This window comes from Andreprevotia chitinilytica DSM 18519 (assembly GCF_000711875.1).
GTDB classification, from domain to species: domain Bacteria; phylum Pseudomonadota; class Gammaproteobacteria; order Burkholderiales; family Chitinibacteraceae; genus Andreprevotia; species Andreprevotia chitinilytica.
The window spans coordinates 230,687-288,357 of sequence record NZ_JONM01000003.1; the positions used below are offsets into that span (position 1 = coordinate 230,687).

Annotated in this window: 46 protein-coding genes (2 of these 46 running past the window's edge); 23 read left to right on the top strand and 23 right to left on the bottom strand. The window is 60.4% G+C overall.

The features are described 5' to 3' along the window. Positions 1-364, top strand: the final stretch of a protein-coding gene (locus BR41_RS06225) for a GAF domain-containing sensor histidine kinase (RefSeq protein ID WP_211251677.1). Its footprint begins 947 nt before the window's first position; only the last 364 of its 1,311 coding nucleotides appear in the window; its start codon lies beyond the left edge, outside the window; the stop codon is at positions 362-364. Between the two features lie 48 nt (positions 365-412). On the opposite strand, the gene BR41_RS06230 is transcribed toward BR41_RS06225, so the two are convergent. From BR41_RS06230 to BR41_RS06255, 6 genes are all read right to left on the bottom strand, one after another. Next, on the bottom strand, positions 413-610 hold the full coding sequence (locus BR41_RS06230) for a Lar family restriction alleviation protein (protein WP_035054158.1): 198 nt from the start codon (positions 608-610) through the stop codon (positions 413-415). 85 nt (positions 611-695) lie between these two features. After that, a complete protein-coding gene (locus BR41_RS06235) occupies positions 696-1,160 on the bottom strand; it encodes a DUF2269 family protein (RefSeq protein ID WP_035054160.1) in 465 nt (154 codons plus the stop codon). Positions 1,161-1,162: 2 nt separating this feature from the next. Then, positions 1,163-2,395, bottom strand: a complete 1,233-nt coding sequence (locus BR41_RS06240) for an NAD(P)H-binding protein (RefSeq protein ID WP_035054162.1) — start codon at positions 2,393-2,395, stop codon at positions 1,163-1,165. 3 nt (positions 2,396-2,398) lie between these two features. Further along, positions 2,399-2,815, bottom strand: a complete 417-nt coding sequence (locus BR41_RS06245) for a thiol-disulfide oxidoreductase DCC family protein (protein ID WP_051710334.1) — start codon at positions 2,813-2,815, stop codon at positions 2,399-2,401. Positions 2,816-2,941: 126 nt separating this feature from the next. Beyond that, entirely contained in the window at positions 2,942-3,319 is a 378-nt protein-coding gene (locus BR41_RS06250) for a thiol-disulfide oxidoreductase DCC family protein (RefSeq protein ID WP_051710336.1), read from the bottom strand. Between the two features lie 107 nt (positions 3,320-3,426). Continuing rightward, on the bottom strand, positions 3,427-3,954 hold the full coding sequence (locus BR41_RS06255; protein WP_035054165.1) for a GbsR/MarR family transcriptional regulator: 528 nt from the start codon (positions 3,952-3,954) through the stop codon (positions 3,427-3,429). 259 nt (positions 3,955-4,213) lie between these two features. Between BR41_RS06255 and BR41_RS06260 the strand changes: the two genes are divergently transcribed. Further along, on the top strand, positions 4,214-5,140 hold the full coding sequence (locus tag BR41_RS06260; protein ID WP_211251678.1) for a lipase family alpha/beta hydrolase: 927 nt from the start codon (positions 4,214-4,216) through the stop codon (positions 5,138-5,140). Further along, positions 5,140-6,102: a lipase secretion chaperone gene (locus BR41_RS06265; RefSeq protein ID WP_035054170.1), complete on the top strand. Its 963-nt coding sequence runs from the start codon at positions 5,140-5,142 to the stop codon at positions 6,100-6,102. The genes BR41_RS06260 and BR41_RS06265 overlap by 1 nt, the downstream gene beginning before the upstream one ends. Before the next feature lie 635 nt (positions 6,103-6,737). Here the strand turns inward: BR41_RS06265 and BR41_RS22740 are convergent. From BR41_RS22740 to BR41_RS06295, 6 genes are all read right to left on the bottom strand, one after another. After that, positions 6,738-7,493: a tetratricopeptide repeat protein gene (locus BR41_RS22740; RefSeq protein ID WP_051710338.1), complete on the bottom strand. Its 756-nt coding sequence runs from the start codon at positions 7,491-7,493 to the stop codon at positions 6,738-6,740. A gap of 73 nt (positions 7,494-7,566) precedes the next feature. Then, positions 7,567-10,368 (bottom strand): bifunctional 2',3'-cyclic-nucleotide 2'-phosphodiesterase/3'-nucleotidase, encoded by a 2,802-nt coding sequence (locus BR41_RS06275; protein ID WP_156970575.1) that lies wholly within the window; start codon positions 10,366-10,368, stop codon positions 7,567-7,569. Between the two features lie 294 nt (positions 10,369-10,662). Further along, entirely contained in the window at positions 10,663-11,523 is an 861-nt protein-coding gene (locus tag BR41_RS06280; RefSeq protein WP_035054173.1) for a substrate-binding periplasmic protein, read from the bottom strand. 58 nt (positions 11,524-11,581) lie between these two features. Next, complete coding sequence (locus BR41_RS06285) at positions 11,582-12,475, bottom strand: histone deacetylase family protein (protein ID WP_035054175.1); 894 nt, start codon at positions 12,473-12,475, stop codon at positions 11,582-11,584. A 181-nt stretch (positions 12,476-12,656) separates the two neighbouring features. Next, positions 12,657-13,364: a lipoprotein-releasing ABC transporter ATP-binding protein LolD gene (gene lolD / locus BR41_RS06290; protein ID WP_211251679.1), complete on the bottom strand. Its 708-nt coding sequence runs from the start codon at positions 13,362-13,364 to the stop codon at positions 12,657-12,659. A 7-nt stretch (positions 13,365-13,371) separates the two neighbouring features. Then, a complete protein-coding gene (locus BR41_RS06295; protein ID WP_035054177.1) occupies positions 13,372-14,607 on the bottom strand; it encodes a lipoprotein-releasing ABC transporter permease subunit in 1,236 nt (411 codons plus the stop codon). Between the two features lie 190 nt (positions 14,608-14,797). Here BR41_RS06295 and BR41_RS06300 point away from each other — a divergent pair, with 190 nt between their 5' ends. The 3 genes from BR41_RS06300 to BR41_RS06310 are packed head-to-tail and all read left to right on the top strand — an operon-like array spanning position 14,798 to position 17,363. Then, positions 14,798-16,003 (top strand): class I SAM-dependent methyltransferase, encoded by a 1,206-nt coding sequence (locus BR41_RS06300; RefSeq protein WP_035054179.1) that lies wholly within the window; start codon positions 14,798-14,800, stop codon positions 16,001-16,003. A 15-nt stretch (positions 16,004-16,018) separates the two neighbouring features. Further along, positions 16,019-16,375, top strand: coding sequence for a c-type cytochrome (locus tag BR41_RS06305; RefSeq protein ID WP_051710341.1), 357 nt, complete (start codon positions 16,019-16,021; stop codon positions 16,373-16,375). A 46-nt stretch (positions 16,376-16,421) separates the two neighbouring features. Then, entirely contained in the window at positions 16,422-17,363 is a 942-nt protein-coding gene (locus tag BR41_RS06310; RefSeq protein ID WP_051710343.1) for an ABC transporter substrate-binding protein, read from the top strand. A gap of 51 nt (positions 17,364-17,414) precedes the next feature. On the opposite strand, the gene BR41_RS06315 is transcribed toward BR41_RS06310, so the two are convergent. After that, positions 17,415-18,296 (bottom strand): metal-dependent hydrolase, encoded by an 882-nt coding sequence (locus BR41_RS06315; RefSeq protein WP_211251680.1) that lies wholly within the window; start codon positions 18,294-18,296, stop codon positions 17,415-17,417. Between the two features lie 52 nt (positions 18,297-18,348). On the opposite strand from BR41_RS06315, the gene BR41_RS06320 reads away from it, so the two are divergent. The 3 genes from BR41_RS06320 (at position 18,349) to BR41_RS24025 (ending at position 21,419) form a co-directional block, all read left to right on the top strand. Continuing rightward, on the top strand, positions 18,349-18,993 hold the full coding sequence (locus BR41_RS06320; protein ID WP_035054381.1) for a TetR/AcrR family transcriptional regulator: 645 nt from the start codon (positions 18,349-18,351) through the stop codon (positions 18,991-18,993). Positions 18,994-19,612: 619 nt separating this feature from the next. Beyond that, positions 19,613-20,509 carry a heme-binding protein gene (locus BR41_RS06325; protein ID WP_035054184.1) on the top strand — a complete coding sequence of 299 codons (897 nt, stop codon included), beginning with the start codon at positions 19,613-19,615 and terminating at the stop codon, positions 20,507-20,509. Between the two features lie 520 nt (positions 20,510-21,029). Continuing rightward, complete coding sequence (locus BR41_RS24025) at positions 21,030-21,419, top strand: glutaredoxin family protein (RefSeq protein ID WP_035054382.1); 390 nt, start codon at positions 21,030-21,032, stop codon at positions 21,417-21,419. A 417-nt stretch (positions 21,420-21,836) separates the two neighbouring features. On the opposite strand, the gene BR41_RS06340 is transcribed toward BR41_RS24025, so the two are convergent. Both BR41_RS06340 and BR41_RS22745 read right to left on the bottom strand, forming a co-directional pair. Continuing rightward, entirely contained in the window at positions 21,837-23,426 is a 1,590-nt protein-coding gene (locus tag BR41_RS06340) for a peptide chain release factor 3 (RefSeq protein WP_035054384.1), read from the bottom strand. A 229-nt stretch (positions 23,427-23,655) separates the two neighbouring features. Further along, complete coding sequence (locus BR41_RS22745; protein ID WP_084186876.1) at positions 23,656-26,124, bottom strand: ATP-binding protein; 2,469 nt, start codon at positions 26,122-26,124, stop codon at positions 23,656-23,658. A 299-nt stretch (positions 26,125-26,423) separates the two neighbouring features. Here BR41_RS22745 and BR41_RS06350 point away from each other — a divergent pair, with 299 nt between their 5' ends. The 6 genes from BR41_RS06350 to BR41_RS25085 all read left to right on the top strand — a co-directional run bounded on the left by BR41_RS06350 (position 26,424) and on the right by BR41_RS25085 (position 34,430). Next, positions 26,424-26,861 carry a nuclear transport factor 2 family protein gene (locus BR41_RS06350; RefSeq protein WP_035054188.1) on the top strand — a complete coding sequence of 146 codons (438 nt, stop codon included), beginning with the start codon at positions 26,424-26,426 and terminating at the stop codon, positions 26,859-26,861. Further along, positions 26,858-27,541 carry a methylamine utilization protein gene (locus tag BR41_RS06355; protein WP_156970577.1) on the top strand — a complete coding sequence of 228 codons (684 nt, stop codon included), beginning with the start codon at positions 26,858-26,860 and terminating at the stop codon, positions 27,539-27,541. Before BR41_RS06350 ends, BR41_RS06355 begins: the two co-directional genes overlap by 4 nt. Positions 27,542-27,573: 32 nt before the next feature. Continuing rightward, positions 27,574-29,877 carry a putative bifunctional diguanylate cyclase/phosphodiesterase gene (locus BR41_RS06360; RefSeq protein WP_051710350.1) on the top strand — a complete coding sequence of 768 codons (2,304 nt, stop codon included), beginning with the start codon at positions 27,574-27,576 and terminating at the stop codon, positions 29,875-29,877. A gap of 877 nt (positions 29,878-30,754) precedes the next feature. Further along, positions 30,755-32,938, top strand: a complete 2,184-nt coding sequence (locus BR41_RS24820) for a carbohydrate-binding protein (RefSeq protein ID WP_156970578.1) — start codon at positions 30,755-30,757, stop codon at positions 32,936-32,938. A gap of 328 nt (positions 32,939-33,266) precedes the next feature. Beyond that, positions 33,267-33,884, top strand: a complete 618-nt coding sequence (locus BR41_RS24825; RefSeq protein ID WP_245615814.1) for an alpha/beta fold hydrolase — start codon at positions 33,267-33,269, stop codon at positions 33,882-33,884. Between the two features lie 42 nt (positions 33,885-33,926). Further along, entirely contained in the window at positions 33,927-34,430 is a 504-nt protein-coding gene (locus BR41_RS25085; protein WP_245615815.1) for a nuclear transport factor 2 family protein, read from the top strand. Between the two features lie 49 nt (positions 34,431-34,479). Here BR41_RS25085 and BR41_RS06380 read toward each other — a convergent pair whose 3' ends face one another. Then, complete coding sequence (locus BR41_RS06380) at positions 34,480-35,394, bottom strand: LysR family transcriptional regulator (RefSeq protein WP_035054196.1); 915 nt, start codon at positions 35,392-35,394, stop codon at positions 34,480-34,482. Positions 35,395-35,747: 353 nt separating this feature from the next. Between BR41_RS06380 and BR41_RS06385 the strand changes: the two genes are divergently transcribed. Next, positions 35,748-37,898: a methyl-accepting chemotaxis protein gene (locus BR41_RS06385; protein WP_035054199.1), complete on the top strand. Its 2,151-nt coding sequence runs from the start codon at positions 35,748-35,750 to the stop codon at positions 37,896-37,898. Positions 37,899-38,219: 321 nt separating this feature from the next. After that, a complete protein-coding gene (locus tag BR41_RS06390) occupies positions 38,220-39,956 on the top strand; it encodes an ATP-binding response regulator (protein ID WP_156970579.1) in 1,737 nt (578 codons plus the stop codon). A gap of 72 nt (positions 39,957-40,028) precedes the next feature. On the opposite strand, the gene BR41_RS06395 is transcribed toward BR41_RS06390, so the two are convergent. The 3 genes from BR41_RS06395 to BR41_RS06405 form a co-directional block, all read right to left on the bottom strand. Beyond that, positions 40,029-40,685, bottom strand: coding sequence for a LuxR C-terminal-related transcriptional regulator (locus tag BR41_RS06395; protein WP_035054202.1), 657 nt, complete (start codon positions 40,683-40,685; stop codon positions 40,029-40,031). A 153-nt stretch (positions 40,686-40,838) separates the two neighbouring features. After that, on the bottom strand, positions 40,839-43,727 hold the full coding sequence (locus tag BR41_RS22750; RefSeq protein ID WP_051710355.1) for a PAS domain S-box protein: 2,889 nt from the start codon (positions 43,725-43,727) through the stop codon (positions 40,839-40,841). Positions 43,728-43,967: 240 nt separating this feature from the next. Further along, positions 43,968-45,884 carry an ATP-binding cassette domain-containing protein gene (locus BR41_RS06405; protein WP_035054204.1) on the bottom strand — a complete coding sequence of 639 codons (1,917 nt, stop codon included), beginning with the start codon at positions 45,882-45,884 and terminating at the stop codon, positions 43,968-43,970. 320 nt (positions 45,885-46,204) lie between these two features. On the opposite strand from BR41_RS06405, the gene BR41_RS06410 reads away from it, so the two are divergent. Then, the gene (locus BR41_RS06410) at positions 46,205-46,447 is read left to right on the top strand and encodes a hypothetical protein (protein WP_035054224.1); all 243 of its coding nucleotides are present in this window, start codon (positions 46,205-46,207) and stop codon (positions 46,445-46,447) included. A gap of 262 nt (positions 46,448-46,709) precedes the next feature. Here the strand turns inward: BR41_RS06410 and acnA are convergent, their stop codons facing one another. Both acnA and BR41_RS06420 read right to left on the bottom strand, forming a co-directional pair. Continuing rightward, on the bottom strand, positions 46,710-49,526 hold the full coding sequence (acnA, locus tag BR41_RS06415; protein WP_035054235.1) for an aconitate hydratase AcnA: 2,817 nt from the start codon (positions 49,524-49,526) through the stop codon (positions 46,710-46,712). 669 nt (positions 49,527-50,195) lie between these two features. After that, entirely contained in the window at positions 50,196-51,110 is a 915-nt protein-coding gene (locus BR41_RS06420; RefSeq protein WP_035054249.1) for a LysR family transcriptional regulator, read from the bottom strand. Between the two features lie 131 nt (positions 51,111-51,241). Between BR41_RS06420 and BR41_RS06425 the strand changes: the two genes are divergently transcribed. Then, positions 51,242-51,418, top strand: coding sequence for a 4-oxalocrotonate tautomerase (locus BR41_RS06425; RefSeq protein WP_281173997.1), 177 nt, complete (start codon positions 51,242-51,244; stop codon positions 51,416-51,418). Between the two features lie 151 nt (positions 51,419-51,569). On the opposite strand, the gene BR41_RS06430 is transcribed toward BR41_RS06425, so the two are convergent. Beyond that, on the bottom strand, positions 51,570-51,953 hold the full coding sequence (locus tag BR41_RS06430) for a YXWGXW repeat-containing protein (RefSeq protein WP_035054252.1): 384 nt from the start codon (positions 51,951-51,953) through the stop codon (positions 51,570-51,572). Positions 51,954-52,149: 196 nt separating this feature from the next. After that, positions 52,150-53,148 (bottom strand): LacI family DNA-binding transcriptional regulator, encoded by a 999-nt coding sequence (locus tag BR41_RS06435; RefSeq protein WP_035054255.1) that lies wholly within the window; start codon positions 53,146-53,148, stop codon positions 52,150-52,152. Positions 53,149-53,453: 305 nt separating this feature from the next. Between BR41_RS06435 and BR41_RS06440 the strand changes: the two genes are divergently transcribed. From BR41_RS06440 to BR41_RS06455, 4 genes are all read left to right on the top strand, one after another. Beyond that, on the top strand, positions 53,454-54,704 hold the full coding sequence (locus tag BR41_RS06440; protein ID WP_035054257.1) for an extracellular solute-binding protein: 1,251 nt from the start codon (positions 53,454-53,456) through the stop codon (positions 54,702-54,704). Positions 54,705-55,107: 403 nt separating this feature from the next. Next, a complete protein-coding gene (locus tag BR41_RS06445) occupies positions 55,108-56,079 on the top strand; it encodes a carbohydrate ABC transporter permease (protein ID WP_084186880.1) in 972 nt (323 codons plus the stop codon). 2 nt (positions 56,080-56,081) lie between these two features. After that, positions 56,082-56,945, top strand: coding sequence for a carbohydrate ABC transporter permease (locus BR41_RS06450; RefSeq protein ID WP_051710359.1), 864 nt, complete (start codon positions 56,082-56,084; stop codon positions 56,943-56,945). A gap of 317 nt (positions 56,946-57,262) precedes the next feature. After that, positions 57,263-57,671: the 5' end (the start) of a GH1 family beta-glucosidase gene (locus BR41_RS06455; RefSeq protein WP_035054259.1), read on the top strand. 920 nt of this gene lie beyond the right edge of the window; the window shows 409 of its 1,329 coding nt (coding positions 1-409); it begins with the start codon at positions 57,263-57,265; its stop codon lies off the right edge, out of view.

Below are 57,671 nucleotides of genomic sequence, written 5' to 3' on the forward strand. Positions count from 1 at the left end.
GGATAGCTACGCCAGCGCATTCGGTGATGTGCTCTCCGAACTGCTCGACAACGCGTTGCGCCACGCCTTTGCGGGACGCGAGCAAGGCGCGGTCACGATTTCTGCCCAAAGACTGGACGATGGTCGCGTGCAGCTGAGCGTGCGCGACGATGGCAATGGCATTGCCCCGGAAGATATCGGGCGTGTTTTCGACCCGTTCTTCACCACCAGGCTGGGGCAGGGCGGCAGCGGACTTGGCTTGCATACCGCCTACAACCTGGTCACCTGCGTGTTGCACGGGACGGTCGCGGTAGAGAGCACGCCAGGGGCGGGCACATGTTTCACCCTGACCATGCCGCAATTGGGGTCTGCGCGCTTGCAGTAAAACCCCGCCGCCATCACACGTTGTGTAATACCGGCACCGCCAATACCCTCAATTCATCGCATTCCACAACGCAACCGCTTCCTTCTTGCTCCCTGCCTGCTGGCTGATCGCATTGCAATTGCCGTTGCGGCCGAACTTGCTGCACTGCACCCAGAACCGGCTGGAGCCAGAGCGGCCGTGTTCGCCCGGTGCGCCGCATTTTTTGCAGGGCTTCAGCTTGACTGGGGTTTGGGGCGCATCGCTCATGGGTCTTCCTTTTTCATCCTTCCGATCAAGCGGGGGATTGTACCGAATGCGGCCCTTCGCACCAGAATCCCCATCAGATCGGCAGTCAGAAGGGCTTGGCGACCATCAGCCAGTACACCACCAGTAGGCCGCCAAAAGCAGGGAAGCCGAGCACGGTCCACCAGCGTTCGAATTGCCAATAGCGCGTCGGCAGGGCGTTGTTATCGGCCGCGGCGGCTTGGGCCATATCGCGCATGCGCAATTGCAACCACACCACCGGCAGCCAGCACAGGCCGGCCACGGTGTAGAGCAGCAAGGTCAGCCCGACCCAGTTCCAGCCAACCGTCCAACCGGCCTGATGCAACATCCACATGCCCGACAGCGGCTGGAAAATCACTGCCGGGGTAGTGAACCACCAATCCGCGCGAGCTACCCAGCGCGTGACCACGGCAATGGCCTGAACGTTTTTGCTGCGGTTGGTGAAGAACATGTAAAACGCCGTGCCAAAGCCGGTGCCGAACATGAAGGTGGCGGAGAGGATGTGCAGGGTTTTGATGATCAGGTAGTCCATGTTTATTTCTCCTCCAAAGTAATCAGGGCCAATAGCGCTGCCAGCAATCCGGCATTCTTGGTGAGCGGCCCGAAGGGGTGGATCACAAATTCCGGCAGGCAGATCGCAACGATCACGGTGTAGCAGGCAATCAATGCGAGCTGCGCTTGCCAGAGCCGCTTGCCGGGGCGGAGCAACGTCAAGATGCCGAATGTTGCATCCAGCAAGGCCGCGCCGATACGGGCCGGCTCGAACAGCAGCGGTGGCAGATGGCACGTGGCCAGCAATTGGTGGCTGGCGGCAACCGGATAAACCCACAACGAGACGATGGCGGTGGCGAACCAGACGAACGCCAAGCCGCCACGTAGCCATCCGCGAGCAAATGCTTGGCGGGTTTGCAGCCGCATCAGCAGCCCGACGAAATCGGCGGGTGTGCGTAGCGGTTTGCCGATGCGAGCCGCGAAATCAGCGCCACTGCCGACGTTGCCAACGGCAAGCATGGTCAGGCTGTCGCGGGTGAGCAGGGCCGCTGGCCAACGCTCGGCGAGCCAAGCGGCGCCGTGACACAACACATTGGGCATGCGCAGGCAGGGCAGTTGCTCGCGTCCTGCCAAGGCCGCGAGGTAGTGGGTGAAGGGCAGGGCTTGGGGGCCGGTGGCGTCGAAGCTGCGGTTCTCTGCCGAGGCGTCGGACAATAGCGCCACGACGCCAGCAGCGAAATCATCGACGTGGATCGGCTGCACATCGCCGCATTCGGCCGGCAACGCAAGCAAAGGCAGGCGGGCGAGGGTGGCGAACAAGCGGCTACTTGCTCCGTCATCGCCATACACCAAGGACGGGCGGACGATGGTCCAGGCCACGCCGGATTCTTGAAGTACCGCTTCGCCAGCCGCTTTGCTGCGCCAGTAGCGGGTTGGCGCATCGCTGGCCGCGCCGAGCGCCGAGATCAGCAGTACGCGACGAACGCCGGCTTGGCGGCAAGCTGCATACAAGGCGCGGGGTGCGTCGAGATGGATGGCATCAAACGAGGCGTGCGCTGTTTCGCGGAACAGGCCAACGCAGTTCATCACCACATTGATATTCGCCAAGCGCGGCAGCCAGACTGCGGCATTGTGATCGCGCATGAAGTCGATGCCGATTTGGTTGGCATGTACCGGGTGGCGTACGGCTTCGACGATGGTATGGCCTGCCGCCGCCAGCGCTGCACTGATATGTCGTCCCAAAAAGCCGTCTGCGCCAAGTATCAGGATACGCATGGCTTATTCCCGCTCCGTGCTGCTTTCTGTTGGGCGTTCCCACTTCCGCACGCTGCAGCTGCCAGGGCAGTCGATATGCAGCTTGCTGCTGATCCGATAACGGTTGTTGGCGACACAGGCATAGCCCGCCATCCACAGCGCCCGCAGCGGCTTGATGCGTAGCGGCCATGCCAGCCAGCCAAGGCCGGCACTGCAGAAGACTGCGTGCACGGCATCCACGCCGGTGAGCCATTGCGCATCGTCGGTGTACACGTGCAGCGTTTCCATCAGGTGTTCGCGGTGCTGGCCGATGCTGGCAGGTTCGAACGTAGCGTCAGCAGCGTCGATCAGGGTCAAACGGGTGGGGCCGGCGCGGCGGTACAGAGCTGCCATGCTGTGGCTGCAGAGCGGGCAACTGCCGTCGTAATAAGCGGTAAGCATGATGTTCTCCTTTGAACCACTCACAAAACCCTGCTGGCTGCGTTGTACTCACTTGCCGTACGTTTTGTACTGGCTGCGTTTCGTACGTCTTGCCAGCACCGCTTCGCTGGGTTTTGTGAGCGGTCCTTAATCTTGATGTTGCGGGGTGCAGGTGCCGCTATCGCAGTTCGTCGCACGGCTGGCGCGGCGGCGGGCGAAATGGGCATAGGCGCTATCCAGCAAACCACGCAGACCGGGCAATTCGGTGAGGGTGATCAGCGGGCCAAGGCCGAGGGTGCGGTAGATCGCCCGCATGGCATCCAGGCCGAGATGCAGCTGGCCGTCATCGCCATACACGTGCAATTTCGCGTTGAGTTCAGCCAACGTTTTGCCGGTGGGTGCCGGGTCGAAACCGGTCGCGCTGATATCGACGAACATAACGTGTTGCTTGCGATTGAGCCGTTTCATGACGGCGATTTCGCGGTTGCAGATGGGGCAGGAACCATCGTGATAGACCGTGAGCATATTGTGTTCCCCTTGTTCGATATTTCTGTAAATAGAGAAATTATTGAGTCTTGAAAAGCCCGCATTCAGCGGGCTTCGCCACGGCATCGTTGATCAATTAATTCTGGTCAATCCTCGCCGCGTCCCAGCATCTTCTGCACCTTGGCGCCCAGTTTGAGGATTTTCATCAGCGTTTCCGGCGGCAGCCGCTCCATCTCGTTGATCCAGGCGGTGAGCGTTTCCATGAATTCGAGCACGTCCTGCATGCGCTTGAGGGCAGCCTTATCGCCAGCTTCGCCTTCCTCGGCGATGCATTCGCGCAAGATGGTCAGTGTCGGGTCGAATTCGCGCCGTTTGCGTTCATCGACGATGGTGCGGAACAGCGCCCAGACATCCTTGCTGGTATCGAAGTGATCGCGCCGGTCGCCCAGCACATGCACCACTTTGACGAGGCCCCAGCTCTGTAGCTCTTTCAAGCTGTTGCTGACGTTGGAGCGAGCGACGACCAGCGTCTCGGCGATGTCTTCGGCATTGAGCGGGGCATCGGCAATGAAGAGCAGCGCGTGGATTTGCGCCACCGTGCGGTTCACGCCCCAGCGGGTGCCCATTTCGCCCCAGTGGAGGATGAATTTCTGCTTGACCGCGGTGAGTTCCATTTTCGATTTTGTCTTTTGTTTCTGTTAAGACAGAAATTAGAGAATGCAGCGAAAAAATGCAAGCAGAATTTCATTGCACGCTCATCGGGCACCGAGATCAGGTCTTTCATCGATGGCGAAATTTTAAATAGGAACAACGGTTTATCCCGGTCTAGAACTCACATGCATTTGACATGAAGCCGTTACAAACCCCGGTATTGCGATGCCATTCACCGGGTGGCGGTTTTATCTTTTCGACTTGTTTTGAGGAGAAATCTGCATGCGTATGTTCACCCGTTTCATGCTGTTGCTGGCGCTCATTGTCCCGATCTGGCCAGCTCAGGCCACAGACACTTACACCCAGACCCGTTATCCCATCGTGTTGGTCCACGGCATCTTTGGCTACAACCAATTGTTTGGCGTCGACTATTTCTACCGCGTACCGGAAGAACTGCGCCGCAGTGGTGCCCAGGTCTATGTGGCGCAGGTTTCCGCGACCAACAGCAACGAGGCGCGTGGCGAAGAGCTGCTGGTGCAGGTGCAGCAAATCCTGGCGCTGACGGGCGCGAAGAAGGTCAACCTGATCGGCCACAGCCAAGGCTCGCCGACCAGTCGCTACGTGGCGTCGGTACGACCTGATCTGGTGGCCTCGGTGACGAGTGTCGGCGGTGTGAACGCGGGCTCCAAATTGGCCGATGTCGTGCGCGGCGTAGCTCCTCCCGGCAGCGTTTCCGAGAGCGTTGCCAGCAAGGTGACCGATGCCTTGGTGGCATTGATCAATCTAGGCTCGGGCGGCAGCGGCTTGCCACAAGACAACCTCGCCGCGCTCGATGCGCTGACGACGGTCGGCACGGCGGCGTTCAACGCCAAATACCCGGAAGGCATGCCAACGGCCACATGCGGCCAAGGGCCAGCCCAGGTCAACGGTGTGCGCTATTTCTCCTGGAGCGGGGCGCAGTCGTTCACCAACTTTTTTGACCCGAGTGATGCCCTGTTCGGCATCACCGCGTTGGCCTTCAATGGCGAACCCAATGATGGCGCGATCAGCAGCTGCGCCAGCCACCTTGGGATCGTGATCCGCGATAACTACCGGATGAACCATCTGGATGAAGTGAACCAGTTCCTGGGCCTGACCGACCCGTTTGAAGTCAACCCGGTGACGATGTACCGGCAGCATGCCAACCGGTTGCAGCAGGCTGGCCTGTAATGAAAAGCCGCGTGCTTGCCCTGGCGCCGGCCGCGCTGCTGGCGGGCCTTGCGGTCTGGTGGTCCGCTGGCGGCGACAAGCCGCCAGCGACTGTCCGGGCGGTTATCCCTGAAACCGCGACCGCGCCGCGCTATGTGGAGCCGGCGATGGATGGTCAACTGGCGCTGGATGGCTACCAGCAATTGATCGTCAACGCCGGGCTCAAGGCGCGTTTCGATGCGCTGCTCGCCCTCAAGACGCCACCTGATCTGGCATGGCTGACCGAGCAACTAGAGCATGAGCTCACCGCCGCTCATTTGCCGGCAGGGGCGCGGCAACGGGCGCTGGCGCTGTTTGCCAGTTATCTCGCGTATACGAAGGAGCTGGCTGCCTTGCCGGCCAGCGGCAGCAGTGCCAAACCTGACCTGACCCAGTTGCGCGACCGCTTCAATGCCCGCGAGGCATTGCGCCAGCGCTTCTTCAACGCCAGCGACCGCGATGGTTTGTTTGGTGACGAGGTGCGGGATGATCAGCAGGCTTTGGCGCGGCTGGAAATCATCGGTGATCAAAGCCTAAGTCTTGCTGAGCGCCAGCAGCGATTGGCCAAGATGGAAGCCGCCTTGCCACCCGAAGTCCGCGCTGAACGTGCCGCATCGTTGGCCCATATCACCATGGCCGAAAAAAGCGCCGCGCTTCGCGCCCAAGGCGGCAGTGAGGATGATGTCTACCGGCAACGCGCCAGCGATTACGGCACGGCAGCAGCCGACCGCTTAGCCGCGCTGGATCGGCAGACGGATGATTGGCAGCGTCGTTTATCGGCATATAGCGGTGAAGTCAGTCGCATCAATGGGGATGGCAGCTTGTCTGCGGATGATCGTCAGGCTGCGATCAAGGCGCTGCAGGATAAGCAGTTCAATGCACAGGAGCAGCGGCGATTGGCGGGGGCGTTGGAGTTGATGCGGATCAAGGCTGCGGCGAAGTGAGGCTATGCTGTTGGCAAATCAAATGATCCGTTCCCTCTCCCGCTTGCGGGAGAGGGCTAGGGTGAGGGTGCATGAAAAGGAAGCTGCACGTGGCACAGCCCTCACCCCCGGCCCCTCTCCCATAAATGGGAGAGGGGAGAAAAGCCCACCGCCGCAGATAGCACCCGGCTACATTGTCGGCGCATCAATGATCCATTCCCTCTCCCGCTTGCGGGAGAGGGTTAGGGAGAGGGTGCATGAAAAGGAAGTTGCACGTGGCGCAGCCCTCACCCCCGGCCCCTCTCCCATAAATGGGAGAGGGGAGAAAAGCCCACCGCTGCAGATAGCACCCGGCTACATTGTTGGCGCATCAATGATCCATTCCCTCTCTCGCTTGCGGGAGAGGGTTAGGGAGAGGGGGCATGAAAAGGAAGTTGCACGTGGCGCAGCCCCCGGCCCCTCTCCCACTTTCCCAGAACAAGGCTACAAGCCTTGCACGGGATGTGAGAGGGGAGAAAAGCCCACACCCGTAGCCCGGACGGCTTTGCCGGCCGGGAAGCGATGCTTGAAAGAACTACTTCGATTGGGATTTCTCGCTCATTTCACCAACCCCGGCCGGCGAAGCCGTCCGGGCTACATCTGTGCGAACCATCCACTCAAAACAACTTGATAAACCCCGTGTGATTTTCTTTGCAGGTGGCGATATGGCCGGCCATATTGCGCAGTCCTTGCGCCCGTACCGTATCTACTTCCAAACCCATCTCGCCATTGTCCAATGCCATCGCCAGCTCTTGCAGCGCGGGCGCGTATTGCCAGTTAGCGGCGGCCTGGTAGTAGTGCAGGGCGCGTTGTTCGTCCTTGGGCTTGCCGTTGTCGCCGTAGCGATACCAGTTGCCGAGAGTGAACAGCGCCACACGCTCGTGCTTGTCGGCGGCGGTTTCGACCAGCTGCCGGCCGCGTGCCACATCCTTGGGGCCGCCTTCACCGTTGATCAGCATCTGGCCGAGCCGGAATTGCGCCTGCGGCATGGCGGGCAGCGCCGCGAACCAGTGCCGGGCCTGGGCCAGATCCTGTGTGCGGCCTTCGCCTTTGAGGTAGGTCATGCCCAGCTCAAAGCGGGCTTGTTCGTCGCCGGCTTGGGCGGCTTGTTCGTACCAGTCTGCGGCTTGTTGCATGCCGGTTGAATCGCCGCCGGCCTTGGCATGCTCGGCCATTATGCGGGCGGCCAACGGGTGGCCGTAGCGGGCGAGGTGTTCCAGTTCGCTGCTATTGGCGGGGTTGGCGCGCAGGCTGAGCTGCATCACCTGAAAATCGGGGACGGCCAGTGCTTGCTTGCGTTGTTGCTGCTGCCAGGCTGCCGTGCCGGAAAACAGCAGGGCCAGGAGCAGGCCGCTGCCGATGATCCATTTCATTTGCATAATCGATCCCTACAAAATGCCAAAAGGAGCAACCGTGTGCACGGTTGCTCCCCTCAGCGGCTGCTGATTACATGCCCAGATCGATGCGGAAGATCTCGGCGGTGCCGTCAGCCTTGGGGGCAAACTGGAACACGTTGTTGATCTTGTCCTGACGGGCCACTGCAACGGCTGCAGCATCCAGCGAGGATTCGAACAGCACGTTGCCGGCCGTCTTCACCTTGCTGAAGCGCCAGTTCTGCACCGCGCCCTGGTTGGCCAGGGTCAGCGTTTTCTGCGCCTTGATGTAGTTCACGATGATGTCGCGGTTGGCATCGCCGCCGCTGATGATGGTCTTGCTGCCGTCCAGCCCGGCAAAGCCGCCGCCACCGCTGGCGCGGTAGTTGTTGGTCGCGACGATCACTTGCTGCGTCGGCGAAACCGGCTGGCCGTTGATGGCGAGATTGACGATGCGGCTACCCTGCGGCTTGGTCACGTCGATCTCATACGTCACGCCATCGATCTGGTCGAAGTTGTACGACGGGAAGGTGCTGTTGATCAGGTACTGATCCGTCGTCTTGGTCGGGTCGATCTGATTGAACTGCGCAGCCGCCTGTTCCAGCCACAGCTTGAGCGCCGCGCCGTCGATCTTCACCGCCTCCAGCGTGTTGGGGTAGAGGTAGAGATCGGCCACGTTCTTGATCGCCACATCACCCGGCAGGATGTCGGTAAAGCCGGTGCCACGGAAATTCACCTTGAACGGCGCAGCAGCCGACAAGACCGGCAGATTGGCGTATTGCGGCAGGTTGGCCTTGATATAGGTGGTCACGTAATCGGTCTGCGCCAGATTGATCAGGTGCATCGCCGAGGTCGGGCCGACCTGGCTGAAGAACGAGCTGATGCGGTATTCGGTCTTGCCCACGCCGCCGGTCACGTACTTGATCGTGCCTTGGTGTTCCTTATCCACCAGCTTGCCGATTTCCGGCTTGGCAGCGACCGCGACGGTTTGCGTGCCGACCTTGTTGTTGATGTATTGCAGCACGCCTTGTGAATCGGCCACTTTCCAGGCCTTGCCGTCGTAGGCGAGGTTGAGCTTGAGCACGCCCAGCGCCTTGCCCCAGAAACCGGCCATCACGGTCGGCACGCCGTTGACGAGGCCCTTCTTGTTATCGACGTTCTTGATGCCGGCGTAATTCACGCCATCCGGGAAGTAGCTGTGCGAGTGGCCGGAGACGATGGCATCCACGCCCGGCACTTGCGAGATGTAATACACCGCGTTTTCCATATCCGGCGTGTAGGGCGCATCCGAAATGCCGCCGTGCGACAGCGCGACCACGATGTCGGCACCGGCCTTGCGGATTTCCGGCACGTATTTTTCAGCCGCTTCCTTCACGCCGATGGCGAAGACCTTGCCATCCAGATTGCGTTTGTCCCAGTTCATGATCGGCGGCGGGGTAAAGCCGATCACGCCGACTTTCAGCGGCACGCGCTTGCCGTCGGTGGTGGTGAAGGTGCGGTTGAGGATGACATACGGCGCGAACAGCGGGCGTTTGTCGGCAGCGTTGAACACGTTGGCGAGCACCAGCGGGAATTTCGGGCCTTCGCAGCCTTTGCCAGCTTCGGTGCCCGGCACGCGCATGCTGGCCCCGGTGACTTGGGCCAGGAAGGGCAGACCGTAGTTGAATTCATGGTTGCCGACGTTGCCCACGTCGTAGTGCATGAAGTTCATCGCCTTGTGGATCGCCAGCGGCGTGTTGCAGCTCACCGGGTTGACCAGTGCCTGGTAATCCGAGAGCGAGGTGCCTTGAATGGTGTCGCCATCGTCGACCAGCAAGCTGTTCGGGTTGTCCTGACGGGCCTTGTCGATCAAGGTGGCGGTGCGCTCGAACCCCAGCGTGGTGTCGTCGACCGTCTTGTAATAGTCGTAGCTCTTCACGTTGGTGTGTAGATCGGTGGTTTGCAGGATGGCCAGATTGATCTGGCTGCCGGCCACGGCCGATGCCACGTTGGCGGGCGGTTTCGGGGCGGCGGTGTGCTGGTTCACCGTGCTGGCAAGCTTGTCGGTGCCGAGTTGCTGTACGGCCTGGCTCAGCTTGTCTTGCAGTTTTTCGTTGAAATTGGCGGCTTGGTACAAGGCCCCGTTGAGGTTGCTGTTGGCCAGCGTGCCGGTGGCAAAGTCGCTGGACAGCTGCTTGGCCAGCAGCAGCGCCGGGCGTTGGCCCTTGAGCGCAGCTTTCACGTCGTCGGCGGATGAAGCATCCGGCGTGTTGGCTTCCACGCCATCTGCGGCCAGCTTGGCGAGCGCGGTGAGCTTCAGGGCATAGCGGCCACCTTCGTCGTCATCCAGCGTGCCGGCAGCGGTTTGGCTGCCGACGATCTGCGGCGCGGAAACAATGCTTTTCAGTTCCGGCGCGAACTGGGCGCGGACTTCTTCGTTGGCCTGGTTGACGTCGGCTGCACCTGCGGTTGCCAGCTTGCCGCCCTTGAGTGTGAGCAAGCGGTTGTAGGCAACTTCAGTCAGCGTGGTGACGCCAATCGAGGCGGACAACGTGTTGACCACGGCATGCAGTGACTCGCCGGCCGGCAGGTCGACGTCGGTATTGAGGCCCTCATCGAAATACTTCGCGCCCGCCTTGCCATCGACTTCAACCAGGAACGGGCCTTGCAGCGTCTGCAGGCCGTTCTTCAACTCAAAGCTGACCACGCCCTGCGCGTTGGTGGCACCAGTGGCAAGCACCTTGCCGTCCAGGCTCTTGAGCACCACATCGGCACCGGTGATCAGGCCCAGCGAAGGTTGAACCGTTGAAGAACTGGTGCTGTCCGTCGAATTGCAGGCCACCAGCGTGAGTGCCAGGGCGCCGCACGCAGCACCCGCCAGAGAAATCAAACGCATGTTCATCTCCCAACCCGAAGCGGGCTTGTTTTGACTGTGAAAGTCGGGAGACTACGGGTGTTTATTTACGATTAAATTACATTTATAACTAATAAATCTTCGTTGTATGAAATAAATATGTAATTAAATATTGAATGCAAGCATATAAAAAGCGGAGGGCATCCTCCGCTTTACATGTGTGCACTGGAGCACTCATAGGGTGGGTTGAGCCGTATAGGCCGGGTCGTTTGACCCGTGCGGGGCAATGCGCGATTGCACACTGAATTTGCGGGTTACGCCTTGGGCTAACCCGTGCTACGGGGTCTTGCCTTCCGCCTCCGGCTGATACCAAAGCTCGGGCCGGTTCAGCGGTGCGCTCAACGGCAACCAGGCGTTTTCCAGCTTGATGTGGCGGCGTTCGCTCAGCCGCATGCGGCGCAGCAAGGCGTCGAAGTGCTGGTGAAACAGCCGTTGCAAGCTGCCGTCCGCCACGGCGGCTTCCAGGCCGCGGGTCAGGTCCGCCGCCAGTTGCGGGTGCTTGCGGCTGACGAAGAAGTAGAAGGCGGTCGGGTACTCGATGACGATGTGGCGATCCATGGTCAGGCCCATTTCGCTGTGGCTGGCCAGCTCGTCGGAAATCTCGATCACCGAACGCGGGAAGTAATCAAACCGCCCGGCGGACAACTGCTGGAAAAGCGCTTCGTAGCTGCTGGTGGTATCCACCTTGAGCCCGCTATCGCGCAGAATGCGGGTGTCTGGCCAGTCGTGCATCTGGCCGGCGGTAAATGGCTTGAGATCGAAGCGGGTCGCCACATTGGCGAACAGATCTGCGCGGGAGGCTTGCAACAGCGCGATGCGCCAGCCGATCAGCCCGCGATCGATCGGGATCAGGACCGGCAGCAATGTTTTTTCGCGTTCCACATCGGTCATGGTCCACACGATGTCGACCGAGCCGCTGTTATCCGCGATCTCCTGAATCACCCGGCTTTGCACCATCACCAGTTTGGATTGCTGCAGCGTGTACGGCTTGCCGGATTTTTCCACCGCCAGCTTCAGCACGGCGAGCATGTAATCGAGCTGCGGGTCGTGTTGCGCTTGATGGCGCGGATAGATGATCGTTTCGCCACAGGCCACGGTCATCATTGCCCAGCAACACCATGCCACCCACCATTTCATCGCGTGCTCCTCTGCCCCCAATGTTTTGGTCTAGCTGGGTGGAGGGGTCTTGGCAAGTTCAGCGAGAGAAGCGGTTCACCGCCAGCTGAATGGTCATGGCCTGGATCGCCACGGTGTCGCTGATCGGCGTGGCATAGCCGCCGCCCATCGTGAGCGCGACCGGCACACCGAAACGGGCGCAGGCATCGAGCACCAGCGCATCGCGGCGGGCGAGGCCATCCTTGCTGAGCGCGAGTTTGCCCAGGCGGTCGCCGGCATAGCAATCCGCGCCGGCGAGGTAGATCACGAGGTCAGGGTGGGCGAGGGTGAACAATTGCGGCAGCGTGCCGGCGAGCGTAGCCAGATAGTCGGCATCGCCGGTGCCGTCATCCAGTTCGATATCCCAGTCGCTGGTCTCTTTCTGGAACGGGAAATTGTTCAGGCCATGCATGGAAAAGGTGAATAGCGCCAGCCTATCTGCGAGCGTGGCGGCGGTGCCGTTGCCTTGGTGTACGTCCAGATCGATCACCAATGCGCGTTGGATTGCGCCTTCGGCCAGCAAGACCTTGAGCGCGACGGCGCTGTCGTTGAACACGCAAAAGCCGCTGCCACGATCGGCATAGGCGTGATGCGTGCCACCAGCGAGGGTCGCGCCGCAGCCCTCAAGCAGCGCAGTCCGGCAGGCAGCGAGCGTTGCACCGACGGAGTAGCGCGAGCGGGTGACGAGTTCGGCGCTCCACGGTAGCCCAATGGCGCGTTCTTCGGCTTTGCTGAGTGTGCCGGTGGCGAGTTTGTGCAGGTAGTCCGGCGTGTGGGCGGCGCTCAGTTCGGCATCGCTGGCGGCCGGGGCTTCGAGGATCAATGGGGCGGCGAAGGCGTGTACGGCCTCGTAGAGCAGGCGGTACTTGATCATCGGGAAGCGATGACCGTCCGGCAGGGGTAGGGGGTGCTGGTCGGTACGGTAGATTTTCATGCCGATGCCCGGTACTCCTTGTCGATGCACAGTTCCCCCCTTCTCGAAGGGGGCTAGGGGGGATTTCGACGGCATCTCAAGTTGCAATGGCGCAGAAATCCCCCTCGGTCCCCCTTCAAAAAGGGGGAGGCCAAAAGCTGCAGCGCCTTGAACAGGCGGTTAAGAAACTTTAAACAGCTTATCAAGTCGCCTGCACCACCGGCGCTTCCACAAACTGCCCATCCGACAAATGCAGCGTGCGCTGGCATTTGGCCGCTAACTCGATATCGTGCGTGACGATGACAAAGCTCACGCCGAATTCGCGATTCAATTCCAGCATCAGCGCGAACACCGATTCGGCTGTGTGCCGATCCAGATTGCCGGTCGGCTCGTCGGCCAGCACGCAGGCCGGTTTGGTGACCAAGGCGCGGGCGATGGCGGCGCGTTGGCGCTCGCCGCCCGACAACTCGCCCGGCTTGTGTTCCAGCCGGTGCCCCAGGCCAACGCGCTCCAGCATGGCGGCGGCGATCTGGTACGCCTCAGCCTTGGGCATGCGGCGGATCAACAGCGGCATGGCGACGTTTTCCACCGCCGTGAATTCGGGCAGCAGGTGGTGAAACTGATAAACGAAGCCGAGCTTTTCATTGCGCAGCTGCCCGCGTGCGGTTTCCGACAAGGCGAATGGATTCACATCGCCGATGCGTACGCTGCCAGCGCTGGGGGCATCGAGCGCGCCCAGCAAATGCAGTAGCGTTGATTTGCCGGAGCCGGATGAGCCGACGACAGCGACGGTTTCGCCTTCATGCAGCGAGAAGTTGATGCCCGTGAGCACGGGCGTTTCCAGCTTGCCGGCCTTGTAGGTCTTGGCAAGGCCGGTGGCGTGCAGGATGGCGGGTTTGGAGGTATTCATCGCGTCATTACTCATAGCGCAGTGCCTCGGCCGGGTTGACGCGGCTGGCGCGCCAGCTCGGGTAAAGCGTGGCGGCGAGCGATAGCAGCAGCGAAATCACCGCAATCGACGTCACGTCGCTGGTCTGCACGCGCGAGGGCAGTTCGGTGATCAGATAGACATCCGGCGAGAGGATTTGCGTGCCGAGCACGCGCTCGATGAAGGGCACGATGCTGCCGATATTGAGCGCCACCAACACGCCGCCCACCACGCCAGTACCCGCGCCGATAAAGCCGGACAGCGCGCCTTGCACCACGAAAATCTTCATGATCGAGCCGGGCGATGCGCCCAGCGTGCGCAGGATGGCGATGTCGGCCTGTTTGTCCGTCACCAGCATCACCAAGGTGGAGACGAGGTTGAAGGCGGCTACTGCCACGATCAGGGTCAGGATGATGAACATCATCCGCTTCTCGATTTCCACGGCGCGGAAGTAGGTCGGGTTCTCTGCTGACCAATCGGAAACCAGCATGTCCGGCATGGTGCGGTTGATTTCGCGCGCGGTCTGGCGGGCGTTGAACAGGTCATCCAGCCGCAAGCGCAGGCCGGAAACCGCCTCGCCGGTGCGGAACAGCTTTTGTGCATCGTTGATCTGGATGAGCGCGAGGCCCGCGTCGTAGGGGTAGTAGTCGGCGCGGAAGATGCCCACGATGGTGAACTGGCGGAAGCGCGGAATCAGTCCGGCCGGCGTGACCTGGCCTTGCGGCGTGATCAACGTGATCTTGTCGCCCTGGCGCACGCCGAGTTCTGCTGCCAGTTGCCAACCAATCACGGTGCCGAATTCGCCCGGCCGCAGATCGGAAAGCTGGCCCGCCGCCATGTGTTGCGCGACATCGCTCACGGTGGGTTCAAGCGCCGGGTCGATGCCCCGCATCAGCACGCCCTTGACCTGGCTGCCGTTGGCCAGCAAGCCCTGCCCATAGACATACGGTGCAGCGGCTTTTACATGTGGGTTCTGGGCGGCGGTTTTCGCGGTCGCGCGCCAATCGGTCAGCGTATTGTCCGCGCCGGTGATCTGCACATGCGCGGCCATGCCGAGGATGCGGTTGCGCACTTCCTCCTGAAACCCGTTCATCACCGACAGCACGATGATAAGTGCCGCCACCCCCAGCGCGATGCCGGCGATGGAAACCAGCGAGATAAACGAGATGAAGCCGTTGCGGCGTTTGGCGCGCGTATAGCGCAAGCCGATGAGCAGTTCGTACATGGTCGGCCGAGCAGGAAAACAGGCCGCGAGTTTAGCACGCGGCGATTACTGCACCGCAGCGAATGGCGCGGCCGGCTGCAAAAGTGTTTGTAGGAATACGCTGACGCATCTGACGGAAACTATCTGACTTTAGTCAGTCTAAAAGAGAGCTATTGTCATCAATTCGTACGCTTCGTGAGTGGAGGACACCATGTTCTGGAGCCAACGATTCGAGCAGTTCGTGGCAACACTAAGCCAGGGCAGCAGCCTGCCGCTGGCCTTGCATCTCTGGAACGGCGAGCGCTACGCTTTTTCGCCAGAGCCGACCGTCACGCTGACCCTGCCATCCCAATCTTCCCTGATGTATTTCTGGCAGCCCAGCTTGCACAAGTTGGGGGAAGCCTATGTGGAAGGGCATCTCCATATCGACGGCCCACCGCATGACATCTTCAAGGTGGGGGTGGAGCTGGCCAGCCGCTTTCTCAAGCCGACCAAGCGCTTGCGCCAGCTGCGCCCGGCTTTGCGCCACCGCCGTGAGCAGGATGCCGAGGCGATCCGCTATCACTACGATGTTTCCAACGCGTTTTACCGGCTCTGGCTCGACCGCAATATGGTGTATTCATGCGCCTATTTCGAAGACGGCGAAGAAACACTGGATGAGGCACAGGAAAAGAAGCTGGATCACATCCTGCGCAAGATCCAGCTCAAGCCGGGCGAAACGCTGCTGGATATCGGCTGCGGCTGGGGCGCGTTGATCCTGCGGGCCGCGCGGGATTACGGCGCCAAGGCAACCGGCATTACGCTGTCCGAACAGCAGTTCGAGCTGACACAACAGCGCATTCACGCTGCCGGCCTGCAGCATCGCTGCAAGGTGCTGCTGTGCGATTACCGCGATATGGAAGGCCGTTTCGACAAGATCACCAGCGTGGGCATGTTCGAACACGTGGGCCTGAAAAACCTGCCGGCGTATTTCGGCAAGATCCATTCGCTGCTGAAAGAGGGTGGATTGGTACTCAATCACGGCATCACCTCCAGCGATCTCGACGGCGGCGATACGCCCTACGGCAGTGCGGATTTCATTGATCGTTACGTTTTCCCGCACGGTGAATTGCCGCATGTGAGCCTGGCAATGCGCGAGATGGCCGGGGCCGGGCTGGAAGTGGTCGATGCCGAATCGCTGCGCCGTCATTACGCCAAAACATTGACGATCTGGGCTGAGCGTTTCGAGGCGAACGCCGATCAGGTGCGCGCGATTGCCGGAGAAAAACGCTACCGGATCTGGCGTCTATATTTAGCGGGGTGCGCATGGGCGTTTCGCAATGATTGGGTTTCGATCTACCAGCTGCTGGGCTGCAAGGCCGGCGGCCCGGAGCAGAACCCGTTGCCGATGTCGCGAGGTTATCAATACGAGAGCTGACACAAGAGGATTGCCATGACGCGCCGGACTGCCCAATTCAAGGCCCTATCCAAGATCGTGTTGTCCTGTGCGTTGGTGGTGCCATTGTCACTGGCCCATGCCGAAACCCCCGAGCAAAGCGGGGCGCGTGTTTTCCTGGCGAATTGCGCCGCTTGCCACAAAGCGCCGGGTGTTGATGGCTCGCCGTTATTGGGCGATGCCACGGCATGGAAAGACCGCATGGCCGGCGGGCGCGACGCGCTCTACACCAGTGCCATCAAGGGTTTTACCGGCTATTACGTGATGCCGGCCAAGGGTGGGAATGCGGCGCTGAGCGATGCCGAGGTGAAGGCGGCGGTGGATTACCTCCTCAACAATTCCGGCGTGCACTGAGCATTCGGCGGTGCCGGTGTTTTCAAAGACCGCGAGGCGGCACGTGATGCGCCATCTGCTGCAGGCGTTCGCTGGCTTGTTGCTGCTTGCCGGCGCTTCATCCGGGCTGGCCAGGGAATGCGTGTCGGTCGTGGCGGCGGGGGGCGGCTATGGTTTTTGGGGGCAGGTCAAGGCCGGCGCCGAGCAGGCAGGGCGCGATCTCAATATCGATGTGTATTTCCGTGGCCCGAACGATGAAGCCGATAGCACAGTGCAGATCAAGTTCATCGATGCCTTTCTGGAAAAACATTGCCGGGTATTTGTCATTGCGCCGGCCAGCCCGCAGGTGGCCCAGCGGGTCAATGAATTGAAACGGCGGGGCATCGCCACCGTCTACATCGATCGCGATATGCCAGGGTCGGATGTCGCGGGCATCGTCTCCACCGACAACTTCAAGGCCGGGCAGCTGGCCGGCCAGATGATGGCGCTCGAACTGAACGGGAAAGGAAAAGTCGCCGTCCTGCGGCTCAAGAAGGGCATCCCTTCGACCGACCAGCGAGAAGCCGGCTTTATCGAAAGCGCCAAAAGCGCCGGACTGGATGTCGTGGTGGATCAATACATCGGCTCCGGGGTCGGCGAGGCCCGGGCCAATGCGGCAAGAATCCTTGGCCAGCTGCGCGTGCCGGTGGATGGCGTATTCACGCCGAATGAATCGACCACCTATGGCGTCATCTCCGCGCTGCAGGATCTGGGCCGAAAAGCGCGCATCGTGCATATCGGCTTCGATCTCAACGACTTCTTCCGTCAGTCGCTACAAACGGGGGGACTCTACGGCGTGGTCGTGCAACGCCCGTTCGAGATCGGCTACACCGGGGTGACGATGGCGTATCGGGTGATGAACGGTGAAAAGCCCGACAACAAGAATATCGATACCGGCGTTTCCTTCGTGACCCGCAAGACGTTCGAGCAGACCGGCGCTTCGGGGCCATTGCCGTTGATACGGCCATAGCTGGACTGCTCAACCTTGCAGGAACACGCCGCGCCGGCAAGGTCGATGGGCTCAATGCGCTTGTGCACTCTGCCAGCTCGTGGCGTTGTCCGTCAGCCATTGCGCTGCGAGCTGCCGGTTGTCCTGATCGTTCGGATGAAACCCCGGTTTCAAATAGGCCAGCAGCGGCCCACTGCAACGCCACAGCGCGCCATTTCGGCCCAGCAACAGCTTCGTCGCCGACCACCAGCTACCCGGTTTGAACAAACTGCCATCGCGCCACAGGTTGAGCCCGGTTTGTGCTGTCGCTTCCAGCGAAAACAGCACGACGACGTACAGATACCAGGCGATGCGACGCATGTAGTTGCCACCCAGGGTTTGATAGAGATCGAAGGCGACCGCCTTATGCTCGGTCTCTTCCGCCGCATGCCAGCGCCACAGCGTTTGCATGGTCGGATCGGCGTTGGCGAACCAGTTTTGATACCGCAAGGTGCCATCGGCAAAGACCGCAGTGCAGTGCTCAAAGGCCGCGGTAATCGCCAATTGGTGCAGCGGGTGCAGGTTGTATTTGCGGCAAAGCGCGATGCGCCAAGCAGTCCAATGTTGCACGTGGTTGACCAGACCTTGATGAGCCAGATGTGTGTTGTACAGGTGGTGCAGGTGGCGGTGTGTTGCTTCCTGCCCGACAAACTGGCGGACGATCTCGCGCAGCTCGGCGTGCTGCGGATCATCTGGCAATAACGCGATGCCGGCACGCACGGAATCGATGAAAAACTGCTCGCCGACCGGAAAGCTCATCGACAAGGCGTTGTAGTACATGCTCAGAAACGCATCGCCGCCATGCCAGTGCCGGGCAAAGCCGCGTGACAGATCGATGGCCAGTTTGCGGACGAGGAGTGGGGAGGGCGTCTGGTTCATGATGCGCGGCTTGATTGTCGTGGTGAATGTGAGCATTGTTCAGTTTCCGGCCGGTGGCCTCAACTCGCTTAATGCTCAGTTTTCAATCATGCCCGCACCGAAGAACAGCCATCGCGGCGATGCCGCGCAAAACATGCGTAAACAGCCAAGCCAGGATCGTGCGCAACGCACGATCGAGACGATTTTCGAGGCGACTGCTCAGATTGTCGAAGAGCAGGGTGAGTCATCGTTGACGACCAACAAGATCGCGCAAAAGGCCGGTTTTTCCATCGGCACGCTGTATCAGTACTTCCCGACCAAGGAGGCGATCCTGCTGGCGCTGATCAACCGGAGCCGCCGCAAGGCGATGGACGAGATACAGCAGATGCTGGAGCGGGCGGTGCGAGAGAAGGCCGATCCGCAAACCATCCTGCGCGAACGCATCCGCATGTTGATCGAAGCCTTTGGTGCTGGCGGCAGTGCCAAGCGGGCGATGATCCGGCTGGCCTGGCGCATGGATCATCACGAAAACGTGATCCAGGCCATGCGCGAAGGGGCGGAGCAGATCGCTTTGGCGATGAGTCAGCTCAACTCGCCAGCGCTGCGCCCACCTAGCCCGGCGATGATTTTTGTGCTGAGCCGGGCGGTGATGGGCGCGATACGCAGCGCCTCGCTGGAGAATTCGCCGCTATTGGGGACGCGGGAGTTTGAGGATGAGTTGGTGCGGATGGCGTGGGGGATGTTGCGGGCATAGAGGTCAAGCGCCGTTGGCGCAGGTAAAGGCGTTACATGCCGGTTCCGTCTGGCGGACGGGCTTTAGCGCCGATGGCGCGATTAAAAGCATTACAAGCGGGAGTTCGTCCCGCAGGCCGACTCACTTTCTTTGTCTCGCCAAAGAAAGTAAGCCAAGAAAGGCGACCCTGCAAAAGCGTCTGGCGCAAGCGCCAGATTCCCCCGCCAGCCAGCCCGTCACAGGCGGGAATCGAAAACTCGGGCTAAAGCCCTCAAACACTCGATCCCCGAAACCCCCGTGCCGGTCTGGCTGGCGGGGCGCTTTTGAAAGGGGGGGCAGACCATCTACTCCCCAGCCCTCTCCTTGAAGGAGAGGGTGACGTTATTTGATGCTGCAATGGTTCCAACTAGGCTGAGCCGCGCTTGTCTCCCCTCGCCCGTTTACGGGAGAGGGGCCGGGGGAGAGGGCGTTTTTGTAGGATGGGGCCGCATAGTGTGCTGCCACTATCCGCAGTGGTTTGAATTAATAGCGTAATTATGGTGTATGAATATATCGGATATTCCATATAAATATCCTGACGCATGTTTGTATGTATTCATATTAATTACCCGATTGATTCAAATCACCCGAGGAGCAGCAAGTGATCGAACGATTCCGCAGTGGTCTTTCCGTATCCGAAGAGGCAGAACAACTCGGCCTGCTATCCGGCTTGACGGGCCGGTGGGTGGGCAAGGGGTTCAACCTGATTTCCTTGCCGGATTTTGACCGCAACCCGCCCAGCACCGGGCCGGGCCTGTTCCGGTTGCTGATGAATGCCACGCTTGAAACCATCGAGTTCAAACCCATCGGCGGCCCGGTGCCCAACCGGGGCTCGGAGCTGACTCATGATTCATCAAAGGGTCAGGACGACATCAATTTGTTCGGCCTGCACTATCTTCAATCCATTTCGGACAGCAACACCGGCGAGGCGCTCCACCTGGAGCCGGGCTTTTGGCTGAACGTGCCGGAGACATCGGTGCCGCCGGCATCAGCATCGATCGTGCGCCAAGCGTCGATTCCGCATGGCACGTCGATCCTGCTGGTGGGCAAGAGCTTCCACTCGCCGGATGGCAAGCCGCATTTCGCCGAGGCCAATACCGCGCCGACGAAGGTGGGCGGCGGGCAATTGCCGCTCGATTACCTGATGCCATTTCAGAACATGCCGTTGCCGGAGCCATTCACTGATCGGGCCATCGTCAAAAACCCGAACCTGTTTCTGGAAGCTGCGATTGCGCCATTCAAGAAGCATATCGTCGAGACGGTGGTGCTGGAGGCGACATCCCGGCCGGATATCGGCGTGCTCAATATCCCGTTCCTGAAAAATGCCGAGAACAACAACGCGGCTGCAACGAACGTGACGACGACGTTCTGGATCGAAACGGTGAAGCCGCCTACGGGCCGGCCGTTCCACGTGCTGCAATACACGCAGAACGTGACGCTCAATTTCGTCGGCATCGATTGGCCGCACATTTCGGTGGGGACGCTGTTCCTACAGTGATGCGTGATGTGATTGGCCGTAAACAAAACAGCCCGCATGAAGCGGGCTGTTTTGTTGCCGGGTGTCGATCTCGCCTCGGTGCTGCTCCGGCGCGATGCATACCAATTTGAATCTTTCTATAAAATTTCGTAAGTAATAAAATATATTTACGCATGCAAAATTTTGTGTGATATATTTTTTCGCGAAATATGACATGAGCATGTTCGGCCTTGTGTTAAACAGATGGCCTTGAAGAAAGCTGTCGTTCGCACTCGGTTTGCTTATCCCGATCCGCGCTGCTGTCGCTATGCAGGCAGCTTCGAAAGCAGTGCTTTTATTTGAATCGCATTCGTAAAAAATGAAATAACTGTTTGTTATTGCAAGCGGGTGGGCTCGCGCGTGCCTGCCGATAGCTTCCAGCATTGCTAAATGCTGTAACGGGAAGGGTTTTGTCTATCCATTTCCGAATGTTCCGAATTACACGCTGTTGCTGCACCAAAAGCGGTTTGAACAGCAAATACAACAATATGAGGTCGATCCGGTGAGTCGTATTTTTAAATCCGTAATTGGTTATGCGCTGTTTCTCGTTATCGGCTTGGGCGGTGGTTATGCCGCAACGCATGCGGCCGATTGGTTCAAACCCGGCCACGAGGCGGGCGATTATCACGCCTTTTATCCCAATCCGGCGACGAAGGTTGTGCTCTATGGCACGGCGTGGTGCCCGTTCTGCGCCAAGGCCCGCGAGTATCTCAAATCGAAACATATTGCCTATCTGGATCTGGATGTTGAAAAGCAGCCGGCGGCAAAAAAACAATTCGACCAACTGGGGGGAAGCCGCTTCCCGGTGGTGTTGATCGGCAACCGGAAAATCACCGGGTTCAATCCGGGTGAATTCGACGCCGCACTCGGCTTGTTGAACGAATCCAAGTGAACGTTGTTCAATAACGAGAGCCATTTCATTGGCCTTTATTCGGGATTGGTATTTTTAATCCCACTTCGTACGGTATGCCGTACTGCAAAAAAATGCTTGTTAAATCCACCCATATTGAGGCTAACAAATGAACAAGAAGTTGATCGCTCTGATTCTTGGTTTTGGATTCGCTGCTGGTCTGGCCGGCGCATCGGACCCTTCTTGCAGCGCTAGCTGCACGAGCGCGCTGTATTCCTGCTTGAGCGTGAACAACGGCAATTACAGCATGTGTACGCCGAGCTATTCCAGCTGCCAACGCGCTTGCCAAGGTGGTTGATTGAGTGAGTCGCCATCAAGAATCATTGGATTCGTAGTGGCGAAATAAAACAGCCCGCATTTGCGGGCTGTTTTGCATTGCGGCGGCGAGGGCAGGGGCGCTTACAGCGTCACCGCATGCTCACGTGTCGAATGGAACACCACCCCCGGCCAGCGCTCTTGCGTCAGGTCGAGATTGACCCGGCTGGTGGCGAGGTAAGCCAGGCTGTTGGCGGCATCGCGCGCGAGGTTGTTGCCGAGGTTGTTCTCGAAATCGACCAGCTTTTTCGAGTCATCACACGTCACCCAACGTGCGGTGTAGATGCTGGTGGATTCAAAGATCGCTTCCACGCCGTATTCGTTCAGTAAACGGCTGGCGACGACTTCGAACTGCAGCACGCCGACCGCGCCGAGGATCAGATCCGAACCATTCAGTGGCTTGAACACCTGCACCGCGCCTTCTTCGCCCAGCTGCTGCAAGCCTTTCTGCAACTGTTTGAGTTTGAGCGGGTTCTTGATGCGCACGATGCGGAACAGCTCCGGCGCAAAGTAGGGGATGCCGGTGAAGGCCAGTGCTTCGCCTTCGCTGAACGAATCGCCGATCTGGATATTGCCGTGGTTGGGCACGCCGATGATGTCGCCGGCGTAGGCTTCTTCGACCTGCTCGCGGCCTTGCGCCATGAAGGTCACGACCGAGTTCGCCGCTACGTCGCGGCCCAAACGCAGATGCTTGAATTTCATGCCACGGGTGAATTCGCCGGAACACACGCGCATGAAGGCGATGCGGTCGCGGTGCCTCGGGTCCATGTTGGCCTGGATCTTGAACACGAAGGCGGAGAACTTTTCTTCGGCCGGATCGACGCTACGCACGGTGGCATCGCGTTCGGCTGGGGCAGGAGCCCAATCGACCAGCGCGTTCAGAATCTCGCGCACGCCGAAGTTGTTGATGGCGGAGCCGAAGAACACCGGCGTGAGCGTGCCGGCGAGGAATTCTTCCAGATCGAACGGGTGCGATGCGCCGCGCACCAGTTCCAGTTCCATGCGAGTGTTATCGATTTCCAGCGGGAAGAGTTCGTCCAGACGCGGGTTGTCGATGCCTTCGATGATTTCCACGTCGTCCAGCGGGCCTTGGCCGGCCTTGAAGATGATCACCTGGTCTTTGTGGATGTGATACACGCCGCGGAAAGTCTTGCCCATGCCGACCGGCCAGGTGACCGGCGCGCAACGGATGTTGAGCACGCTTTCCACTTCGTCCAGCAGTTCCAGCGAATCGCGCACCTCACGGTCGTACTTGTTCATGAAGGTGACGATGGGCGTATGGCGCATGCGGCAGACGTTCAACAGCTTGATGGTTTGCGCTTCCACGCCCTTGGCGGCGTCGATGACCATCAGCGCGCTATCCACGGCGGTGAGCACGCGGTAGGTGTCTTCCGAGAAATCCTGGTGGCCGGGGGTGTCGAGCAGGTTGACCACGTGATCGCGGTAGTCGAACTGCATCACCGACGAGGCCACCGAAATGCCGCGTTGCTTTTCGATTTCCATCCAGTCGGAGGTCGCGAATTTGCCGCCTTTCTTGCCCTTGACGGTGCCGGCCATCTGGATCGCGCCCGAGAAGTACAGCAGCTTTTCGGTCAGCGTGGTTTTACCGGCATCCGGGTGGGAGATGATGGCGAAGGTGCGGCGGCGCGCTACTTCGCGGGCGATATCGGGCATGGCGTTGAATTCGTTGCGAAAAACGCGCGATTGTACCTGATTCAAGCCTTCTCCGGCCGTGAAACGCGCGTCAGAACCTGTTCACGATCTTGCTGCGAAGCCCTGATCGGGGCTCATGCGCTGCTCAAAATCCTCATGTACAAAAAGTACACTCCGGTTTTTGCGCTGCTCTTCACCCCGCTGAGGGCCTCTCGCGACAGATCGTGAACAGGTTCTCAGGCGTGGCCGATCACCTGACGCCGCTGCCAAACGGTGACAGGCCCTGTTCGCCGTCCGGCACGGCCGGGTTCAGCGGCAGCGTCAGTTCAAAGCGAGTAAATCGATTGTGCTCGCTGGTCAGTTTTACCGCGCCGCCCATGACGTTGGTGACCAGGTTGTAGACCAGATACAAGCCCAGCCCGCTGCCACCCTCGCCCAGCCGGGTGGTAAAGAATGGATCGAACACCCGCTTGAGCAGCTCGGCAGGAATGCCGCGCCCATCGTCTTCGTAATGCAGCACCACGCTGGCGCTGCCGGGTGCGGTGGCCCAGATGTGCACATGCCCGTGCTTGCGCCCGTCAAAGCCATGCAGCAGGGAATTGGTGACCAGATTGGTGATCACTTGCTCCAGCGGGCCGGGATAGCTGTCCAGCATGATCTGCTCGGGGATGTCGGTCTTGATGGCGTAGGGCGTGTGCTTGAACAGCGGCGTGAGGGTGGCGAGGACTTCGTTGACGGTCACACGCAGATCAAACACGCGGCGGCGCATGCTGGTGGTATCGATCGCGACTTCCTTGAAGTTGCTGATCAGGTCGTTGGCGCGATGGATGTTTCGCTCCAGCAACACCGCGCCGTCGCCGCATTTCTGCATATAGGTTTCCAGATCGCTCTTGCGTAGCTGGCCGTCCTGCAGCAACTGGGTGAAGACCCGTGTTTCGTCATTCAAGGTGGTAGCGACGGTCATGGCGCAACCCAGCGGGGTATTCAATTCATGGGCGATCCCCGCCACCAGACTGCCCAGTGAGGCGAGCTTTTCCGATTGCACTAGCTTGTCCATGGCCTGATGCAGTTCGGCATTGGCGCTTTCCAGCGCGGCGGTGCGGGTCTTGACCTTGGCTTCCAGCGCTTCGTTGGCTTGGGTCAGCCGGAAGTTGAGGGTCTTGATCAGGCGCTGGAATTTTTTGCGCTCGTGATTTCCCAAGGCGCGGGTGGCGATGTCCGCCAACTGGCTGCCATGCAAAGCGTCGTCCGGCGTCCAGTTGCGTTGCAGGCCGATATGCTCGAAACACATCAAACCGGCGATGTGCCCGGCAGAGCGGATGGCAAAGGCCAGCAGCGACTTGATGCCATGCGGCGTGAAGTAGTCCGGGGCCAGTTCCCACGTATAGGGATGGTGGATGGCATCATGGGCGAGCAGTGCGTCCGGGGCGTCCAGCCAGCCGAAGAAGGCCGGGTATTTGTCGCGTAGCAAGGCGGGCTCGGTGCCATAGGCCTGCTCGCTGGCGATATAGAGGCAGGCGCATTTCAATTCGACCGTTTCCTGCTCGGCAGGGGTAAGCAGCCACACCGAAGCACGCTGGATGCCCATGATCTGGCAGGCTTGCGCGGTGAGCAGCTCGAAGACTTCATCGAGCACGCCGTCGTCGATCAGCCGGTTGTTGGCCAGCTCCACCAGCATGCGGCTGGCGCTGGGCCGCAAGCCGGCCTTGTTTTCCAGATCCTCTTGCCGTGTCGCGCTGCTGGCTGCATGCAGCTCCAGCTCGCGGTCATGGCCCGCCCGGAACTCCGCCAGCGACAAGGACAGATTGCCGGCGGCCTCGGCATAGTTGGCGGCGGCAAAGTGTTGGTGCACCAGCATGTGCAACAGGCCGTACTGCCGGGCGATGGCTTGGGCGATGAAGATATGTTCCAGCGCTGCCTCGGCATCGCCCCGCAGGGCGTAGACGTCTGCATAAGCTGCCAGCGCCTTGGATTCGCACCAGCGATAGCTCACGCTGCGAGCGCTGAGCAAGGCTTGATCCAGATGGTCCGCCGCCAGGTCAAGCTTGCCCGCCAGGGTTTCCAGCTCGCCAAGATGGAAGAAGCATTCAGCGGCATAGTCCGCATAGCCATGCTGCAAACAAAGCACCAGTGCCTGCTGGAATAGGGGGGCGGCTTCGTCTTGCTGCCCCAGCGGAATGCGATCGACTCCCAGGTTGATGATGATCTTGGCTTCCAGATAGGGGTCATCGACTTCCGGGATGCGGCTCGCGGCGGCTTCATGCATCTCCAGCGCGGCGGCGTAGTCCTCCAGCGCGTAGTAGACGGCCCCGAGCCCGACCTTGGCCAGCATCCAGGTGCGCGCCTCGTTGCCGGCCAGATTCGCGATCTCGATGCAGCGTGCCCAGTAGTAAATGGCCAGCCGATATTCACCCGCGGTGTAATAGCCGCGCGCGATGCCTTCCAGCAGATGTGCTTCGCCTGCGAACAAGTGGGCCGATTGGGCCGCCTGCAGGGCCTCGAACAGCATGTCGATCGACTCGCGCGAGCGGCCCTGGTGATCGAGGATGATTGCGTAGTATTCCGCCGCCTTCACGTGGGCCAGCGGCTGCCACTTCTTGCGCGATGCGGCAAAAATCTGCTCGCACAGGTCACGCGCCGCCTGTGGATCGGAATGTCTTGACGCTTCGATTTTCTCCAGCATCTCCCGGTGTTCTGGCGAGAGTTCGGGTGTATCCATGATGCGGCTCTTTGCAGGGCTATCCCTTCACAAGATGGCACATCGCTGCAGCGATGGCGGGGAAGACAACACGGTTTGAGCCGGCTGACGGTAGCTCGGCGGTGTTGTGGCTGCTTTTGCGCCGGTCACTGACACCTGTCATCGGCCGGGGATGATCGCTGGCTTCCGGCGAACGGTTTCTTCCTTGACGATGGCATACGCCCGGCCAACACTGGAATGTCGCAAATCTGCTGGGGCAGGTCGGGTCATTGCGGGATGCTTTCGCCAGATTGTTCTCGAAATCGTGGAAGGGTGATCACATGAAAACTGCATTCAAAACCATGTTGTGCGCGCTGTTGCTGATTGCCGGGCAGGCCACGGCGGGCCCGATGGACGAAGCCAAGGGCAAGGCGCATCTCAAGGCGATTGCGGCCGGCGATCTGGATGCATTGATGCGTGATTATGCCGACGATGCGTATATGGATTGGGTGGGCGGCGGGCTGGAAGGGCGCTATCGCGGCAAGGCCGAAATCCGTGCTGTCTGGCAGAAATTCATCGCCGCCAACGATGGCAAGCCGCGCCCGGCCAAGACCGGTGAAATTGAAGTCTACGGCAACCCGAAAGGGGTCTCGCTCGAAGCCAAGGCCGAATACGGCGGCAAAACGCCGACCAAGGTCTGGCATCTGTTCGTTTATCGCGAAGGGGTCTTGACCACGGAAATCTGGCAGATCGCGCCATCGCTCAAGGTGGACGAATGACAGATCGCTGGTGCGGGGACGGGCGGGCGAGCTGGTTGGCAGCGTGGTTGCTGGTGGTCGCGAGCGCCGGTGTGGTCATGGCGCGGCCGGCGCAGGGCGGCGGGCTGATCGCACGGGTGACGAGCCCCGCCGGCTTCGCGGTCGAAGATGCGGCGGTCGTGCTGGAGCCTTTGTCCGGCACCGTGCCGCCCAAACACAAGCAGGCGGTGATCGAGCAGAAAGACCGCGAGTTCAAGCCCTACCTCACCATCGTGCAGACCGGCTCCGACATCGATTTCCCCAATCGCGATCCGTTCAAGCACCACATCTATTCGTTCTCACCGCCCAAGGTCTTCGAAGTCAAACTCTATGGCGCGGATAAACCGGCCAAACCGATCCTGTTCGATAAGCCGGGCGAAGTCGTGCTGGGCTGCAATATCCACGACTGGATGGAAGCCTATGTGCTGGTGGTCGATAGCCCCTACTTCGCCAAGACCGATGCCACCGGCCGCGCCCGGATCGATGCCGTGCCGCCCGGCAAGTACCGGCTGCGTGTCTGGCACCCGCGACAGAAGAAAGAACAAGCAACGGGCGAATTCGAGATCAGCAGCAAGAGCAGCGAGGCCAACCTGACGCTCGATATCGCGCCGCGCATCGTCAAACCCAAGCCGCCGCTTGGTGCAGATCGCGATAGTTACTGAGTTTTCGTCGAGACCAGCCCCCGAGGTCATCCATGGTGTTTCGGTCCCTGCAGCGCCGCATCGTGGTCGTCTTCATCGGCCTGCTCACCTTGGTGATGGCATTGGTATTGGCTTTGGTCGCCAATCGCAGCCAGAGCATCGTCGCCGCGCAGATGCAACGCGAGCTGGATGCCGGCGCGCGGATTTTCCAGCAACTGGTCGAGCAGAAACGCACGCAGCTGGAAACCACGGCAGCGGTGTTGTCCGCCGATTTCGGCTTCCGCGAAGCCATCGCCACGCAAGACAAGGCCACCATCGCCTCGGTACTGCAAAACCACGGCTCGCGCATCGGCGCCAAGGTGATGCTGGCAATCGGGCTCGATGGCCGGGCGATTGCCGGCACCCGCGAGGGTGAGCAGCCATTCCCCGAGCTGCTGCAACAAGCGATCGAGCACGGTAAACGGGCCGGATTCCGCAAACTGGCCGACGGCAAGCTCTACCAGATCGTCATCGTCCCCATTCTTGCGCCCCGGCAGATTGCCTGGGTGGCGATGGGTTTCCCGGTCGACGATATCTGGGCGCACGATCTGGCCGTGACGACGGGTTTGGCCGTGAGCGTGATGGCGGTGAGCAACGAAGCGACACAGGTCTTGGCATCGTCGCTGGCGTCGGATCAGCGCACGGCGCTGGAGTCCGACCGAGGCGCAGGTGGGCGCGTGCTGGATGGCGAAGCCTTGACCCTGCAGCTTGGTGATGCGCACTACCGCACCTTGTCTTTGCCGATCGAACGCAATCTCGTCGTGGTCTTGCAGCGGGCGCAAGAGCAAGTCCAGGCCCCATTCAACGCGCTGCTGATCGCTCTGGTGACCATCGTATTGGGCGGCATGGTGTTGTTCTGCATCGGCAGCTATCTGCTCGCCCGGCATATTGCCGGCCCGGTCAACACGCTGGCGATGGAAGCCCGCCGGATCGCGGCCGGTGACTACGCGCAGCCCGTACGCGATCTGCCGCCGGACGAGATCGGCCAGCTGGCCCGCAGTTTTGACCAGATGCGCGAAGGCATTGCCGCGCGTGAACAGAAAATCCTCAAGCTGGCCTATGAAGACGCGCTGACCGGGCTGCCGAACCGCACCCGCCTGCTGCAGGAGTTCGATGCCAGGTCCAGCCAGCATGGCGCGATGGCGGTGCTCGATCTCGACCGCTTTGCGCTCATCAACGATGCCCTTGGTCACCCGGTCGGCGATCGGCTACTGACCGAAGTCGCCGCCCGCCTGGCCCGCATCGTGCCGCCTGGCGTACTGCTGGCCCGCCTGTGGGGCGACGAATTTGCGCTGTTGATTCCAGAGGCGGACGAGCGCGTGGGGTCTGCGCTGGCCGAACGCCTGCTCGCCGGATTGCGCGTGCCGATCCTGATCGATGGGCAGCGGCTGGATGTGGGTGGCAGCTTCGGTTTGTCGTTCTATCCACGCGATGGCAACGACGTCAGCACCTTGTTGCGCCGGGCCGAGCTGGCAATGTATGCGGCGAAGAAAAAGCAGGTTGGCGTGATGTTGTCCGAAGCGGTCGAGCACGATCCGCCGCACGAGCAACTGTCGCTGATCGGCGAAATGCGCGATGCACTCGCCCGCGATGAATTCGTCATCTATTACCAGCCCAAGCTGGATCTGGCGAGCCACCAGATCATCGGCGCCGAGGCCCTGCTGCGCTGGCAGCACCCCACCCGTGGCATGGTGCCGCCGGGCATGTTCATCCCCTTTGCCGAGCAGACCGGCTTCATCCGCGAAATCACGCCGTGGCTGCTCAACCGGGTGGCCGGGCAAGCTGCCGCGTGGCGACACGCCGGGCTGATCCTGTCGCCGTCGGTGAATCTCTCCGCACTCGATCTGCTCAGCCCGGTGCTGGTCGGGCAAGTGCAGCATCTTGTTCGCGCCCACCGGCTGCCGCCCGAAAGCCTGTGCCTGGAAATCACCGAAAGCGCGCTGATGGAAGACCCGGCCCTGGCGCTGGCCCATCTCGACGATCTGGCCGATTCCGGCTTCAAACTCTCGATCGACGACTATGGCGCCGGGCAAGCCTCGCTGGCCTATTTGAAGAACCTGCCGGTGCATGAGCTGAAAATCGACCAGATCTTCGTCACGCACCTGACCACCTCGCCCAAGGATGCCGCCATCGTCCGCTCCACCATCGGCCTCGGTCATGCACTGGGCCTCAAGGTCGTGGCCGAAGGCGCAGAAACCAATGCCGAGCTGGATTGGCTGCGCGATGCCGGTTGCGATATCGCGCAGGGCTACGGTATTGCCAGGCCGATGCCGGCGACACAGGTGGCAGGGTGGGTGGCGGCGCGGGTGGCGGTTTGAGCCGGATAGCGCTGGATTGGCTGTGCGGTGCCTGATTTCGGTCTGGTTCAGCGCTGCAAAACCATCGCTGCGTTGATACCAGTTGCGACGCATATCTCGTCAGTTTCCGCGCTGGGGGCAAGCCCATTTATCGCGGCTGCCAGGGAAGTCGTATTTACAAACCGTCGTGACTTAAATGCGAAATTTTTGTAAGGCGGGCCTTTGGCAATGCACGGTGCGGCAATGCATATCTGCCTGAAAATCAGTAAACCCATGAAAATATTTGTGTAGTTTTTTCATAAAAACTACATAAACCCCGTGTGTAGACATACAACAGCATTCATTAATGCTGCTATGCAATATGGTGCATCGCCAATTAAATTGGCATTAAAGCGTGATTGACGCATGCCTTGTTGTGGTGCAACAGCACAAATCTGGTTCGCTACGTAGCTTTCTTGTTTGCTTACTATGAATTGAATTGAATGGCAGACAAACGGTAGGGTCATGTGTCTTGACGTCTTATCCGAGTGCGCGCAGTAATAGCCGCCATTGCAGTTGCAACTGCATTTGTGATCGATCAGATATCCGGGAAGGCATCCATAAGCTTTCTCCATGTTGACTACTGCATGGAGTCCGGTCAATACCAATTGGATGGTGGGAATAACGCCAGTTACGTCAAAGAAGATGGAGAGCCGTCGTTTTATGTCGTATCCGACCCGTTTCGGGTTGGCAGCCGTTCCGCCTACCGCGCACCTATAAGACGCGGCCATAAGTTGCAATTTAATAAGTCGCCTAAAACCTGAGTAGCCATTCGAACCGGTCGTACGATAGTGCGGCCGGTTTTTTGCAGTACGCAGTCAATACAAAAAAACCAAAGCAATCTGGAGGAGTAGAGCCCATGAATCGTTTTCATCTTCAGGCCACCGGCCTGATGGCTGTGATGTTGAGCGCGGCGGTCGCCTATGCCGCTTATCCGGCTTGGCAAGCCGATGTGTATTACACCGCTGGCACCATCGTGTCCTACCAGGGCCACAACTATCAGGCGCTGGTGAACCAGACCGACTACACCAGCACCGGCTGGAACCCGACGACCACCGCCCTGTGGAAAGACTTGGGCGTGGCCACTGGCGGCACTCCCACTCCGACACCGGCCCCAACTGCCACGCCGACACCGACGCCGGTTGCAACACCGAAACCGACGGCGACCCCGACGCCGGCACCCACTCCGGTTGCGACACCCAAGCCGACAGCTACACCAACCCCAACGCCCAAGCCGACGGCTACGCCAACCCCGACACCAAAGCCGACCGCAACGCCGACGCCAACAGCCACGCCAGCACCTACAGCCACGCCAACCCCGACCCCGACTCCGGTCGCATCGGGCGGTTCTGTATCCGGCTGGCCGTCGTATATCGCCATGGGCGCGGTGGGTGGCCCGAACATCACTGCGCCGACCGCGACTTCCACCGGCGGCAATGATGACTTTGGCAGCAAGCCGGTCGATGTCGTCTTCAAATACGCGGGCGTGAATGGCAATGGCGATCCGGGTGTCATCGACCCCCCGACCAACGCTTACCGCATGACCAATGACTTCAATACGCTCAGCGCGATCAATAGCCACGCAACACGGGTGGCGATCGTGGAATACACCGCGCAGATGAGCGGCGGTCAGAACTTCGATGACTTCACCAATACCACCGCTGGCGCAAGCACCTCGCAACCGACCGCCACCTACATGATGGGCCGCCACCTGGCCGGTCTGGCTGCGGATGCCCTCATGCTGGCCAGCTACCCGGTGACCTACGGCGGCAAGAGCTACTACGGCTCGCTGTTGATGAACCCGGATCTACTGGGCGCAATTCAGCAGAATGGCTATATCAGCTCGGTGAATGCGGCCTTGCCGGCCGGCGCGACCAACAAGGCAGTCGCGCAAGCACTGTGCCTGATGACGACGTCACGCAGCTACACCAATACCTCCGATCCGAACGGCTTGGGGCATGCGACCTACATCGGCAAGACCTATACCGGCAATCCGGTGCAGATTCTTAAGAACATGCTGGTGGATGGTTATCCGGAGTGGAGCTTCGATGGTCAGAACGACCCGTTCTGGAATTCGAATCTCAACAACACGATTGGCGGCACAACAACCAGCAGCCAAGTTGGGGCGTGGTTCAATGCCTGCGTGAGCAGCCCGACCTACGATCAGGCCACCTATGTGGTGCCGACCTTCCCGGCTGGGTTTGCGGGCTGGGTGCAGGCCAACAACTGGCTGATCCGCGCACTGGCACCGAAGGGCACCGTGACCTTTGGCTGGCAGGACAATATGTGGGCGATCGGCTCCGGTTTCTGGCTGCATCAGAACCTGACCAGCGCGCAGATTGCGTCGACGTTCTCGACCCCGGTTTCCAATTGGTTGAATACCAACGCGCCGGGAGCCATTGTCATGGGCGGTGCGACCGGGCCGGATTTCTTCCTGTTCGATCGCTATGAAATGGACGACAGCGCCTCGCCAGGATCGGCCACCCTGTACAACGCACGTTCGTGGGATAACTACCTGTCTGCAGTCGGCCAGTTCAGCCAGGCCAATAGCAATATCCCCATCATGCTGTGGCAGATTCCGGGCTCGCATATTTCCAATACCGCGGAAGCCACGCCCGAGTTGTATAACGGCACGGCAGGTTCATATGTGTTCAGTACCGCGCCGGTGTATTTCTTTGGCGATGGCAATCTGACCTCGACCCTGAGCAATATCATTCAGGGGACGGCCAGCTCGACCAACACCAATACCGCTGTCGGCAATTTCGCGGTGGCTTGCGGTGCGACGGCCTACAACTGCTTAACGTCGAATTCGAATTACCGGCAGTATCTGTTGGAGTACAACAACCAATCCAACAATTACAACTGGGCCATCGATAACGGCAAATTGACGCTCGCCGCCAATAACAACGTGTTTGCAATCCTGTGGGGCGGTGGCAACACCACCAACGTGATCAAGAACTTCAGCAACCCGGATGACCATGGCTGGTTGGCGAACAAGCTGATCAACTACTACACGCATCCGACATCGGTGGTGGTGCACTGAACGCAGGAATAAGGGGCGGGCGATTCACGGAATTGATCCCGTGAATTGCCCGATATCCTGGTCGCTGCTGCGCATTGCGGCCTAATAAAGCGCGAAGTGTTGTTCTTGCTCTCGATATGAAAAATCCCGGACATCCCGTCCGGGATTTTTTTTGCCTGCGCCTACAACCATTCGGAATGACCAACCGATATTCGATCTCTGCATGATCGACTGCTGATCATGAGGCGGCAATTATCAAACAGAGCGGCGTAATCCAAGATGCTTTCGACGGTTCGAGCCCAATCGACTCGACTCCCCATCATCGTCGGCATTCGCGAGGAGCATCGCCATGGAAATCAAATCGAACGGCATCAGGATTCACGTCAAGGCGCAGGGCAGCGGCAAACTGGCACTCGTGTTTCTTCATTACTGGGGTGGGTCGTCCCGCACATGGGACGGCGTAGTCAGCGAGTTATCCGGCCAGTACCAAACCATCGCTACCGACCACCGTGGCTGGGGCGATTCGGACGCGCCCGAGCAGGGCTACACGATGGCCGATCTGGCTGACGACGCGCAGGGCGTCATCGAAGCCCTGAAGCTGCAGCACTACGTTTTGGTTGGTCACTCGATGGGCGGGAAAGTGGCGCAATTGCTCGCATCACGCCGTCCTCGCGGCCTGCAGGGCGTCGTGCTGGTCGCGCCGTCACCGCCTTCGCCGATGGTCCTTCCCGACGAGCAGCGCGCAGCGATGAGCCAAGCCTACGATTCACGCGAATCCATCGAGTGGGTGCTGGACAACGTACTCACGGTACAAGCACTCGCACCTGCCAGCCGCGAGCAGGTGATCGCCGATAGCCTGCGCGGCGCACCGCAAGCCAAGGCGGCCTGGCCCAATGCCGCCATGCTTGAGGACATCAGCTGCGACGTTGCCGCCATCGAGGTGCCCGTCATCGTGATTGCGGGCTAGCGGGATCAGGTGGAGCGCGTCGAAACGTTGCAGGCAGAACTGTTGCCCCGCATTGCAGGTGCGCGTTTGCACGTGTTGCCGGGCACGGGGCACCTGTCGCCGCTTGAAGCGCCGTCCGCGCTCGCGGCGATCATCCGGCAGTTCGTGGCTGAACTGGAGCACGGTGTCGGCCTGCCATCTACGCCAGAGCAGGTTCCGGTGGCCTTCGATGCCAATTTCAACGCCGGTGATATCGATGGCGTGATCGGCTTGTTCAGCGATAACGCGACGATGCGCATGGCGGACGGCGAAAGCGTGGCAACCGGCATCCATGAATTGCGCCGCCAGTTCTCGGCGCTATTGGCGGGTGATGCTCACCTGCACAACAAGGTGCGGCTCTCGCTGGTCAGCGAAGACGTTGCGTTGGTGTTGCTCGACTGGACGTTGACCAGGCGGTTGCCGGACGGACGAGACATCGATGAGCGCGGTACAGCCACGCAGGTTATGGCACGAGGCGGCGACGGGTCATGGAAACTGCGCATCTCCAACCCGCTCGGAACCCGTTGATCCACCCGAGGTTCGCAAGGCTTGGCGAATTCGTCGCACGTACCGCAAGTTACGGCTGAATGCGATCCCACGGCGGTTCGTCGCCGAAGGCGGCCACCAGATAGTCGAGGAAGTGGCGCACTTTCAGCGGCATATGGCGCGCGCTCGGATAAACCGCCTGGATTGCCAGCTCCGACGTGTGGTACTCCGGCAGCAGGGCGACGAGCTTGCCGCGCGCGATCTGCTCGCCGAATACGAAGGTCGGGCCATAGGCGATGCCGGCGCCGGCGAGCGCGGCAGCGAGCAGCATCTGGGTATTGTTCGCGGCCATCCGGCACGGGCCACCGATGACGTGTGCTCGCTGCTGCGCATCGACCAGCGTCCAGTCGCCGGCGGACACGGCCTCGCTGAAGGCGAGACGTTGGGCTTGCTGCAGGTCTTCGGGGCTGCGCGGCGTGCCGTGACGCTCAAGGTATGCAGGGGACGCGCAGATGACCATGCGGCACGGGGCCAGCCGGCGTGCCACCAACCCGGAATCGCGTAGACGCCCGATCCGAACGGCAATGTCTACGCCCGCTTCGAGCAGATCGACGTAGCGGTCGCTCAGTGACACCTCGACGTTGACCTGCGGGTGTTCTTCCAGATAGCGCGCGACGACTTCGCCGAGATGCATTGCGCCGAACGTGACCGGCGCGGCAATCCGCAGTACGCCACGGGCGGTGCCTTGCGAGTCGCTCGCCTCGCGATTGGCTTCGTCGTAGGCGTCGAGAATCTGTTTGCAGCGCTCGTAATAGCCTTGGCCAATATCGGTCAGGCTAAGGCGGCGCGTTGTGCGCTGAAGCAGCCTCGCGTTCAGTTCTGCTTCGATCGCGCTGACGTACTTGCCGGCCATCGCAGCGGATAGGCCGAAACGTCGCGCTGCGGCGGCAAAGCTGCCTTCATCGACAGCGGCGACAAACACGCCTATGCCAGTCAATCGGTCCATGAATGCCTCGATTCGATCGTCAGGTTATCGGATCGCTCAGTATGCACGGCAATGGCTGATCTGGATGGCGGGCTTGTTCCGTCACAGCGATCCCTTGATGGGCGGTTGGGCGGATTCAGACAAAATGTGACTGAAGCCTTTCTCAAAAAATGGCATGTAAGGCCATTAAATTGGTATTTTTGCACCTTATTGGTGCGTTTTTATGCATCGTTTTACGACAAATGCCATGCTCAGTCCTTCCCCTGCGCTCCCTACGCGCCCGCCAATGCAGGCTTCCCACTCCTGGCACGCATCGTGCCTCTGTCTGTAAGAAAACGTAACGACCGAATGACGTCAGACGCAAAGGGGATCACATGAATTTATCGAGCCATCGCATGGCATTGAGCGCGCGGGAAAAGAGTTGGCTGCCATGGTGGGGGCGCACCGGCAAACTGGCCATGCGCCGCGCGTGTTTCCTCAACCATGACCGCTATCCGGCCATCGAAAGTACCTTTGACAGCTTTGCCCACACGCGGGTCAAGATCCTGCAGCAGTGGGCCGAGCAGCTGTGGCAGAACCTTGATGGCGCAGCGGGGCGTTTGGCCAGCCTGCCGCAAGGCATGCACGCGGAGTTGCTGGCTGATTTGCGGGATGAATTGCCTGATGTGACCGAGTTGTTCATCTTGTCGGCCGACAACGCCGTGCTGGTGTCGAGCGCGGCACGGCGGGCCGGGCAGGGCGGGCCGAACCGGAATGCGCTGGCGCGTGGGCTGCAGCAACCATTCCTGTATGGCCCATATCGCGATCCGGCTACCTTGGCGCTCGGGCCGCGCTCTTCGCGTTTTCATGATGCGGTCACGCTCTTGTTCATGCGGCCGATCCGCCTTGGCAACGACACGCTTGGCTGCCTGTGCGCCCGTGTGCCCAACGATGTGATCGGCGATCTGATCCAGCGCGAAGCCGGGCACATCTTTCACGAATCGGGCGATAACTACCTGTTCATGGTGCGGTCGAGCTTCGATCCGTCGATAGCGCCAGGCACGGCGCTATCGCGTTCGCGGTTCGAGGATCGGACTTTCAGTGGTGGCGATAACCTCAAGGATGGCGTGCATACCGCCTTTGGCACGGTGCGGGTGAAAGAGCACACCGAGTTCGAGCTGATCTTTAATGATCCGGCTACCGGTCAGCTGCATCCCGGCGTGCGCGAGACCATTCGCAATGGTCAGAACATGTTCGTCACCTATCCCGGCTATTCCGATTACCGCCACATTCCGGTGATCGGCAAGGGCGTCACCTTTCAGCTGCCGGGTTCACCCGATACCTGGGGGATGATGTGCGAGGCCGATCTGGAGGAGGTGTATCGCTACCGTTCGGTCAGCTTCCAGTTGATGGCGGGTTTCCTGGCGGTGCAAGTGCTGCTCGGTGGCGTGGGCTGGGGTGTACAGATGTTGTTGGCACCGCCAGTCTGGCTGATGGGGCTGGTGCATGGGCTGTTGCTGCTGTGCGGCGCGTTGTCCTTCCGCCAGCTGTTCACCCGCCCCTTGGCGCTACGCCTGCGGGGGATGTCCGGCATGGTGCGCAATATCGCCGAGGGCGATGGCAACCTCACGCTGCGTATCGACCGCACTCAACTCAAATCGGATGAAACCGGCGTGATGGCGCAGTGGGTGAACAGTCTGATCGATCACCTCGATACCACGCTCAGCCAGGTGATCCATGTCAGCCACGTGCTGGAGCGCCACAATCGGGCCATGGCCGAGCACAACGACGCCACCGTGGTGGCGAGCAGCCAGGTGTTCAGCACGGTTGAGCGCACGCGCGAAGGCATCGAGCAGCAACTGGCCGCGCTTGACCACGCTAGCCAGAACGCGGGTGGCATGGAGGCGGCGATGGCCGAGCAGCAGCTGGCTGCCCGCCGCCAACTTGCCGCCGTGAGCGAGCGAACGCTGACCATTCGCGAGACGGTTGGGCAGTCGGCGCTGACCATCGAGCAGCTGGGGCAGAGCACACGTGAGATCGGTCAGGTGGTGGGTTTGATTCGGGAGATCGCCAAGCAGACCAATCTGCTCGCGCTCAACGCCGCCATCGAGGCCGCCCGAGCCGGAGAAACCGGGCGTGGCTTCGCCGTGGTGGCGGATGAAGTGCGCAAACTGGCCGAGCGCACCAGTCAGTCGACGCATGAAATCGAAGCCATGATCCAGCGAGTGCAAGGTCAGGCCGGCGAGGCAGTGACCACCATGCAGTCCAGCATGCAGCATCTGGAGGAGGGCTTGAAACTGGCAGAAGCCTCGGCCGGCGAGAATGTCGAGGTGCAGCGGATCGTGCATACCCTCCTGACCACCATCGAGCAGCTGACCGAATCCGGCCGCGTGTATGCGGACGACACCAGTGTGATCGGCACCGTGGCCAGTTCGATGCAAAGCACCCAGCAGGGCTTGTCGATCAGCGTGGACCAGACGCGCCATACCATCGGGCTGCTGGGCGGGTTGACCGGCAAGTTTCGGGTGAGTGCTGAGGCGGCTTGATGGGCCGGAGAGAAACCGTCCTGTAGCCCGGACGGTTTTACCGGCCGGGGTTGGTGCGTCCATCGCAGCGATGCTTGTTCGCCGGAAAACTTACTGTGAAACCGCAGATGACGAGGCATCGACCCGTACCAGCGCAGTCACTTTCGACCAAATGGAGAAGGGATTTGTGATCGACCGGCCTGCCGGATTGGAACTCGGCGCGGGGATTGACGATAATGCTTATGGCATTAAGTGGCTGTCTTCAATCTTTCATATGCCAATGCCACGCCAATCGATGGCGGCGAATCTGTCTGCCATGCAAAAAACTGCGGTGAAGCCACGATGAAGTCATTCGAACAGGACGCGCTGGGCGTACTCGTTACCGGTGAAAAACGCCGCTTGCTCAGCGAAGGCACGCTGGCGGATGTGTTGGGATCATTTGGCGCGGTGGCGGTGATCACCTTTGCCGAATGGGCGCATGTCGCGCATGCCGGCCTTTTGCTGTGGGTTTGCGGCATGGTGCCGTTGTTGTGCCTGCAACTGGTTTTCCCGCGCTTGCTGCGGCAACTGAGCGATACGCAGTTTTTGAATGCCTATGCCTGGCTGGCGGTCGTGCTGGGCCTGGCCTGGGCCAGTTGTGTGCTGTTGGCGACGTCCAGTGACTTCACCTACGAAGCCTTTCTGGTGCTCGCGCTGTGCGTGGTCTTCACCGCTGGCAGCGTGTTCAACGCCCACCACCTGCCCGTGCTGTACGGCTATCAAGTGGCCGGCATGGGCACGCTGGCCGTCATCTACGCTATGCGTGGCGGCACCATCGATTGGAGTATCTCGGCCGGTTTCGCCATCCTGATGTGGACGCTGATCGGCTACGGGCGGGCGTTCCATCGCGGTTTTGTGCGAGCGATCGAACTGGGTTTCGAGAACGCTCAACTGGTCGAGGAACTGACTGCCAAAACCCGCGCACTGGAGCAGGCCAATATGGCCAAGACGCGCTTTCTGGCATCCGCCAGCCACGACTTGCGCCAACCCTTGCATGCACTGAGTCTGCTGGTCGGCTTGCTGGGCGAGCGCCCGCTCGATGGCGGGGCCAAGGCCGTCGTCAGCAGCATTAGCCAGTCGGCCGAGGCGATGGAATCACTGCTGAATGCGATTCTTGATCTGTCCCGGCTGGATGCGGGGGTCGAGCACCCGCGCATGGAGACGCTGCAGCTGGCCGATATCCTCGGGCGGATCGAGCGCGATTTCACCCCGCTCGCGGCGGCCAATGGCTTGGCCTTGCGCGTGCGCGGGCATCAGCACTGGGTGGAGAGCGATCTCACCATGCTGACCCGCATGCTGGATAACCTCGTCAGCAACGCGCTGCGCTATACCCGTTCTGGTGGTGTGCTGGTGAATACGCGCCGGCGGGGCGATTCGATCGTGATTGAAGTCTGGGATACCGGCATCGGCATTCCGCCAGACCGACTGGATGAGGTGTTCCAGGAATTCGTCCAGCTGCACAACCCGGAGCGGGATCGCAGCAAAGGGCTGGGCCTGGGCTTGTCGATTGTCCGCCGCACGGCGGTCTTGCTCGGCCACCAGATCGAAGTCGCATCGCGGCCGGGGCGGGGGTCGGTGTTCCGGCTGGTGCTGCCGCGGCGTACGGCACCGGCATTGGCAACCTTGGTACAACCTTCTGCCAGCACATCCAGCATCCAGGGTTTGTCGGTGCTGGTGATCGACGACGAACAGCCAATCCGTTTCGCCTTGGAGGGCCTGCTGCTGGCGTGGGGCTGCGAAGATATCGTGGTGGCGCGAGATGGCGCGGATGCGTTTGCGCAGCTTGAGCAAGCCCGGCGGATTCCGGATGCGATCCTGTGCGATTACCGGTTTGCGACGGAGACCGGAGTCGAGTTGATTGGCCGGTTGCATGCGGCGTTTGGCAGGGAAATTCCGGCGCTGCTGGTGACCGGCGATGTCACGGCCGCGCAGCTGAGGAATATCGCGGATAGCAACTTGCCGGTGATGCACAAACCAGTCAGCCCGGCGGCGTTGCGGGGGTGGTTGAGTGAGGTGAGCGTGACGCTGGCAGCGTCGTAGCCCGGACGGTTTTACCGGCCGGGGTGTACGGTGAACGTGAGTCCCCGGCCGGCAAGCTGTCCGGGCTACGGTTTAAGCAACCTGATCCTGCGGCGGATCGAGCCGCAACCCCATTCGCGCTGCCGCCACCACCGCCTGCGTGCGCGAATTGGCGTCCAGCTTGCGGAAGATTGTGTCCAGGTGCGTTTTGACCGTGGATTCCGCAATGCCGAGCGCGCGGCAGATTTCCTTGTTCGAGCGCCCTTCGATCAGCAACCGCAAGACGTCCGCTTGCCGGGGCGACAAGCCGAGCTGGCTGGAGGCCAACTGGCCCGGCTCGGCCGGCGGCGGCGCTGTACCGATCAACAGCGGTGGCAGATAGACCTGACCACCAAGCACCGTACGCAAGGCGCTCAGCATGGTTCCGGTCTGCGAGGTCTTGGGAATGAACCCTGCTGCGCCCTGTTCGATGGCGGCCAGAATGGTGTCGCGCGTGTCTTTCGCTGACATGACCACGTAGGCGCATGCCGGTGCATGCTCGCGCAGCAGCGCCAGTCCCTCCAACCCTTCGTTGTCCGGCAGGCCCAGATCCAGCAAGACCAGCGCGATGTCCGGATGCTGGTCGAGGCATGCCTGCGCTTGGGCCAGATTGCCGGCTTGCAGCAATTGCCACCGCGGAAACTCGTGTGTGATCAGGAGTGCGACACCGTCGCGGAACAAGGCATGATCGTCGATCAGTAGCGCTTTCATGGTGAAACTATGCCATTTGGGTAGGGCGTCTGGCCATTGGAGCGAATCTGGTGTGGCTTGCCTAGCACGGTAAAAACCTTAGTCGATTGCTGCATATACCTCGCCACCCATATACGGCGGGTTACGCAGCAAGCTGCTAACCCGCCCTACATATCAATGCAGCGCCCGCTCCGCAGGCAGCATGATGGTGAACACCGCGCCACCGTCCGGGTGGTTGCTGGCCTCGATCGTGCCATTGTGGTCTTCCATGATCTGGCGGCAGATCGACAGGCCAAGACCGGTGCCGCCCGCCGCCCGCACGCGGGTGCTCTGGATGAATTTGTCGAAGATCATGTCGAGTTCTTCGTCCGGCACGCCGGGGCCGTGGTCGCGCACGGTCAGGCCGACGGCGGGGCGGCCGTCGTTGAACAGGCTGAGGGGGATGTAGCCGACGTCGATGTCGGTGCCGTCCGGACTGAACTTGATGGCATTGGAGAGCAGGTTGACGACCACCTGCGTGATGCGGCCCTTGTCGAACACCGAATAAAGCGGCGGCGTGCCGTCGTTGGTTTTCAGGCGCAGCTGCTTGCTGGCGAGCAGCGAGCCGATTTCGGTGGCGGCTTGCTGCACGACGAGTTGCAGGCAGTTGTGGGTCTTGTCGTACGGCATCTTGTTGGCTTCGAGGCGTGACATGTCCAGCAGGTCGTTCAGCAGCACCAGCAGCCGGTTGCCGCTGGAGTGGATGCGCTCGAAATAGCGGTTCAGGCTGATGCCCGATTCGCCCTTGCTGATTTTCGACAAGCCCATCTCGGAGAAGCTGAGGATGGCATGCATCGGCGTGCGCAGCTCGTGCGACATATTGGCCAGGAACGACGACTTGGCAAGGTTGGCGGCTTCGGCGGCTTCCTTGGCATCCATCAGGTTCTTCTCGATTTCCTTCAGGTGCGAAATATTGGTGAGGAAGGCGAAGGCGTATTCGAGCTGGTTGTTTTCGTCGTTGATCGAGGTCGAGCTGACCAGGAAGGGCAGCGGTTCATCCAGGGTCGAGGTGAGGATGATTTCGCCGGCGTGGTTGCGTACGCCGCCGCCCTGGAACAGCTCTTGCGGGAACAGTTTGTCGGCGTTTTCGCCCCACAGTGCCTGCGGGCGCTGGCCGATCATGTCCTCTCGCCGGAAGCCAAGCAGCCGGCACAGCGACTGGTTGACGTCGACGATGTGCTGCGCGGCATCGATCAGCAGGAAACCGTCGGCGGTGGAGTCGATGATGGTGCGCTTGAGTCGTTCGGACTGGCGTAGCGCCTGCGCCGCGATGCGCTGTGCGGTCACTTCCTCGATCACGCAGATCATGCCGCGGCTGCGCTCGCCCGGCACCAGCGACTTGGCATAGACCATGGCCCAGAAACCGGAGTGATCCTTGCGGTAAAGCTCCAGCTCGCCGCGATACACACCGCCTTCATCGATGCGGTTCCAGATGGTGTCGATCAGCTCGCTGCCACGGGCTGGGCTGGCGAAGATCATGTGCGACGGCTGGCCGATGACGGCGCTGGAGTTATGCCCGAACAGGGTTTCGAACGCCGGATTGACGAGGCGGATGGTCTGCCGCACCGCCAGCATGATCGCGAGCGGGCTGGCATCGAGCACGGTGCGGATTTCGGCGGTGCGTTCCAGCACCAGGTCTTGCAGGTGATCGCGGTGGCGGCGCAGCTCGCGCTCGGTGTTCTGGCGCTCGCTGATGTCGCGTACGGTGGCGCACACGTAGGCGTCTTGCTCGAACTCGATCAGGTTGAAGGTGATTTCAACCGGCTGCAGGCGCTCGTTACGGTCGCGCTGGTGGGTGGTTTCCGTCGTTTGCCGTTGCTGGACCAACTGAGCCCACAAGGCATCCCAGCGCCGGCTTTCGAAGTCCGGGTAGAGATCGCCGAAGCGCATGGTGAGCAACTCGGACTGGTTGTAATGCGTCTGCACGCTGGCGCTGCGGTTGGCGTAGGCGAGCTTGCTTTGCGGATCGGCCCACAACACGAGGTCGGGCGCTTCATCCACGGTGAACTGCGTGAGGTGCAGGCGGGTTTCGATCTGTTCGACCCGCTTGAGTTGCCGCAGCAGCAGGTACAGCAATACGCTGACGATCAGCCACAAAAAGACCGCAATGAAAATGCGGGTGGTGAGGGCGCTATAGAATTTTTCCAGTACCGCCGATTCGCTGACGGAAACCAGGATCAGCAGCGGCAATTCGCCTTCGCTGGCGTGGAAGGCGAACAGCCGGCGCTGGCCATTGGTTGGGTCGACTTCCGCATAGGTGGTGGCGTGTTTGAGCCGGCGTTGCTCGAATGCCAGCGAATCGCGGTCACGCAGGTTCTGGCCCATGTGGCTGGCGTCGAACGGGTAGTTGAGCAGCACTACGCCATCGCTGCGCAGTAACTGGATGCGCGTGCTTGGGTCGAGTTTGAGCGCATCGTAGAACTGCAGGAAATACCTGGGTTCGACACCGGCCAGCACCAGCCCGCCAAAACTGCCATCCGGTTTGTTGATACGCTGGGTGATCGGAATCAGCCATTGGCCATCGGTGCGGCTGACCACGGGCAGCTCGATCATCGGCGCGTTGGTGGGGGCGTTTTGATGGAACTTGAAATAGGCACGGTCGGAGAGATCGACGCGGCGGGTCGGGTATTCCAGCCCGTGCGCCTGGATCTTGCCGTGGCTATCGACAGAGATGATGCCGCGCACTTGCGGCGTGAGGCTGATCCGGTCGCGCATCAGCACGTGGCTGCGGTATTCGTCTGCGTTATCGACGCCGCCAGTGGTCTGGAACATCTCGATGATGTTCTGCATGGCTTGCTCGACCGAAATCAGCGAGCGGGTGGCGTGTTCATCCAGCGAGCGCGCCAGCGAGAGGTTCTGCCGCTCGGCTTCTTCTTGCGCTTGCTGGTAATCGCGCATGGTCAGCCAACCCAGCGTTACCGCGCCAATCAACACCAACACCACGTATAGAAGAATAAGGCCGCGGCGCAGTGGCTGCAGCGGCGTGGTCAGCGTGTTGGCGGTGCGGCGTTTGAACCAGCGCATGGGTCCTGGGTGATTCGTATAGTTATTAGTGGTGAACGTATGTGGAACGGCTTTTAGAGCCTGTTCAAAGTCTTTTTTGGCAACGGTTTATGTTGCCTTTCCCCCCTTTTTGAAGGGGGGCTAGGGGGGATTTCTGCGGCGTCTCAACATTCACGGGTGTCGAAATCCCCCTCAATCCCCCTTCAAAAAGGGGGAAGTAAAACCTTGCAGCGCTTCACGTAAACGAGGAGGAGAAAACCTCTATCGCCCCGCCTGGCTCTTCGCTTCCAGCATTTCCCAGCGTTCGAGCTTTTCCAGCATTCCGGTTTCAATGCTTTCGATTCTAGCTTGCATTTCGCGCGCCTTGTCCGGCGACTGCCGATACAGCTCCGGATCGAGCAAAGCCTGTTGTATATCCGCCTGTTCCGCTTCCAGCGCGGCGATGTCTGCCGGCAGGCGTTCCAGTTCGCGCTGCTCGTTGAAACTGAGCTTGGTCGCGCGGTTTTTCGGTTTTTCGGCGGTGGGTTTGGCGGCTTCCTCGTTTTTCTTCTCGGCCGGCTTCAGGCTGGCCATGCGTGCTTTGGCCGTGATCCAGTCATCATAGCCGCCAGCGTTTTCAATCAGTTTGCCGTTGCCCTCGAATGCGATGGTCTGCGTGACGACGTTATCCAGGAATGCCCGGTCGTGGCTCACCAGGAACAGCGTGCCGGGGTAGTCGGCCAGCAGGTTCTCCAGCAGCTCCAGCGTATCGATATCCAGATCGTTGGTCGGCTCATCCAGCACCAGCACGTTGGCCGGCTTGGTGAACAGCATCGCCAGCAGCAATCGGTTACGTTCGCCGCCAGAGAGCGATTTGACAGGGCTGCGGGCGCGTTCCGGGGCGAACAGGAACTCTTCCAGATAGCCCATCACGTGCTTGCGCACGCCGCCGATCTCGACGAAATCCTTGCCTTGGCCGATCACGTCGACGATGGCTTTTTCCTCGTCCAGCTGGGTGCGGAACTGGTCGAAATACGCCACTTGCAGATTGGTGCCGCGTTTGACGGTGCCGATATCCGGCTCCAGCTCGCCCAGCACCAGTTTCAGGAAGGTGGTCTTGCCCACGCCGTTCGGGCCGATCAGGCCAATGCGGTCCCCGCGCAGGATGCGGGTGGTGAAGGCATCGACCAGTACTTTCTCGCCACCGCCAGCAACGGGGAAGGCTTTGCGGACGTCTTCGAACTCTGCCACCAGTTTGCCGCTACGTTCGCCGGTATCCAGCGTGAAGCCGACGTTGCCGACGCGCTCGCGCCGGGCCGAGCGGTCGCGCCGCAGTTGTTCCAGCCGGCGCACGCGGCCTTCGTTGCGGGTGCGGCGGGCCTCGATGCCCTTGCGAATCCACACTTCTTCTTGCGCCAACACCTTGTCGAATTTCTTGTTGACGACTTCTTCCTGCGCCAGCAGCTCGGCCTTGCGGGTTTCGTAGGTGCTGAAGTTGCCGGGGAAGCTGGTCATCCGGCCGCGATCCAGCTCGACGATGCGGGTGGCGACGTTATCCAGAAAGCGCCGATCGTGGGTGATGAAAAGCACGCTGCCGGCAAAGTTCTTGAGCAGGTTTTCCAGCCATTCGATGGCGGAGACATCCAGATGGTTGGTCGGCTCGTCCAGCAGCAACAGCTGTGGTTCCAGTACCAGTGCCCGTGCCAGCGCCACGCGCTTTTTCCAGCCGCCGGAGAGTTCGGCGATCCTGGTTTCGGCGGGCAGGCCAAGGTGGGAGAGGGTGGTGGCGATCAGCGCATCGAAACGCCAGCCATCGCGGATTTCCAGCTCGTGCTGCAGCTCCATCAGCTTGGCCAGCGCCTCTTCCGAGCCATCCTGCGTGGCGGCGACGGCGTGGTAATCCGTGAGCACTTGCTTGAGCGTGCCCAAACCCTCGGCAACGGCTTCGAACACGGTGGCATCGAGCGGGAATTCGGGTTCCTGGGCCACGTAGGCCACGCGTGCTTCCTGCGAGATGCGGATGTCGCCGTCGTCCAGCTTGGTGACGCCGGCCACTGCCTTTAATAGCGATGATTTGCCCTGGCCATTGCGGCCGATCAGACCGACCCGCTCGCCGGGCTCGACCGACAGACTGGCATGGTCCAACAGCGGCCAGTGACCGAAGGCGAGGGAGGCGTTTTCGACGAGCAATAAGGGCATGGTGGGGCAGTTGGGCAATCAAACAGGGCGCTCATTATGAACCTATTTCAAGTCCAGCCGGCCGTTGCGTGTGAGCGAGTGGCTTGGGCTGGTGATGAAGGGATGGGCAAGGTCGACTAATGGCGGGGTTGGATCGGGACGAATTGATCGTGATGGCGAGTTCTGACGCGTTACCAAACATGTTCTGTCATATTTTAGATAAATATTGTCAGCAATAAGTATGTTTATCTTGGCGAATCAGTATTAGCAAACTATGTTGGTGTGGCGATGATTGTTGTCGCTATTTAATAAAATAACTTACTTTTTTAGGAAGATTCGTCATGAAGCTTGCATACATTGCCGCTCTCGGCTTTGCACTGTCGTCCGTATTTGCTGCCGCTGCAGACCTTGATCTGACCACCCGCACTTCGGCTGCCTATGACAGTGGCCTGATCGTCGCCAGCACCTGCGTGCCGCGTCCTTTCCCGGCTTGCTACTACGGCACACCGGGCTCGCAATACTATTGCCCGCTGACTGTCGATGATATTCAGCGCCTGACCTGCACCGGCCCGTACGCGAACTAAGCCGTTTTGCATTGCCAGTAACAAGGAAGGGGCCGAATGGCCCCTTCTGTGTTTTGGGTTTAAGGGCCTGTTCAAAGGCTCGCAAACAGTCAACTTGAAGCGCAGCAGGTTTTTACCTCCCCCTTTTTGAAGGGGGAATGAGGGGGATTTCGACGTCGATTGATTTTGAGATGTCGCAGAAATCCCCCCTAGCCCCCCTTCATAAAGGGGGGGATGGCAACATATGCCGTTGCCGAAAAAGACTTTGAACAGACCCAAGAAATTAACCAGCCATCAATTCCCGCAACACAAACGGCAGGATGCCGCCGTGCCGGTAGTAATCGACCTCGATCGGGGTATCGATCCGGCACCGCACCGCCACATCGCGCGATTTGCCATCGGCGTAGTGGATGCGCAAGGTCAGGTCTTGTTGCGGGCTCAGGTCGGCGGTCACGCCCAGCACATCATAGGTTTCCGTGCCGACCAGCCCGAGCGACGTCGCGCTGTCATCCCCTTTGAACTGCAGCGGCAACACGCCCATACCGACCAGGTTGGAGCGGTGGATGCGCTCGAAGCTGCGCGCCACCACTGCTTTCACCCCCAGCAGCTGCGTACCTTTGGCGGCCCAGTCACGGCTGGAGCCAGTGCCGTATTCCTCGCCAGCGATGACCACGGTCGGCGTGCCGCGTGCGATATAGCTTTGCGCCGCGTCGTAGACGGTCGTCTGCTTGCCATCGAGCAGCGTAAAGCCGCCTTCGACGCGACGGCCGTCCGCGTCGGGTGGCAGCATCAGGTTCTTCACCCGCACATTGGCGAAGGTGCCGCGAATCATCACGTCATGATTCCCGCGCCGCGAGCCGTAGCTGTTGAAGTCCGGGCGCTGGATGCCTTTGGACTGCAGGTATTGGCCAGCCGGGGTCTTGTCGCTGAACGAGCCGGCCGGGCTGATGTGATCGGTGGTGACCGAATCACCCAGGATCAGCAACGGTTTGGCACCGCGAATCTCGCCGAAGGTGCCCGGCTGCATGCTGAAGCCATCAAAGAACGGCGGCTTGGCGATATAGGTCGATTCCGGCCACGAGTACACCTGCCCGGTCGGGGCGGGGATTTCGTTCCACAGCGGCAGGTCTTGGGTGAAATCGCGATACAGGCGCTGGAAGGTGGCCGGGTCGAGCGCTTGCGGCAACAGCTTGTTGATCTCGTCTGAATTCGGCCAGACGTCGCGCAGATAGACCGGTTTGCCGTCCTTGTCGTCGCCCAGCGGTTCGTGATCCAGATCGATATTGGCGCGGCCGGCGATGGCGAATGCCACCACCAGCGGTGGCGAGGCCAGATAGTTGGCGCGGATGTTGGGGTGGATGCGCGCCTCGAAATTGCGGTTGCCGGAGAGCACGGCAGCGGCGATCACGTCGTTGTCGGTGATGGCGGCGTTCAGCTCCGGCGTCAGGTCGCCCGAATTGCCGATACAGGTGGTGCAGCCGTAGCCAGCCAGCGCAAAACCCAGTGTCGCCAGCGGCTCCAACAGCCCGGTTTTCTCCAGGTAATCCGTCACCACCCGCGAGCCGGGCGCGAGGCTGGTCTTGATGTGCGGCTGCACGCGCAAGCCTTTTTCGACTGCCTTTTTCGCCAGCAAACCGGCCGCGAGCAATACGCCGGGGTTGGAGGTATTGGTGCAGCTGGTGATGGCAGCGATCAGCACGTCGCCGTGACCGAGGTCGATGCCGGTATCGTGACCCGCCTCGACATGGTTGGGCGTATTGCGGTTATCGGCCATTTCCAGCTCGTTGCGCTGCAGGTCGGAGCGTTTGAGATGCTGGTTGTCGCCGATTGCCTGACTGGTGCTCACCCCAACCGGATAGCGCTTGTGCAAGTCACCGGGGAGCTTGCCGAAGCCGTTTTCCGCGCCCGGTTTGCTGAACAGCGCGTTGAAGTTCTCCCGCATCGCCGGCAGCTCGATGCGGTCTTGCGGGCGCTTGGGGCCGGCGAGGCTGGGCACGATGCTGTCGAGGTTGAGCGTGAGCGTCTTGCTGTAATCGATATCGCCAGCCTTGGGGATGCCAAACAGCTGCTGCGCCTTGAAATAGGCTTCGAACGCTTCGATTTCGGCATCCAGCCGACCGGTCCCGCGCAGATAGGCGATGGTTTTTTCATCCACCGGGAAGAAGCCCATCGTCGCGCCATATTCCGGGGCCATGTTGGCGATGGTGGCGCGGTCGGTCACGGTGAGGCTGGCGGTGCCAGCCCCGAAGAATTCGACGAACTTGCCGACCACTTTTTCCCGCCGCAGCAGCTCGGTTACGGTCAGCACCAGATCGGTGGCAGTGACGCCTTCACGCAGCTTGCCGGTCAGCTCCACGCCGACCACATCCGGTGTGAGGAAATACACCGGCTGGCCCAGCATGCCAGCCTCGGCCTCGATCCCGCCAACACCCCAGCCGACCACGCCCACGGCGTTGATCATGGTGGTGTGGCTATCGGTGCCGACCAGCGTATCCGGATAGGCCACGCCGTCTTTCACCTGCACGCCACGGAACAGGTATTCCAGGTTGACCTGATGCACGATACCGATGCCGGGCGGCACCACCTTGAAGGTATCGAACGCCTGCATGCCCCATTTCATGAATTGATAGCGCTCGCGATTGCGGCTGAACTCCATCTCCATGTTCTTCTGCAGTGCATCCGGCTGGCCGAATACATCGACCTGGATCGAGTGATCGACCACCAGATCGACCGGCACCAGCGGTTCAATCGTCTTCGGGTTCTTGCCGAGCTTTTCCGCCGCGCTGCGCATGGCCGCCAGATCGCACAGCAGCGGCACGCCGGTGAAGTCCTGCAGCACCACCCGCGCGACCACGAAAGGGATTTCATCGGTGCGTTCGGCATTCGGCCGCCAGTTGGCGAGCTGTTTGACGTGCTCCGCGGCGACTTTCTTGCCATCGCAATTGCGCAGTACCGATTCCAGCACCAGTCGGATCGACACCGGCAAGCGCGAGATCGGCCCGATGCCGGTGGCTTCGAGCGCTGGCAGACTGAAGTAATCGAGGGTGCGGTTGTTGGCGAGCGTGAGCGTCTTGCGAGTGTTGGCAAAAGCGTGCGACATGGCTTGCTCCTGGGATGGGGGGATTGGTGCGGGGTAACTGGCGGAGTAAGGGGTGCGACCCGCCGGTGTGATCCCGGTTCGCACTGTTTCGCCATTTATCTTGGACGATGGCGCGGGCAATTCAATCGATAACGCCAAGCCGTCCGGCAGGGCGCGCAATTGCATGCTTTTGACCGGTGGGACGAGGGCGAAATCGCTGGTCAGAAAGCCCTGCTTGGAATCTGTTTACGATCTTTTGAGAGATGGTTCAGCGAACAGATGCGGCGCAATGCCCTTCGCGTGCAAATCTTTGATTTGCCCAGCTACAGGGATTGCGCCCTACAAAACAACAGACTTCGCAAACAGGTGCCATCGTTATTTCTGCAATGGTTGCGCCTCGGGGTTTTCTCCCCTTTCGCTAAGCGCCGAGGGAGTGTCGCGAGACCTTAGGAAGTTGTTCTCATAAAAGCGGACCGACCGAGGGTAGCCCGTGGCGTGCGAAGCTTTGCTTCGTTCAGCCAGAGACGCCCAGCGGGGGTCGCCTTTGGGGAGGAGGGGGCTAAAGGAAAATGTACAGCCCGAGACAAAGTCCCTTCCCCGGTCGCGGGACGGAACCCGCTGTAACGCTTTTACTCGCGCCACAGGCGCATAACTTGAAAGACCGTGAACACGTACTCAGACTGAACAGAATCAACGGCTCGCGGCGACTGCCGCATTTTCCGAACCGAGATGCAGCAGCAGAAAATCGATCACGCTGCGCAGCTTCGCCGTGGGCCGGCGATCCTGTGCGTAGATCAGGTACATCGGCGTTCGCATATATGACCACTCCGGCAGTACCGGCAACAAACGGCCGGTGGCGAGGTCATCGGCCAGCAGTGCTTCGGGCTGCAGCACGATCCCGGCGCCGTGCAAGGCGGCGATGCGCAGGGCGCTGCCCTGATTCGCGGTGAAAGGGCCTTTCACCACCACTTCGCAGGTTTCCCCGGCCGGCCCCTGCAGGCGCCAGCGATCATGCCGGCGCCAGTACGAGATGCCCAGGCAGGCGTGCGCGCTCAATTGTTCGGGGTGTTCAGGCTGGCCATGCCGAGCCAGATAGCTTGGCGATGCGGCCAGTACCCGGCGGTAAGGGCGCAACGGCCGGGCGACGAGGTCGGGCGGGGCGATGTCACCAATGTGGATACCCAATTCGTAGCCTTCCTCGATCAAGTCCGGTACGCGGTTGTCCAGGGTGAGTTCCACGCTTACTTCGGGGTAGAGGGCCATATATGCCGTGAGCACCGGCACCAGGCCATGGCTGCCAAAGCTGACCGGCGCAATCATCCGCAGCCGGCCGCGTGGGCTAGCCTGCAACTCCAAGGCGCTGGCCTCGGCCAGCTCCACCTCGGCCAGCGCCTGTTTGCAACGCTCGTAATAGAGGCGGCCCACCTCGGTGAGCTGTTGTCGGCGGGTGGTGCGATGGAGCAGGCGAGCCCCCAAGCGTTGTTCGATGGTGCGAATGTGTTTGGCCGCCATGGTCGGCGAAACCTGGCTGGCATCGGCTGCGGCGCGGAAGCTGCCGCTTTCCACTACACGCACGAACATCGCCATGCCGGCTAGTTTGTCCACGATTGAAAACCTGCAGGTTTGGAATGGATCAAATCATGGCATATTTATCTGCGATGCGAGATGCATAACACTGCAAGGCATCAGCACCCCATTCCGAGGCGCTGCTTACTGGAGAACTTGCCATTCCGACCTTGCACCTGGAAATGCACCCTGGCCGCACGCTGGAACAGAAGCGTGCCTTCGTTCGCGAAGCCACCCAAGTCGCCGTCGAAACATTGGGCTGCCCGCCGGAGAGCGTGGATATCCTGATCAGCGAAGTGCCGCGTGATGCCTGGGCCAAAGGCGGCAAGCTGCTCGCGGATGGTTGAATTGGTCAATGGCGCAAATTGCAATTTCATCCGGCATTGAAATGATATGACTTGATATGCGCCCAAACAAAAACCCGCCAATTCGGCGGGTTTTTGTTTGGGGCCATTGTTTGAAGCATCACCTTTGAAGCGCATCACGCCCACGGGCGCATTACGAATGCCAGCTGCCTTTGATCCACACCCAGCCACCCATATCCCAACGCCAGTGACCCGGCACCCAGAAATGACGCGGCGAGGGAGCGATGGTGATTTGTTCGACGATGATTGGCGGCATCGGCGCAACTTCCTGTTGCACCCAATTACCATGCGCCCAAACCCAGTCGTGGCCTTCCCACTTCCAGTGGCCGGGAACCCAGTTCCAGCCACGGCCCGGCGGGTTGCCGCGCTCTTCGTGGATGGGGGCCGGCATGGCGCGGATCACCGGGCGCTCTACCACGGTCTCGTGCACAACGACGCGCTCATGGGTGGCGCAGCCGCTTAAAGCGCCGAGCAATGCGGCGGAGCAGACCAGTGCAGTGCAAAGGGTTTTTTTCATTATTCAATTGATCCTGTTTGCTTCTGTTTGCTTTAACGAATTGGAAAATCCAATCGCAAATGATGGTCCGGCGCGGATGAATGAACATCCAGGGCGAAAGCCGGGGGAGCATTGCTTGCCGCGTATTAAACGGGCAGATGTTGAATCCGGTACACACGCATTGCGTAACCACATGTTGGATTGTTTTGCCGTTTACCTACGCCCGCCGCACCGACTCCCGCACCACCAGCTCAAACTGCGGCTGCACCACGGTTTCGGTTTTGCCGGCCAGCATGTTCAGCAACGTTTGCCCGGCCAGCTTGCCCAGCTCGAACGTCGGCTGGCGAATGGTGGTGAGCGGCGGCAGCATGTAATTGGCGAGCAGCAGATCATCGAAGCCGATCAACGAGAGGTCTTCCGGCACCCGGATGCCACGCCGATACAGGCCAAGCCGTGCACCGAGCGCGCTTTGATCGTTTGCCGCAAAGATGGCGGTGAACGAGCCGCGTGCTTCCAGCAGCTGGTTGATCGCCAGCATGCCGCCCGCTTCAGAAAAATCGCCGCCGGCGATCAGCTTGGCATCCGGCTTGATCCCGGCGGTTTTCAGGGCGCGTTTGTAGCCTTGCAAGCGCGCTTCGGTATCCGGCTGGCCCACGCGGCCGCTGATATGCGCGATGCGGCGGTGCCCTTGTTCCAGCAGGTATTGCGTGGCCTCGAAGGCGGCTTGTTCGTTATCCACCGCCAGCCCGACTGCACGTGGCATATCCATGCGGCGGCCGGTCACCACCATCGGCACCTGCCGTGAGAGCGACTGGATCTGTTTGTCGCTGGCGGTCGAGGTGAAGATGATGATGCCGTCCACGCGGCGGGCGATCAGCAGCTCGGCGTGATCTTTTTCTTCACGCGCCTGCCAGTGGCCGCTGACGATCAGCAGCGCATAGCCCGTGCCGGCAATCGCCTGCTCGACGCCTTTGAGTTCTTCGCCAAAGAACGGCGATTCCAGCGCCTGGGTGACGATGCCGATGGTCTTGGTGCTGCCACTTTTCAGGCTTTGGGCCAGCACATTGGGCGTGAAATCAAGTAGCTCGATGGCGCGGGCAATCGCCTCTTGCTTGATCTTGGAGACGCTGGTGACGCCAGTCAGGTAGCGCGATACGGTGCTGGCGGATACGCCGGCTTCCCGTGCGACATCGAGTACGGTGATGTTTTGCGACAAGTTTGCTTCCACTCATTGTTGAGGCGTTGTCTCGATCAGCCCAAACGCACCATTTTTGGGATGGCGCGCATGGGCTGGCTGCAAATTTCCTTGCTGCGTGTTCATCTCGTTTAGCCGATGCATCCATGTGGTGCGAATGACGCACCTAAATGGAATTACCTATTGCCGGAGCGCATAGGTCGTCCGAAACTGAAAACGCTTTCATGAAATCGATTTCAAAAATAACGGCACAAATAGCACATAAATGGCCAAGAACAAGAAATCGTTTTCATTTTACTACAAACCCTTGGAAGGAGAGATGAGCGATGAAACAAGTAGTACGACTCGCAGTGCTGGGCGCGTTGGCCGCCGCAGCTGCGCCGGTATGGTCCGCCGCCACAGTCACCTTGACCGTGGCCAGCTTTCCGGACTTTGATCGCGCCGTGCAGGCGGCGATCCCGCTGTACAAGAAGCTCCACCCGGAGATCGAAATCAAACTGGTCAGCCGCGAGCGGGTCGACCACGTCAACGCGCTGACGACCGAGCTGGCGTCCGGCGCAGGGCTGCCGGATGTGATGGGGCTGGAGATCGGTTTTGTCGGCCGCTTTATCGCCTCCGGCGGGCTGGAGGACTTGTCCAAGGCGCCGTACAACGCGGGCCAGTTCAAGAACCTGACCACCAGTTATTCCTGGGTACAGGGGCAGGGCGCGAATGGGGATATCTACGCACTGCCGGCCGATGTCGGCCCCGGTGCGCTGTTCTATCGCAAGGATCTGCTCGACAAGGCCGGTGTGGCCGAGGCCGATCTGACCAAGTCCTGGGAGACCTATATCGCGGCCGGCAAGAAGGTCAAAGCCACGACTGGCGCTTACCTGATCGCCAGCCCCCAAGACCTGAAGGACATCTATATCCGCTCCAACCTCAAGAACGACGAGGGGATTTACTTCGATCGGGCGGGCAAGGTCATCGTCAACAGCCCGCGGTTTGAAAATGCCTTCAAGCTGGCCAAGCAAGCCAATGACCTCGGCATCGCCGGCAACATCAAGCAATGGACCAACGAGTGGTCGGCCGGCTTCCAGCATGACCAGATCGCTACGCAGGCGATGGGCGCGTGGTTGGCCGGGCACCTGGGGCACTGGCTGGCGCCGAACAAATCCGGCCTGTGGCGCTCGGCCCCGCTGCCCAATGGGGCGTTCGCGTCTTGGGGCGGCTCTTTCTACGCGATTCCGGCCAAGTCCACCCACAAGGTGGAAGCGTATGAATTCGTGAAATTCATGACCACCAACCGCGAGCAGCAGATCAACGCCTTCAAGGTGCTCGATGCCTTCCCGGCGCTCAAGTCGGCGCAAACCGATGCATCGATGGACGAGCCGATCGAATACCTGGGCGGCCAGAGGGCTCGCCTGCAATGGCGCGATGCCGTCACCCACGTGCCGGAAATCCCCATCAACAAGAACGATGGCGTGGCGGAAGACATCATCAATGATCAGCTGGATCAAGTGGTGCATCAGAACAAGGACATCAAGACTGCCTTGGCCGATGCGCAGGCGGATATCGAGCGCCGGGCTCGTCGTTGAGGGGTGTTGCGGTCTGACCAGTTTCCCTGACGGTTTTGGGTATGTCCCCCCTTTTTGAAGGGGGGCTAGGGGGGATTTCTGCGGCATTTCAACTTGTGATGACGTCGAAATCCCCCTCAATCCCCCTTCAAAAAGGGGGAAGCAAAACCCTACATCGTCTCAAGCTAACTGCTGGAGAGATTTTGAACAGGCCCTTGGCACTGGAATCAGCTGCCAGACCCTTCCGCTTTGCGTTCGTTGTTGCCGGTAGCTGCAACTGCCTGTGTGTGGTGGTGGCGAACGCAAAGCGGAAGGGCCTCGCAGCCGGATTCAGGTTCGCCAGCTGTTCAGGGTGGCTGGTTACAGGGTCGAGTGGCGCAGGCAGGCCGTTCGAATGTTTTCCCGATATTGCGGAGCAAGATTCATGGAATCCGTGCTGTCCCCCGGCATCAGTGCCGTCACGCTGCCCCGTCGCAAGCGAATCCAACCGTGGAAATGGGCGCCGTATTTATTCATCAGCCCGTTTCTGCTCATCTTTGCCGTGTTCGGCGTGTTTCCACTGCTGTTTTCCGCCACCTTGTCGTTCGCGCAATGGGACCCGGCGGCCGGCTTTGGGGCGATCAAGTGGATCAGCTTCGATAACTACAAATTCGTACTGACCGATGCCTGGTTCTGGAAGTCATTGGGCAATACGGTGTACATCGCCATTGCCTCCGGGCTGCCGCAGCATCTGGTGGCGATTCCGTTCGCGGCGTTTCTCTGTACCGTGCTGCGGGCGCGCAATGTGGTGCTGGGCGCGTACTTCCTGCCATTCATTACCTCCAGCGTCGCCATCGCGCTGATCTTCAGCTCGCTGTTTTCCAAGGACTTCGGCGAGGTCAACAGCATCCTGATGGCCTTGCATGATCTGCCGCTGATTGGCGGGCTGTTCCCGGATCACAAGGTGGATTGGCTGCTCGATACCTCGCTGGTCAAACCCACGGTGAGCTTCGTAGTGTTCTGGCGCTATGTGGGCTGGAACACGGTGCTGTATCTGGCGGCGATGCAGACCATCCCGGGCGAGTTGTATGAAGCGGCCACACTGGATGGCGCGAGCACCTGGCGCAAGTTCTGGCACATCACCCTGCCGATGACGCGGCCGATGATGTTCTTCGCCGTATCGCTCACCCTCATCAACAACCTGCAGCTGTTTGAAGAGCCCTTCATCTTGCTGGGGGACAACGGCGGCACCGGGCAGGCCGGCATGACCACCGCCATGTACGTGTATCGCACCGCGTTCTATTTCAGTGATTTCGGCACTGCGTGTGCGATTTCCTGGGTGATGTTCGTACTGATTGCGGTGTTGTCCTGGGGCAATCACAAGCTGTTCGCGCTGGCGTCCGGCGGGGAGGAATGACCATGACCCCAATCAAGCAATCCAAGCAATCCACGCAATTCAAGCAACCCTCACGCAGTCGCATGCTGGCGTGGCTCATCGTCGGCATGGGCGCGGTGCTGATGCTGGCGCCGTTCTACTTCACGTTCGTACTGGCCACCCAGCCGCGCGAGGCGATTTTCCATATCCCGCCGCCGATGTGGTTTGGTGAGTCGCTGCTGCACAACATCCGCCTGCTCACCGGCTTGATTCCGTTCTGGCACAACCTCGGCATGAGCCTGTACGTGGCGGTGATGACCACCGTGCTGGCGCTGTTCTTTTGCTCGATGGCCGGTTACGCCTTTGCCATGTACGACTTCCGCTTCAAGAAAACGCTGTTTGCCATCGTGCTGGGCAGCATGTTGCTGCCACCGTTTCTGGGGCTGATCCCGACCTTCATGCTGATGAACTTCCTCGGCTGGCTGGATCAACCGCGTGCCTTGTACCTGCCGGCAGCGGCAGCGGCGTTCGGGATTTTCTTGATGCGCCAATACATCGGCTCCGCCGTGCCCAAGGAATTGCTGGAAGCGGCGCGCATCGATGGCTGCGGCGAATTCCGCATCTATTGGAAGGTGGTGCTGCCACTGATCGGGCCGGCGCTGGGCACCTTGGGGCTGATTACCTTCATCACCAGCTGGAACAGCTTTTTGCAGCCCCTGGTGATCATGCATTCGCCGGAGAACTTCACGCTGCCGGTGGCGCTGCGCAGCATCCAGAGCACCACCAATACCGACTGGGGTGCGGTGATGGCGGGGTCGGCCATTGCGGTCATGCCGCTGGTGATCCTGTTCGCCTTGTTCTCACGCCGTCTTATTTCCGGGCTGACTGCTGGGGCGGTCAAGGGCTAAGCGCATGTTCACGATCTTTACAAATTGCAGCAACCGCTGTTGTTCCCCCCTTTTTGAAGGGGGGCTAGGGGGGATTTCTGCGGCATCTCAAGTTGCCACGACGTCGAAATCCTCTGACTGAGCGAGTCAAAGACTCGCACGCGCACAATCCCCCTTTGCCGTACGAATCTTTGATTCGCACAGGCATAAAAGGGGGAAGTAACACCTTGAAACGCTTCGAGTACGCGGTTTCGCAAGATCGTAAACAGGCTCTATGGGGCGGCTTGCCCCAGCATCACCCGCACTACGCGTTTAAAACCTAAAAAAATGGAGTTGTCATGACGATTCAGCAAACTTTTCCCCGCGACTTTATCTGGGGCGTTGCGACCAGTGCCTTCCAGATCGAAGGCGCGGCTGCCGTGGATGGGCGTGGCCCGTCGATCTGGGACACCTTCTGCGCGCTTCCCGGCAAGATCATCGACGGCAGCGATGGCGTCACGACATGCGATCACTATCACCGCTACCCGGAAGACGTCGCCATCATGGCCGGCCTGGGGGTGGATGCGTATCGGTTCTCCCTGTCCTGGTCACGCGTTCAGCCGCGGGGCTATGGGGACTGGAATGAAGCGGGGTTTGATTTCTACGACCGTCTGCTGGGCGAGCTGGAAGCCGAAGGCATCCACGCCTATCTCACGCTGTATCACTGGGATTTGCCGCAGGCCTTGCAGGATCGCGGTGGCTGGGCCA

Bases quoted from the DNA above. Each gene is read 5' to 3' on its own strand.
- BR41_RS06360 (WP_051710350.1), top strand. From the start codon at position 27,574: ATGGTGTTTCGGTCCCTGCAGCGCCGCATCGTGGTCGTCTTCATCGGC.
- BR41_RS06255 (WP_035054165.1), bottom strand. From the start codon at position 3,954: ATGGAACTCACCGCGGTCAAGCAGAAATTCATCCTCCACTGGGGCGAA.
- BR41_RS06440 (WP_035054257.1), top strand. From the start codon at position 53,454: ATGAAACAAGTAGTACGACTCGCAGTGCTGGGCGCGTTGGCCGCCGCA.
- BR41_RS06390 (WP_156970579.1), top strand. From the start codon at position 38,220: ATGAAGTCATTCGAACAGGACGCGCTGGGCGTACTCGTTACCGGTGAA.
- BR41_RS24825 (WP_245615814.1), top strand. From the start codon at position 33,267: ATGGAAATCAAATCGAACGGCATCAGGATTCACGTCAAGGCGCAGGGC.
- BR41_RS06410 (WP_035054224.1), top strand. From the start codon at position 46,205: ATGAAGCTTGCATACATTGCCGCTCTCGGCTTTGCACTGTCGTCCGTA.
- BR41_RS06240 (WP_035054162.1), bottom strand. From the start codon at position 2,395: ATGCGTATCCTGATACTTGGCGCAGACGGCTTTTTGGGACGACATATC.
- BR41_RS06445 (WP_084186880.1), top strand. From the start codon at position 55,108: ATGGAATCCGTGCTGTCCCCCGGCATCAGTGCCGTCACGCTGCCCCGT.
- BR41_RS06300 (WP_035054179.1), top strand. From the start codon at position 14,798: ATGTTCTGGAGCCAACGATTCGAGCAGTTCGTGGCAACACTAAGCCAG.
- BR41_RS06395 (WP_035054202.1), bottom strand. From the start codon at position 40,685: ATGAAAGCGCTACTGATCGACGATCATGCCTTGTTCCGCGACGGTGTC.
- BR41_RS06245 (WP_051710334.1), bottom strand. From the start codon at position 2,815: ATGCTTACCGCTTATTACGACGGCAGTTGCCCGCTCTGCAGCCACAGC.
- BR41_RS06450 (WP_051710359.1), top strand. From the start codon at position 56,082: ATGACCCCAATCAAGCAATCCAAGCAATCCACGCAATTCAAGCAACCC.
- BR41_RS06305 (WP_051710341.1), top strand. From the start codon at position 16,019: ATGACGCGCCGGACTGCCCAATTCAAGGCCCTATCCAAGATCGTGTTG.
- BR41_RS22745 (WP_084186876.1), bottom strand. From the start codon at position 26,124: ATGGATACACCCGAACTCTCGCCAGAACACCGGGAGATGCTGGAGAAA.
- BR41_RS06430 (WP_035054252.1), bottom strand. From the start codon at position 51,953: ATGAAAAAAACCCTTTGCACTGCACTGGTCTGCTCCGCCGCATTGCTC.
- BR41_RS06280 (WP_035054173.1), bottom strand. From the start codon at position 11,523: ATGAAATGGTGGGTGGCATGGTGTTGCTGGGCAATGATGACCGTGGCC.
- BR41_RS06275 (WP_156970575.1), bottom strand. From the start codon at position 10,368: ATGCGTTTGATTTCTCTGGCGGGTGCTGCGTGCGGCGCCCTGGCACTC.
- BR41_RS06235 (WP_035054160.1), bottom strand. From the start codon at position 1,160: ATGGACTACCTGATCATCAAAACCCTGCACATCCTCTCCGCCACCTTC.
- BR41_RS06230 (WP_035054158.1), bottom strand. From the start codon at position 610: ATGAGCGATGCGCCCCAAACCCCAGTCAAGCTGAAGCCCTGCAAAAAA.
- BR41_RS06320 (WP_035054381.1), top strand. From the start codon at position 18,349: ATGCCCGCACCGAAGAACAGCCATCGCGGCGATGCCGCGCAAAACATG.
- BR41_RS06250 (WP_051710336.1), bottom strand. From the start codon at position 3,319: ATGCTCACGGTCTATCACGATGGTTCCTGCCCCATCTGCAACCGCGAA.
- BR41_RS06355 (WP_156970577.1), top strand. From the start codon at position 26,858: ATGACAGATCGCTGGTGCGGGGACGGGCGGGCGAGCTGGTTGGCAGCG.
- BR41_RS06385 (WP_035054199.1), top strand. From the start codon at position 35,748: ATGAATTTATCGAGCCATCGCATGGCATTGAGCGCGCGGGAAAAGAGT.
- lolD (WP_211251679.1), bottom strand. From the start codon at position 13,364: ATGAATACCTCCAAACCCGCCATCCTGCACGCCACCGGCCTTGCCAAG.
- acnA (WP_035054235.1), bottom strand. From the start codon at position 49,526: ATGTCGCACGCTTTTGCCAACACTCGCAAGACGCTCACGCTCGCCAAC.
- BR41_RS06340 (WP_035054384.1), bottom strand. From the start codon at position 23,426: ATGCCCGATATCGCCCGCGAAGTAGCGCGCCGCCGCACCTTCGCCATC.
- BR41_RS06295 (WP_035054177.1), bottom strand. From the start codon at position 14,607: ATGTACGAACTGCTCATCGGCTTGCGCTATACGCGCGCCAAACGCCGC.
- BR41_RS06380 (WP_035054196.1), bottom strand. From the start codon at position 35,394: ATGGACCGATTGACTGGCATAGGCGTGTTTGTCGCCGCTGTCGATGAA.
- BR41_RS06405 (WP_035054204.1), bottom strand. From the start codon at position 45,884: ATGCCCTTATTGCTCGTCGAAAACGCCTCCCTCGCCTTCGGTCACTGG.
- BR41_RS06285 (WP_035054175.1), bottom strand. From the start codon at position 12,475: ATGAAAATCTACCGTACCGACCAGCACCCCCTACCCCTGCCGGACGGT.
- BR41_RS06265 (WP_035054170.1), top strand. From the start codon at position 5,140: ATGAAAAGCCGCGTGCTTGCCCTGGCGCCGGCCGCGCTGCTGGCGGGC.
- BR41_RS22750 (WP_051710355.1), bottom strand. From the start codon at position 43,727: ATGCGCTGGTTCAAACGCCGCACCGCCAACACGCTGACCACGCCGCTG.
- BR41_RS06350 (WP_035054188.1), top strand. From the start codon at position 26,424: ATGAAAACTGCATTCAAAACCATGTTGTGCGCGCTGTTGCTGATTGCC.
- BR41_RS24820 (WP_156970578.1), top strand. From the start codon at position 30,755: ATGAATCGTTTTCATCTTCAGGCCACCGGCCTGATGGCTGTGATGTTG.
- BR41_RS06310 (WP_051710343.1), top strand. From the start codon at position 16,422: ATGCGCCATCTGCTGCAGGCGTTCGCTGGCTTGTTGCTGCTTGCCGGC.
- BR41_RS22740 (WP_051710338.1), bottom strand. From the start codon at position 7,493: ATGAAATGGATCATCGGCAGCGGCCTGCTCCTGGCCCTGCTGTTTTCC.
- BR41_RS06315 (WP_211251680.1), bottom strand. From the start codon at position 18,296: ATGCTCACATTCACCACGACAATCAAGCCGCGCATCATGAACCAGACG.
- BR41_RS06260 (WP_211251678.1), top strand. From the start codon at position 4,214: ATGCGTATGTTCACCCGTTTCATGCTGTTGCTGGCGCTCATTGTCCCG.